Annotated in this window: 50 protein-coding genes and 1 tRNA gene (2 of these 51 running past the window's edge); 27 read left to right on the forward strand and 24 right to left on the reverse strand. The window is 64.6% G+C overall.

The genetic code is table 11. The annotated features are described in order from the left end of the window. Nucleotides 1-281: the 5' portion of a 3-isopropylmalate dehydratase small subunit gene (leuD, locus tag ACWGS8_RS29490; RefSeq protein WP_454584228.1), read on the reverse strand. It extends 325 nt beyond the left edge of the window; only the first 281 of its 606 coding nucleotides appear in the window; the start codon lies at nt 279-281; its stop codon lies beyond the left edge, outside the window. Between the two features lie 154 nt (nt 282-435). Between leuD and ACWGS8_RS29495 the strand changes: the two genes are divergently transcribed. From ACWGS8_RS29495 to ACWGS8_RS29515, 5 genes are all read left to right on the forward strand, one after another. Continuing rightward, the gene (locus ACWGS8_RS29495) at nt 436-861 is read left to right on the forward strand and encodes a GNAT family N-acetyltransferase (RefSeq protein ID WP_454584229.1); all 426 of its coding nucleotides are present in this window, start codon (nt 436-438) and stop codon (nt 859-861) included. A 92-nt stretch (nt 862-953) separates the two neighbouring features. After that, complete coding sequence (locus ACWGS8_RS29500) at nt 954-1265, forward strand: ArsR/SmtB family transcription factor (RefSeq protein WP_064987727.1); 312 nt, start codon at nt 954-956, stop codon at nt 1263-1265. Further along, nucleotides 1265-1711, forward strand: a complete 447-nt coding sequence (locus ACWGS8_RS29505; protein ID WP_454584230.1) for an SRPBCC family protein — start codon at nt 1265-1267, stop codon at nt 1709-1711. Before ACWGS8_RS29500 ends, ACWGS8_RS29505 begins: the two co-directional genes overlap by 1 nt. 43 nt (nt 1712-1754) lie before the next feature. After that, nucleotides 1755-2246, forward strand: coding sequence for an SRPBCC family protein (locus ACWGS8_RS29510; protein ID WP_454584231.1), 492 nt, complete (start codon nt 1755-1757; stop codon nt 2244-2246). 73 nt (nt 2247-2319) lie between these two features. Beyond that, entirely contained in the window at nt 2320-3051 is a 732-nt protein-coding gene (locus ACWGS8_RS29515; RefSeq protein ID WP_454584232.1) for a DUF72 domain-containing protein, read from the forward strand. A 7-nt stretch (nt 3052-3058) separates the two neighbouring features. On the opposite strand, the gene ACWGS8_RS29520 is transcribed toward ACWGS8_RS29515, so the two are convergent. From ACWGS8_RS29520 to ACWGS8_RS29535, 4 genes are read right to left on the reverse strand one after another with little or no spacing between them, the layout of a single operon-like run. Next, on the reverse strand, nt 3059-4225 hold the full coding sequence (locus ACWGS8_RS29520; protein ID WP_454584233.1) for an NAD(P)/FAD-dependent oxidoreductase: 1167 nt from the start codon (nt 4223-4225) through the stop codon (nt 3059-3061). Nucleotides 4226-4253: 28 nt separating this feature from the next. Then, nucleotides 4254-5855 (reverse strand): ATP-binding protein, encoded by a 1602-nt coding sequence (locus ACWGS8_RS29525; protein WP_454584234.1) that lies wholly within the window; start codon nt 5853-5855, stop codon nt 4254-4256. Beyond that, nucleotides 5846-6538 (reverse strand): response regulator, encoded by a 693-nt coding sequence (locus tag ACWGS8_RS29530; protein WP_454584235.1) that lies wholly within the window; start codon nt 6536-6538, stop codon nt 5846-5848. The genes ACWGS8_RS29525 and ACWGS8_RS29530 overlap by 10 nt, the downstream gene beginning before the upstream one ends. Before the next feature lie 3 nt (nt 6539-6541). Then, complete coding sequence (locus ACWGS8_RS29535; RefSeq protein ID WP_454584236.1) at nt 6542-8083, reverse strand: DUF4153 domain-containing protein; 1542 nt, start codon at nt 8081-8083, stop codon at nt 6542-6544. Nucleotides 8084-8408: 325 nt separating this feature from the next. Here ACWGS8_RS29535 and ACWGS8_RS29540 point away from each other — a divergent pair, with 325 nt between their 5' ends. Beyond that, the gene (locus tag ACWGS8_RS29540; RefSeq protein ID WP_454584237.1) at nt 8409-9302 is read left to right on the forward strand and encodes an HpcH/HpaI aldolase/citrate lyase family protein; all 894 of its coding nucleotides are present in this window, start codon (nt 8409-8411) and stop codon (nt 9300-9302) included. 49 nt (nt 9303-9351) lie between these two features. Beyond that, entirely contained in the window at nt 9352-9558 is a 207-nt protein-coding gene (locus ACWGS8_RS29545; RefSeq protein ID WP_454584238.1) for a DUF1737 domain-containing protein, read from the forward strand. A 188-nt stretch (nt 9559-9746) separates the two neighbouring features. Here ACWGS8_RS29545 and ACWGS8_RS29550 read toward each other — a convergent pair whose 3' ends face one another. Next, a complete protein-coding gene (locus ACWGS8_RS29550; RefSeq protein WP_454584239.1) occupies nt 9747-10169 on the reverse strand; it encodes a metallopeptidase family protein in 423 nt (140 codons plus the stop codon). A gap of 182 nt (nt 10170-10351) precedes the next feature. Between ACWGS8_RS29550 and ACWGS8_RS29555 the strand changes: the two genes are divergently transcribed. Genes ACWGS8_RS29555 through ACWGS8_RS29565 form a run of 3 tightly spaced genes read left to right on the forward strand, consistent with a single transcriptional unit; the run spans nt 10352 to nt 16144 of the window. Then, complete coding sequence (locus ACWGS8_RS29555; protein ID WP_454584240.1) at nt 10352-11377, forward strand: ImuA family protein; 1026 nt, start codon at nt 10352-10354, stop codon at nt 11375-11377. Then, a complete protein-coding gene (locus tag ACWGS8_RS29560; RefSeq protein WP_454584241.1) occupies nt 11319-12794 on the forward strand; it encodes a DUF6504 family protein in 1476 nt (491 codons plus the stop codon). The genes ACWGS8_RS29555 and ACWGS8_RS29560 overlap by 59 nt, the downstream gene beginning before the upstream one ends. Further along, nucleotides 12791-16144, forward strand: coding sequence for an error-prone DNA polymerase (locus tag ACWGS8_RS29565; protein ID WP_454584242.1), 3354 nt, complete (start codon nt 12791-12793; stop codon nt 16142-16144). The genes ACWGS8_RS29560 and ACWGS8_RS29565 overlap by 4 nt, the downstream gene beginning before the upstream one ends. Nucleotides 16145-16194: 50 nt before the next feature. Here ACWGS8_RS29565 and ACWGS8_RS29570 read toward each other — a convergent pair whose 3' ends face one another. The 4 genes from ACWGS8_RS29570 to ACWGS8_RS29585 form a co-directional block, all read right to left on the reverse strand. Beyond that, complete coding sequence (locus tag ACWGS8_RS29570; protein WP_454584243.1) at nt 16195-16437, reverse strand: Trm112 family protein; 243 nt, start codon at nt 16435-16437, stop codon at nt 16195-16197. Between the two features lie 167 nt (nt 16438-16604). Beyond that, on the reverse strand, nt 16605-17276 hold the full coding sequence (locus ACWGS8_RS29575) for an LON peptidase substrate-binding domain-containing protein (RefSeq protein WP_454584244.1): 672 nt from the start codon (nt 17274-17276) through the stop codon (nt 16605-16607). A 121-nt stretch (nt 17277-17397) separates the two neighbouring features. Then, the gene (trxA, locus tag ACWGS8_RS29580; RefSeq protein ID WP_454584245.1) at nt 17398-18408 is read right to left on the reverse strand and encodes a thioredoxin; all 1011 of its coding nucleotides are present in this window, start codon (nt 18406-18408) and stop codon (nt 17398-17400) included. An 81-nt stretch (nt 18409-18489) separates the two neighbouring features. Continuing rightward, nucleotides 18490-18987 carry a prolyl-tRNA synthetase associated domain-containing protein gene (locus ACWGS8_RS29585; protein ID WP_454584246.1) on the reverse strand — a complete coding sequence of 166 codons (498 nt, stop codon included), beginning with the start codon at nt 18985-18987 and terminating at the stop codon, nt 18490-18492. Between the two features lie 211 nt (nt 18988-19198). Between ACWGS8_RS29585 and ACWGS8_RS29590 the strand changes: the two genes are divergently transcribed. Together ACWGS8_RS29590 and ACWGS8_RS29595 are read left to right on the forward strand one after the other, a co-directional pair. Continuing rightward, a tRNA-Gly gene (locus tag ACWGS8_RS29590) sits at nt 19199-19273 on the forward strand. A 363-nt stretch (nt 19274-19636) separates the two neighbouring features. Next, on the forward strand, nt 19637-20446 hold the full coding sequence (locus ACWGS8_RS29595) for an NYN domain-containing protein (RefSeq protein ID WP_454584247.1): 810 nt from the start codon (nt 19637-19639) through the stop codon (nt 20444-20446). An 83-nt stretch (nt 20447-20529) separates the two neighbouring features. On the opposite strand, the gene ACWGS8_RS29600 is transcribed toward ACWGS8_RS29595, so the two are convergent. Together ACWGS8_RS29600 and ACWGS8_RS29605 are read right to left on the reverse strand one after the other, a co-directional pair. Continuing rightward, complete coding sequence (locus ACWGS8_RS29600) at nt 20530-20709, reverse strand: hypothetical protein (RefSeq protein WP_454584248.1); 180 nt, start codon at nt 20707-20709, stop codon at nt 20530-20532. 40 nt (nt 20710-20749) lie between these two features. Then, nucleotides 20750-21538 (reverse strand): SapC family protein, encoded by a 789-nt coding sequence (locus ACWGS8_RS29605; RefSeq protein WP_454584249.1) that lies wholly within the window; start codon nt 21536-21538, stop codon nt 20750-20752. A 283-nt stretch (nt 21539-21821) separates the two neighbouring features. Between ACWGS8_RS29605 and ACWGS8_RS29610 the strand changes: the two genes are divergently transcribed. Beyond that, nucleotides 21822-22091, forward strand: a complete 270-nt coding sequence (locus tag ACWGS8_RS29610; protein ID WP_454584250.1) for a DUF6916 family protein — start codon at nt 21822-21824, stop codon at nt 22089-22091. 257 nt (nt 22092-22348) lie between these two features. Here the strand turns inward: ACWGS8_RS29610 and ACWGS8_RS29615 are convergent, their stop codons facing one another. From ACWGS8_RS29615 to ACWGS8_RS29640, 6 genes are all read right to left on the reverse strand, one after another. After that, the gene (locus ACWGS8_RS29615) at nt 22349-22885 is read right to left on the reverse strand and encodes a GNAT family N-acetyltransferase (RefSeq protein ID WP_454584251.1); all 537 of its coding nucleotides are present in this window, start codon (nt 22883-22885) and stop codon (nt 22349-22351) included. Between the two features lie 12 nt (nt 22886-22897). Then, on the reverse strand, nt 22898-24199 hold the full coding sequence (locus ACWGS8_RS29620) for a hypothetical protein (protein WP_454584252.1): 1302 nt from the start codon (nt 24197-24199) through the stop codon (nt 22898-22900). A 30-nt stretch (nt 24200-24229) separates the two neighbouring features. Beyond that, nucleotides 24230-24748 carry a phage tail protein gene (locus ACWGS8_RS29625; RefSeq protein ID WP_454584253.1) on the reverse strand — a complete coding sequence of 173 codons (519 nt, stop codon included), beginning with the start codon at nt 24746-24748 and terminating at the stop codon, nt 24230-24232. 9 nt (nt 24749-24757) lie between these two features. After that, a complete protein-coding gene (locus ACWGS8_RS29630; protein ID WP_454584254.1) occupies nt 24758-25267 on the reverse strand; it encodes a phage tail protein in 510 nt (169 codons plus the stop codon). A gap of 12 nt (nt 25268-25279) precedes the next feature. Then, nucleotides 25280-25789: a phage tail protein gene (locus ACWGS8_RS29635; protein WP_454584255.1), complete on the reverse strand. Its 510-nt coding sequence runs from the start codon at nt 25787-25789 to the stop codon at nt 25280-25282. A gap of 200 nt (nt 25790-25989) precedes the next feature. Beyond that, nucleotides 25990-37833 (reverse strand): beta strand repeat-containing protein, encoded by an 11844-nt coding sequence (locus tag ACWGS8_RS29640; protein WP_454584256.1) that lies wholly within the window; start codon nt 37831-37833, stop codon nt 25990-25992. Nucleotides 37834-38122: 289 nt separating this feature from the next. Between ACWGS8_RS29640 and ACWGS8_RS29645 the strand changes: the two genes are divergently transcribed. The 3 genes from ACWGS8_RS29645 (at nt 38123) to ACWGS8_RS29655 (ending at nt 42130) form a co-directional block, all read left to right on the forward strand. Further along, nucleotides 38123-38704, forward strand: a complete 582-nt coding sequence (locus tag ACWGS8_RS29645; protein WP_454584257.1) for an invasion associated locus B family protein — start codon at nt 38123-38125, stop codon at nt 38702-38704. A 117-nt stretch (nt 38705-38821) separates the two neighbouring features. Next, nucleotides 38822-40063 carry a M24 family metallopeptidase gene (locus tag ACWGS8_RS29650; RefSeq protein ID WP_454584258.1) on the forward strand — a complete coding sequence of 414 codons (1242 nt, stop codon included), beginning with the start codon at nt 38822-38824 and terminating at the stop codon, nt 40061-40063. A gap of 276 nt (nt 40064-40339) precedes the next feature. Then, a complete protein-coding gene (locus ACWGS8_RS29655) occupies nt 40340-42130 on the forward strand; it encodes a flavin-containing monooxygenase (protein WP_454584259.1) in 1791 nt (596 codons plus the stop codon). A gap of 39 nt (nt 42131-42169) precedes the next feature. Here the strand turns inward: ACWGS8_RS29655 and ACWGS8_RS29660 are convergent, their stop codons facing one another. Beyond that, nucleotides 42170-43405, reverse strand: coding sequence for an amidohydrolase/deacetylase family metallohydrolase (locus tag ACWGS8_RS29660; RefSeq protein ID WP_454584260.1), 1236 nt, complete (start codon nt 43403-43405; stop codon nt 42170-42172). A gap of 33 nt (nt 43406-43438) precedes the next feature. Further along, nucleotides 43439-43804, reverse strand: a complete 366-nt coding sequence (locus tag ACWGS8_RS29665) for a RidA family protein (RefSeq protein ID WP_027047560.1) — start codon at nt 43802-43804, stop codon at nt 43439-43441. A 223-nt stretch (nt 43805-44027) separates the two neighbouring features. Between ACWGS8_RS29665 and ACWGS8_RS29670 the strand changes: the two genes are divergently transcribed. Next, complete coding sequence (locus ACWGS8_RS29670; RefSeq protein WP_454584261.1) at nt 44028-44513, forward strand: hypothetical protein; 486 nt, start codon at nt 44028-44030, stop codon at nt 44511-44513. Between the two features lie 190 nt (nt 44514-44703). On the opposite strand, the gene ACWGS8_RS29675 is transcribed toward ACWGS8_RS29670, so the two are convergent. After that, nucleotides 44704-45762: a peptidase C39 family protein gene (locus ACWGS8_RS29675; RefSeq protein WP_454584262.1), complete on the reverse strand. Its 1059-nt coding sequence runs from the start codon at nt 45760-45762 to the stop codon at nt 44704-44706. Between the two features lie 29 nt (nt 45763-45791). Then, on the reverse strand, nt 45792-46427 hold the full coding sequence (locus tag ACWGS8_RS29680) for a methyltransferase family protein (RefSeq protein WP_454584263.1): 636 nt from the start codon (nt 46425-46427) through the stop codon (nt 45792-45794). A gap of 360 nt (nt 46428-46787) precedes the next feature. Between ACWGS8_RS29680 and ACWGS8_RS29685 the strand changes: the two genes are divergently transcribed. From ACWGS8_RS29685 to ACWGS8_RS29725, 9 genes are all read left to right on the forward strand, one after another. Further along, entirely contained in the window at nt 46788-46949 is a 162-nt protein-coding gene (locus ACWGS8_RS29685; RefSeq protein ID WP_454584264.1) for a hypothetical protein, read from the forward strand. 25 nt (nt 46950-46974) lie between these two features. Further along, the gene (locus ACWGS8_RS29690) at nt 46975-47766 is read left to right on the forward strand and encodes a COG4705 family protein (protein ID WP_454584265.1); all 792 of its coding nucleotides are present in this window, start codon (nt 46975-46977) and stop codon (nt 47764-47766) included. A 99-nt stretch (nt 47767-47865) separates the two neighbouring features. Next, nucleotides 47866-48549 carry a winged helix-turn-helix domain-containing protein gene (locus tag ACWGS8_RS29695; protein ID WP_454584266.1) on the forward strand — a complete coding sequence of 228 codons (684 nt, stop codon included), beginning with the start codon at nt 47866-47868 and terminating at the stop codon, nt 48547-48549. Further along, nucleotides 48546-49925 (forward strand): ATP-binding protein, encoded by a 1380-nt coding sequence (locus tag ACWGS8_RS29700; RefSeq protein ID WP_454584267.1) that lies wholly within the window; start codon nt 48546-48548, stop codon nt 49923-49925. Before ACWGS8_RS29695 ends, ACWGS8_RS29700 begins: the two co-directional genes overlap by 4 nt. A 131-nt stretch (nt 49926-50056) precedes the next feature. Continuing rightward, the gene (locus ACWGS8_RS29705; protein ID WP_454584268.1) at nt 50057-50662 is read left to right on the forward strand and encodes a hypothetical protein; all 606 of its coding nucleotides are present in this window, start codon (nt 50057-50059) and stop codon (nt 50660-50662) included. Between the two features lies 1 nt (nt 50663). After that, nucleotides 50664-51326, forward strand: a complete 663-nt coding sequence (locus tag ACWGS8_RS29710; RefSeq protein WP_454584269.1) for an ABC transporter ATP-binding protein — start codon at nt 50664-50666, stop codon at nt 51324-51326. Continuing rightward, nucleotides 51319-52002: an ABC transporter ATP-binding protein gene (locus tag ACWGS8_RS29715; RefSeq protein ID WP_454584270.1), complete on the forward strand. Its 684-nt coding sequence runs from the start codon at nt 51319-51321 to the stop codon at nt 52000-52002. Before ACWGS8_RS29710 ends, ACWGS8_RS29715 begins: the two co-directional genes overlap by 8 nt. Beyond that, nucleotides 51999-54653 (forward strand): FtsX-like permease family protein, encoded by a 2655-nt coding sequence (locus ACWGS8_RS29720; protein ID WP_454584271.1) that lies wholly within the window; start codon nt 51999-52001, stop codon nt 54651-54653. The genes ACWGS8_RS29715 and ACWGS8_RS29720 overlap by 4 nt, the downstream gene beginning before the upstream one ends. A 189-nt stretch (nt 54654-54842) precedes the next feature. Further along, nucleotides 54843-55097: a DUF1344 domain-containing protein gene (locus ACWGS8_RS29725; protein ID WP_454584272.1), complete on the forward strand. Its 255-nt coding sequence runs from the start codon at nt 54843-54845 to the stop codon at nt 55095-55097. An 85-nt stretch (nt 55098-55182) separates the two neighbouring features. Here the strand turns inward: ACWGS8_RS29725 and ACWGS8_RS29730 are convergent, their stop codons facing one another. Continuing rightward, nucleotides 55183-55611 carry an Lrp/AsnC family transcriptional regulator gene (locus ACWGS8_RS29730; protein WP_454584273.1) on the reverse strand — a complete coding sequence of 143 codons (429 nt, stop codon included), beginning with the start codon at nt 55609-55611 and terminating at the stop codon, nt 55183-55185. Nucleotides 55612-55733: 122 nt separating this feature from the next. Between ACWGS8_RS29730 and ACWGS8_RS29735 the strand changes: the two genes are divergently transcribed. Continuing rightward, a complete protein-coding gene (locus ACWGS8_RS29735; RefSeq protein WP_454584274.1) occupies nt 55734-56837 on the forward strand; it encodes a saccharopine dehydrogenase C-terminal domain-containing protein in 1104 nt (367 codons plus the stop codon). Between the two features lie 155 nt (nt 56838-56992). Here ACWGS8_RS29735 and lpdA read toward each other — a convergent pair whose 3' ends face one another. Beyond that, nucleotides 56993-57048 carry the final stretch of a dihydrolipoyl dehydrogenase gene (gene lpdA / locus ACWGS8_RS29740; RefSeq protein WP_454584275.1) on the reverse strand. The gene runs 1339 nt beyond the window's last position, so the window shows 56 of its 1395 coding nt (coding positions 1340-1395); its start codon lies beyond the right edge, outside the window; the stop codon is at nt 56993-56995.

Below are 57048 nucleotides of genomic sequence, written 5' to 3' on the forward strand. Positions count from 1 at the left end.
CCGAAGTCGAGCAGCGCCCACGGCGCATGCTCGCGGCTCGAACCGCAGCCGAAATTGTCGCCGGCGACCAGGATCTGCGCCTTGCGGTAGGCCGGCTTGTTGAGCACGAAATCCGGATTTTCAGAACCGTCGTCATTGTAGCGCATTTCGGCGAACAGGCCGGTGCCGAGGCCGGTGCGCTTGATCGTCTTGAGATAATCCTTCGGGATGATCATGTCGGTGTCGACATTGACGATCGGCATCGGAGCGGCGACGCCGGTGAGCTTGGTGAATTTTTCCATGGCTTTGGCCCGTGTTTTCGTTGCGGGGGATTTGCTGACGCCCCGTTTACACAAAGCCGAGGGCAAATAAAAGGCAACTGTTCGTGCGCGCTGGTACAAGAGGTGCCCACAAAACGGCTTCGAATTCGCGAGGCTATGGTGCAGTCTGCCCGGCATGGCCGAAAACACCCATGTCCTCTACGCCCGCGAACCCGCGCTCGACATCGCCGAATTCCGCCGCGTGCTGGTGGAATCCGGCCTCGGCGGGACACGGCCTGTCGATGATCCCGCCAGGCTGCGGGCGATGCTGTCCGGCGCCAATCTTGTGCTGACCGCGCGTCTCGATATCGAAGGCAAGCCGCTGATCGGCGTGGCGCGTGCGGTCACCGACTTCTCCTGGGTCTGCTACATCTCCGAGCTCGCCGTCTCCAGATCGGCGCAGGGGCTCGGCATCGGCAAGGGCCTGATGGACGAGGCGCGGCGGCAGCTTGGGCCGTCGGTCGCCATCAGCCTGATCTCCATGCCCGACGCCGTCGGCTTTTACGAACGCATCGGCATGAAACGCATGGCCGACGCCTTCTGGTTCTCCCGCAAGGGCTGACTTTTTTCTCCCGTGGCCGCGCCCGGCCACCGACGGCGTGCGATCTTGCGTCTTGACATGCAACCAAATGGTTGCATATTAAAGCCATGAGCATGGATGCAGTCTTTCGCGCCCTGGCCGACCCGACACGCCGGCAATTGCTGGACAACCTCCATGCCCGGAACGGGCAGACGCTGAACGCGCTGTGCGCGGAGATGGACATGACACGCCAGGCGGTGACCAAACATTTGGCGATCCTGGAGGAAGCCAACCTCGTCACCACGCTCCGCAAGGGACGCGAGAAGCAGCACTACCTCAACCCGGTTCCGATCAACGAGATCGCCGAACGCTGGATCGGCAAGTTCGAGCGCCATCGGCTGGATGCATTGAGTGATCTGAAGAAACGCCTCGAAAGGGAAGACTGATGAGCAACAGCTTCGTTTACGTGACCTACATCCGCACCACGCCCGAAAAGCTCTGGGAGGCGCTGACCGACCCGGAGTTCAACCGGCAGTTCTTCCTCTGCTCCCATCAGGAGAGTGAGTGGAAGGTCGGCTCCAGCTGGAAACTGATCTTCCCCGACGGCCGCGTCGCCGACTCTGGTGAGATCCTCGAGGTCGACCCGCCGCGACGCCTTGTCATCAAATGGCGCAATGAATGGATGCCGGAGGTCAAGGAAGACGGCTACACGCGCTGCACCTTCGCCATCGAACAGGACGGCGAGCTGATGAAGCTTGCCGTCACCCACGAGGCTGACGGACCGCACCGGCTGATCCCGAATGTCACCAAGGGCTGGCCGCTGGTGCTGGCGAGTCTGAAGAGCCTGCTCGAGACCGGCAAGGGTTTCGAGAGCCCACCATCGAAAGGGTAAGGCTCGTTTCGATACCGAAACAAAATGGATACGGAGGCAATCGATGATGCACGTCCTCGGGATACAGTGCATGACCAATGGCGAGACGATCATGGCATCCGCCGAGATCGAAGCGCCCGCAGAACGCATATTTCGCGCGCTGGTCACGAGAGAAATCGAGCAATGGTGGGGGACCGCCGACACCTACCGCATGGCCGACTGGTCGGCCGACCTTCGCGTCGGCGGCCGCTGGACGGTTGTCGTCCGCACGGCCGACGGCAGGGAGCTGCCGGCCGGCGGCGAATTCCTCGAGATCGAAGCGCCGCGCCGGATCGTGCAGACACGGGCCTATGCCTGGGACCATCCGGCGCTTGGCCGGCGGCAAACCACGGTCGCCTGGCTGTTGGAGCCGACCGCCAAGGGCACGCGCCTCACCATCTGCCATGGCGGTTTTGCCGGCTTGAGCGATGCGGCGGCCGAGCATGCCGAGGGCTGGGGCAGGGTGTTGGCCTGGCTGCAGGCTTATGTCGAGACCGGGAGACTGGCGGCGGCCTGAGCAGCAGGGGTGGCAACGGCTCTTCGTGCACACCTCGCCTTGACCCACACTTCATTTGGTCCACATCCCATGCATGGACAAGCAGGGATGCTTCATAGGCACGGCCGGCTGGGGAATTCCAACCCGATATAAGGACGACTTGCCCCAACCCGGCTCGCATCTCGAACGCTACGCCCGCCGCTTTCCGATCGTCGAGATCGACACGTCCTTCCACAAGCCACACCGTCGCGAGACCTATGAGCGCTGGGCACGCTCCGTGCCGGAGGACTTCCGCTTTGCCGTCAAGACGCCCAAGGCAATGACCCATGAGCGTCGTCTCGCGGATTGCGATGCGCTTGCCGAAATGTTCATCCCACAGGTCGAAGGTCTCGGCGAAAAACTGAGCGTGCTTTTGGTGCAGCTGCCGCCGAGCTTGCCGTTCGAGCCGGACATCGCCGGCGGTTTCTTTGACATGCTGGGCAAGCGGACAAAGGCAAAGCTGGCATGCGAGCCACGCCACCCGAGCTGGTTCGAAGCCAAGGCGGAGGCGCTTCTTGCTGACCGACGGATCGCGCGTGTTGCCGCCGACCCCGCTCCAGTGCCGACTGCTGCGGTGCCGGGCGGTTGGGCCGGACTTGCCTATTTCCGCTGGCACGGCGTGCCGCGCGTGTACTACTCGGACTACGACACCGAAAATCTCGACCGGATCAGCCGGCAGGTGCATGCAGCGGCCGCTTCGGGCGCCGAGGTCTGGGGCATCTTCGACAACACGGCAGCCGGCCACGCACTCGGCAATGCTCTCGCTATCGCTGCGATGGTTGACTAGGCGCTTCTCAAATCACGTTCAATTCCCGGAATGCCCGTCCCTCGGCCACCCGCTCATAGCCAAACGCCGAGCAATCGATCGTCCGATACCCGCCATGTACCAGCAACTCGGCCAGCGCCTTGCCGACCGCCGGCGCCTGCTGCAGGCCGTGGCCTGAAAAACCGTTGGCGAAGAGGAAATTGCCGACCTCTGGATGCGGGCCGATCACAGCGTTCTGGTCGAGTGTGTTGTAGTCATAGTGCCCGGCCCAGGCGCGGGTCGCCTTGATGGCCTCGAAGGCGGGAATGCGGGTCGCCAGCACCGGCCAGATCACCTCTTCGAACAGCGGCCAGTCGACCTCGAAATCGGCGGGATCGGCCGGGCCGTCGCCTTCTTCCGGCTCGGCGCCGCCAGTGAGGTAGACCGAGCCTTCCGGTCGCACATAAATGCCGGAGGGATCGACCAGCAGCGGCATGTCGGCATATTTCTCGCGCGCCTCGAAGACGAAGACGTTGCGCTTGCGCGGCTCGACCGGCAGCGCCAGCCCGGCAAGGGCCGCGACCTTGCCGGCATTCGGCCCGGCGGCGTTGACGACGATGCCGGCTTCCAAGGTCTGGCCATTGTCGAGGGAGACGCCGGTGACGCAGTTGCCGTCGCGCGCAATGCCGGTGACCGAAGCAGCGATGAAATCGATCTTCTTGTCGCGCAGCGCCTTGCGGAACAGCATCAGCATCGCATGCGCGTCGAACCAGCCTTCGCCGGTCCGGCCATAGGCGCCGGCGGAAATGCCCTCGGCCGACAGCCAGGCGAAGCGCCGTGTCAGCTGCCCGGCGTCCTCCAGCACGATGTCGGCTCCCTCGGCGACCTGCGCATCATGGTTTGCCTTGAGGACCGGCAGGCCGTTCTCGCCGGCGAGGATAAGATAGCCGCCCTCGCGGAAACCGATATCGGCATCGGTGCCGAACGTCTCCTTCAGCCGCCGGAACAGTTTCAGCGTGAATTGCGACAGCCGGATGTTTTCGGGAATGGAGAATTGCTGGCGGATCGAGGCCATGGACAGCGTCGTTGCCGCATGGGCGAATTGCGGATCGCGCTCGATCAGCGCGATGGAGCCGGAAAAGCCTTCCTCGCGCAGATAATAGGCGATGGAGGACCCGACGATGGCCCCGCCGATGATGACGATGTCGTAGCGCATTTTTTCTCCGATCCGGTCGGCGGCCTCTCTATGCCGCCGGCAGTGTGATCTCGAAGCGCGTGCCGCGCTCGGAGTCAACCAGCCGGATCATACCATCATGCGCTTTCAGGAGGGCCAGCACGATGCCGAGGCCCATGCCGGTGCCGCCGGTCGAGCGCCGCGTGGTGAAGAACGGCTCGAAAATGCGTGCCCGGTTGCTCGGCGAAATGCCGGCGCCATCGTCGCCGACCAGCACCGTCGCCTTGCCGCCGGCGCTCGCCGCCGTGATCGAAACCAGCGTCGCGCCATGCCTGGCGGAATTGTCGATGAGATTGGCAAGCACGATCGCCGCGTTCTCGGCCGAGATGCGCAAGGCGACATCGCCGCCCGCCTCGATGCGGACCGCCAGCCTGGTGTCGACGGGCAGCAGCGCCAGCGCGGCACCGATCGAGGTGCTTTCGCCGCTCGGTGCAAAATTTTCGGCCTTGGCCAGGTCGAGCAGCCGCCGCACCAGCAGGTTGAGCCGCCCGGCATCGGTGACGATGTTGTTGGAGAAGCGCCGCCGCTCCTCGTCATCCATCGCGCTGCCTGAATCGCGCAGCAATTCGGCCGCGCCCTGGATCGCCGTCAGCGGCGATTTGAGCTCGTGCGAGACATGGGTGGCGAAGGTCTGGATCGAATCCGAGCGCGCCTGCAGTTTTTCCGCCATGTCGAGGAAAGCGGCGGACAGCTCGGCCATTTCATAGGTGCCATGGTGGTCGAGCGGCCGGATCGCATCGCGCTCGCCGGCGGCGATGCGCTGTGTGCGGTCGATCAGCGCGTAGATCGGCCGGCTGACGGTGCGCAGGAACACCAGGCCGATGAGCAGCGTGCCGCCGAGGATGGCGATCGCCGCCAGGGTCACCTTGCCGCGCTCGCCATAGAGATGCTTGATGATGTTGTTGGGCGTCCGCGAGACATAGACCACGCCGACGACCCGGCCATCGACGGCCACCGGCAGAGCGACGAAGACCCGCACCTTGGTGCCACGGCTGACCGAATAGAGCGGTGGCGTCGGCTGGTCGGGAATGCGCAGCCTGAGCGCGCTGGCATAGCGGCCGGCAAGTGCCATGCGCACCTCATCGACCTCGCCGAGCGACTGCCCGACCTCGCCACGTCCGGCAATGACGACGCCTGTGGGATCAAGCAGCCGGAAGCCGGCCAGCGTGGTTTTCTGCGTCGCGTCGAGAATGCCCGACAGGCTCATGCCGATCGCGGCGAAGGCCGGATCGGCGGTAGCGGCGACCGCCGCCGGCCGGGTCGGAAGCACAGTGTCCGAAGCGAGATCGAGGCGCGGCTCGATCGGCCGGTACGGTCCGTCGGGATTGGCGGCGCGGCTGGCGCTGCCATTGGCCTGCGGCATCGGCGCGCCAAATTTGTCCGGAGGAATGTGGGCGTCGCGCACGTCCTGCGCATAGATGGCGGCGATGGCCGCCCCTTGCGCGATCAGTTCCGCCTCGGTCTGGCGGATCAGCTGGTTTTCGTAGAGGCGGAAGAAGAACAGGCCGACCAGCGGCAGCGCCATCACCATGATCAGGATGGCGACGACGACCGTGGCAAGCCTTGGCCGCCATTTGCGGCCGATCCATTTGCTGGACGTGCTCAGCCGCATCGGCCGAGCCGGAAGCCGACGCCGTGCACGGTCTCGATGGCGTCCATGCAGCCCACCGCCGCCAGCTTGGCGCGGATGTTGCGGATATGGCTGTCGACGGTGCGGTCGGCGACATGGATCTTGCCGGCATAGGCGTTTGCCATGACCGCGTCACGGTCGAGCACATGCGCCGGCCGCGCCAGAAACCCTTTCAGGATCGAGAATTCGATACCCGTCAGGGCAAGCGGCTGGCCGTCGAAGGCGGCGGCGTGGCTGGCCGGCGCCAGGGTGAGCTTGCCATGCGAAAACTGCCGGTCGACGGCCGCTTCGGGCGCCGCCGGGCGAGCGCGGCGCAGGATGACGTTGACGCGGGCGACCAGCTCGCGCGGGCTGAACGGCTTCGTCACATAGTCGTCGCCGCCCATTTCGAGCCCGAGGATGCGGTCGATTTCTTCATCGCGCGCGGACAGGAACAGCACCGGCACATCGGATGTGTGGCGCAGCCGCCGGCAGACCTCCAGCCCGTCCATCTCCGGCATGCCGATGTCGAGCACGACCAGGTCCGGCGCCCGGCGTCCGATCTCCTGCAAGGCAGCGGCGCCGTCAGCCACGCCAAACGTCTTCATGCCGGCCTTTTCCAGCGCGAAGCAGATCACCTCGCGGATATGCGGGTCATCGTCGGCGACGAGGATGTGATGCGGCATCGGTCAGCGGCCCGGCAAGGAAGGTTGCGAAGGCTGAGGAAGCACGAGCGACCCCTTGCTGTCGAGATAGGCAAGCAGGCGCCAGTCGCGAAAGCTCCAGGCCCGCCAGTTTTGGTGAACGGTGCGGTACCAGCCTTCGTCGCTGCCGCGCCGCCCTGCCAGTTCGCGGAAGATCGCATCGTTGGCGGCCCGGCGCTGATGATCGAGGAAGCGATCCATCGCCGGAAACGCGCCCGGACCGAGCGAGCGCACATACCAGGCGTCGAGGGAAATGCCCTGGCCGGTCATTTCGAGGGAGTGGTCGACATTGTAATTGGCGATCAGCGCTGCGAAATTGATGAAGCAGCAGGCATAAAGCGTCAGGGATAACGTCAGAAGATTGGCGGAGAACAGCCATTCATTGGATTTTCCGAGCGCGGTGCGGGCGATGATCAGCGCAAGGCCTGATGCCACCAGCCCCATCCAGGCGAAAGCCGCGATGCGCCAGTAGGTCAGCGCATAGATGCCGATATAGAGGTCGAGCCGCAGGATCGACGAGATGACCAGCATGATGTTCTGCGCCACCCAGGCATAGACCAGCCGGCGGATGAGCGGATCCTTGGACGTTTCATTGCCGGGCCGCAGCGCCGCAAGGACAAAACCGGCGGCAAGCAGCGCGGTGACGATCAGGGGATAGGCGCCGCGATGCGCGTAAACCGCGTAGCTCAAGCCGACGGGAAGGGCTGCCCCGCCCCAGAGATAGGTGGCGTCGAGCCCGGTCTGCAGCGCGAACAGCGCGTTGAAGACAATCAGCGCGCGCAGGATGGCGCCTTTGCCGAACACGATGTCCTCGACGACGTGCCTTTGTGGATTGATCGCCGGTCGAGCACCGGCAAGGGGTGGCCGCGAGATGCGCCGCGAAAAGCGCGGCAGACGTGGCCGCAGAAAGGCCCAGACGCCGGCGAGCACGAACAGCCAGAAGGCGATCCGCGCCATCTGGATGAGATCGAGCAGTTTTAGAAGATCGATCAGCGACAGCCAGTATTCAATGACCGGATTGGCGGCACCGAACAGCGCCAGGAAGACCGCGCCCAATGTCAGCGGCATCACCCAGACGGCGATTGCCGCCAGCCGCACGCGTCGCCGGCCGAACCGGCGCGCCGTCTTGCGCCAGCGGATGAAATCGTTGATGAAGCGGAACGGCGCCGCCAGCCCGAACAACGCGATCTGGCCGGCAATGCGCGCCAGGCTGGGCCGCAGCCGGCCGCTTAGCGAAAGCGCGAACACGACCAGCGCCGCAAGCGCGATCGATACAGACAGGGCACTGACATTTTCGGCGAGCGGCAGCAACGCGACAAGCAAAGCGGCGGGCTTGAGCCAGAGCCTGATGTCGCTGAAGGCCGCCGGATGCACGGCCACGACCGCGGCGGCGATCAGGATGGCGAACAGGAACACGGTGATGCCGGCGGGCTGGCCGTAGAACAGGAAATCCGCCAGCACGACCAGCAGCACGGCAACACCGAAGCGGCTGCAATAGCTTGGCGCGGCAGAGAAAACCGCCGTCATGACCTGACCCTCCGGATGGCTTGCAGCCGGACGGTCGGCGGATACTTGCGGACGAAAGGGATGAGAATCGCCATGGGTTTGGCGCGTGGCGGATCGACCAGCCACCAGCCTTCGCTGCGCAGGCGCTGTGGCAGGGACCAACGGGGTTTTGCTCGCTTGTGCATGCCGCCTGTCTCGCAGGCCGGCAGGGAGGTGGCAGGGCGGATCCGAGGAGCTTTTCCGCAGGCCTGTGCAGTTTTCGTGCAGGGCAAGTTTCCGTGCGAGCCGGTTTTCATGCGGGCTTGGACGACTTGCCTCGACCGGCCCCAGGCGGCATAGATCGAATATGACCGAACCCTACCGCCCGCGCCGCTCGGTGCTTTATATCCCGGCCTCCAACGACAAGGCGTTGGCCAAGATCGGGCTTCTGTCCTGCGATGCAGTCATCATCGACCTCGAGGACGCCGTCGCGCCGGCCGACAAGATCGCCGCCCGCGAAAAGCTGCCGGCGATCTTCGCCAGCCGCCCGGCTGCCAACCATCTCGGCCACCGCTGCGAGCTGGTGGTGCGCGTCAATGCGCTGGCCAGCGAATGGGGCGCCGACGACCTCCTGGCCGTGGCAAAAGTCGAACCCGACGGCATTCTGTTGTCCAAGGTCGCAGCGCCGCGCGACATCCTCGAAGTCGGCGACATGCTCGACGACAATTTTGCCCCCGACAGCGTGAAACTCTGGGCGATGATCGAGACGCCCAAGGCGTTGCTCAACATCGGCGCCATTGCCGAACTTGGCCGCGATCCGGCCTCTCGGCTCAATTGTTTCGTTGCCGGAACGAATGATCTCGCCAAGGACACCGGTGTGCTGGCGACGCCGGACCGGCGCTACCTCATGCCGTGGCTGATGCAGATGGTGCTGGCCGCGCGCGCCGGCGGCCTCGCCATGCTCGACGGCGTAGCCAACGATTTTCGCGACCTCGACGCCTTTGGCCGCGAGTGCGCGGAGGCGGCGGCCATGGGTTTCGACGGCAAGACGCTGATCCATCCGGCTCAGATCGATGCGGCGAACCGCGCCTTCGCGCCCTCGCCGGAGGCGGTTGCCGAGGCGCGCCTGATAAAGGACGCCTTTTCACGTGCCGGGAATGCTGGCAAAGGCGTGATCGCGCTCAACGGCAAGATGGTCGAGCGGCTGCATCTGGCGCAGGCTGAAAAACTGCTGGCGAAGGCGGCCGCCATCGGCGCATGATATCAGCCCCATGCTCGCGGGCTATGGCACTTACGACAGGACTTGAGACATGAAACTCTACCGCTTTCTGACCGGCCCGGACGACGCCAGCTTCTGCCACAAGGTGACGGCGGCGCTGAACAAGGGCTGGCATCTGTTCGGCTCGCCGACCTACGCCTACGACAAGAATGCCAAGACCATGCGCTGCGGCCAGGCGGTGGTGAAGGATGTCGACGGTCAGGAATACGGACCGGACACCAAGCTCAGCGACTGGTAGATTTTGCAAAGCGCCGACGCAGGCTGCGCCGAGGTTCAGGTCAGGCCGAGTCGAAAATGGTGGTGCCCGAGAACCGGAGCGGAGCGTACTTTTGGGTACGTGAGCTCAGTTCTACTGCGACGCAGTAGAACTGGGAAGCGCAGGGGACCGCCATTTGCAGGCCGGCATCACCTGAATATCGGCGCAGCCTATTCCGCCGCTTCCTCGATCTTCTCCATATCCTCATCCGACAGGCCGAAATGGTGGCCGATCTCGTGGATCAGCACATGGGTGACGATGTCGCCCAGCGTCTCCTCGTTTTCGGCCCAGTAGTCGAGCATGGCGCGGCGGTAGAGCGTGATGCGGTTCGGGCCTTCGCCGGTCTGCGGGTTCCAGCGCTCGGCGATGCCGCGGCCCTCGAACAGGCCGAGCAGGTCGAACGGCGTCTCCAGCGACAGGTCGTCCATGATCTCGTCGGTCGGGAACTCGGCGATCTGGATGACGATCTCGCCGGTCAGCTTGCGAAAATCCTCCGGCAGATGGGCGTAGGCCTCCAGCGCCAGGAATTCCATCTCCTCCATCGAGGGCGCGAGTTCGCCGTGCCAGGTGCGGGTCTTGTAGATGCGGGCCATGCTTTGTCCTTTGACCCGGCATATAGGCTTTCGCACCGGGCGAGGCAAACGGCACGGCCGATACGCCCATGCCGTGCAGGGTCTTGAGGAATAAATTCCTTGTGACTCTGCTTGACTCTTCGGATCGGCTCTGGAATCCTAGGGAACATAACAGGAACAATTGTGAGTGGACACTGACCGTCATGGCGATGACCGCCGTGGCGCGGGAGACTGTTTTTGCCCTGCGCCGCCAGATCGCGAAGATCGAGGGAACGCTGCCCGAACGCCTGCAGGCGCCGGCTGGCGCGCCGCTTGATGCCGACGCCGGCGCCGATCTCACGATCGTGCGGCGCGGTCTTGCCGCGGCCTTGCCGGATGCCTTCCTGCCGATCGGCATCGAACCCCTCGATGCCGCCCTGAGCGGTGGGCTGCCGAAAGCAGCGCTCAGCGAAATCCATGGCTTGGAAACCCGCGATGCCGGAGCCGTCGTCGGCTTTGCCTTGTCGCTCGCCAGCCTGATCCTCAAGCAGGCGCAAGGGCTGCCGGTGTTGTGGATCGGCACCACGGAAATCTTCCGCGAGGCGGGCTTTCCCTATGCCAGGGGGCTGCAGGCCTCCTTCGGCATCGAACCGGAACAATTGCTGTTTTCCGAGGCGCCGAAACTCGTCGACGCGCTGTGGGTCGCCGAGGAGGCGGCGCGGATGACGACGCTCGCCGCCGTCATCCTGGAAATCCGTGGCAACCCGCAACGGCTCGACCTGACCGCGACGCGGCGGCTGCATGCGAGGGCGCAAAGTGCCGGCCGCCCTGTATTCCTGCTGCGGCAGGCGGCCGAGCCCGAACCGACGGCGGCGCCCGTGCGCCTCATCGTCTCGCCGGCGCCGGCCGCGCCGCGCGAAACCGTCGCCGGGCCGCTCGCCGGATCGATCGGCCGCCCGGCCTTCACCATCAGCATCGGCAAGAGCCGCACGGCCCTGCCTGGACAATTCACACTGGAGTGGAACCCCGATGAACGCGTATTCGACGAAAGAAGGGGCGAAGAAGACCGGGCAAAGAATCCTGTCCCTGTGGTTTCCCTATCTGGCGGCCGAAAGGATCCTACGGCAGCGTCTGGGGCGGTCCTGGCGTTCCCGGCCCTCGGATCATCCGACGCCATCTCATCCGCCACTGGTGATCAGCCACCGCCAGGGCAACGCGCAGCGCATCTCGGCCCTCGACGAGCGGGCTGAGGCGCTGCACCTGAAGCGCGACATGGGTATTGCCGACGCGCGTGCCATGCATCCGTCGATCGACATCGTCGAGGCCGATCCGGAGGCAGACCGGCGCTTGCTCGAAGGCCTTGCCGACTGGTGCGACCGCTACACCCCGCTGGTGGCGATGGACGGGGCGGACGGCCTGTTTCTCGACGTCACCGGCTGCACCCATCTGTTCGGCGGCGAACGCGCCATGCTGGACGACATCCTGTGGCGCTTCCTGCATCAAGGGTTCGATGTCCGCGCCGGCCTTGCCCCGACGCCGGGCGCGGCCTGGGCGGCGGCCCGCTTTTGCGGCAACCGCATCGTCGATGGCGGCGAGGAGGAAGCGCTGCTGGCGCCTCTGCCGCTCGCCGCGCTGCGCATCGCGCCGGAAACCCGCGCCAGCCTGGAAAGTGTCGGCCTGCGCACGGCGGGCGCCGTCATGGCCGCACCCCGCGCGCCGCTTGCCCGCCGCTTCGGCGCCACCTTGCTGCTGCGCCTCGACCAGGCGCTTGGCCGTCTCGACGAGGCGGTATCGCCGCGGCTTCCCGTGGCGCCGCTTTCGGTCGAGCGGCATCTCGCCGAACCCATCACCCTCACCGAGGACATCGAACGGCTGGTCGGCCTGCTGGCGACGACGTTGAAAACCGATCTCGAGCGCCGTGGCGAGGGCGCCCGGACGCTGGCGCTGCTGCTTTTCCGTGTCGACGGCGCCGTCAGCCGCATCGCGCTCGGCACCTCGCGGCCGATGCGCGACCCCCGACTGATCCAGAAGCTGTTCCATGAAAGGCTGGCCGCCCTCGAGCAGGACATCGATGCCGGCTACGGTTTCGATCTGGTGCGGCTTTCCGTGCTGGCCGCCGCCGCCTTCGACATGGCGCAGGCCGATCTGACCGGCGAGGCGACCGACGACGGCGCCGACATCGCGCTGTTCGCCGACCGCATCCGCGTCCGGCTCGGCGAGGGCGCCGTGCTGCAGCCGGTCGTGGTGGAAAGCCATCTGCCGGAGCGCGCCGTCGCCATCGTCCCCTTCACCGAGGCGCCGCGCCGGACCACGCCGCCGAAGAAACCGGACAGGGTGCAGGCGCCCAAAACCATCTTCCCGCCGGAACGGCCGATCCGGCTGTTCCGCGCGCCCGAACCCATCGAGGTGCCGGCCACCGAAATGCCGGAGGGGCCGCCGCTGCATTTCCGCTGGCGGCGCGCGCTCTACCGCGTCACCCGCGCCGAGGGTCCCGAACGCATCGCCGCCGAATGGTGGCGCGAGGCGCCAGGCGACGCGGCGGCCTCGACACGCGACTATTTCCGCATCGAGGATGCCGAAGGCCGCCGCTACTGGCTCTACCGTCAAGGGCTTTACGGCGGCTCGCAAGTCGCGCCGCGCTGGTTCATGCACGGGGTCTTCGCATGAACGCGCTGACCGTCATTCCCTATGCCGAGTTCGGCATCCAGTCGAATTTCTCCTTCCTGCGCGGCGCCTCCAAGCCGGAGGAGCTGGTGGTCGCGGCCAAGCTCATGGGTTTTTCGGCGATCGGTGTTGCCGACCGCAACACGGTGGCCGGCGTGGTGCGCGCCTGGCAGCAGGCCAAGGTCGAAAAGCTTGCCTATCACCCCGGTTGCCGGCTGGTTTTTGGCGACGGCACGCCGGACATTCTCGCCTATCCCAGGAACCGCGCCGGCTGGGGGCATCTGTGCCGCATGCTGACGCAAGCCAATCTGCGCGACGAGACCGAAAAGGGCGCCACCCTTCTCCAGCGTGGCGATCTGCTCGAATGGGGAGATCTGATGTCGCTGGCGGTCCTGCCGGATCTGGCGGCGGGAGCGCAGGACAGTCTTGCCTTGCTCCTCGAACTCCAGGACCGCTTCGGCAAGGCCCTGCGGCTCGGCGTCTCGCCCTGTTATGCGGGCAATGACCGTTTCCGCATCGAGCAGGCAGCGGCGTTTGCCGAGAGCACCGGCATCCCGCTGATGGCGACCAACGATGTCCTTTACCACACCGCCGAACGCCGCCCGCTGCAGGACGTGCTGACCGCGATCCGCCTCAACACGCCGGTCGCCGAGGTCGGGCTGGAACTCAGCGCCAACGCCGAACGCCATTTGAAGCCGCCGCTGGAGATGGCCCGCCTGTTCCGCAGGTATCCGCGGGCGCTGGCCGAGACCTTGCGGTTTGCGCAAGAGCTGACCTTCTCGCTCAGCGATCTCCAGTACAATTACCCCGACGAGCCGACGGAATCCGGCCTCGGGCCGCAGGCAGAGCTGGAAAGGCTGGCGCGGGAGGGGGCGGCCAGGCGCTATCCTTCAGGCGTGCCTCACTCGGTGATCAAGCGCATCGAGGAAGAGCTCGCCCTGATCGAGCGCCTCAACTACGCCCGCTATTTCCTGACGGTTTACGACATCGTCAAATACGCCCGCAGCCAGGACATCCTCTGCCAGGGGCGTGGCTCGGCCGCCAATTCGATCGTCTGCTTCTGCATAGGCATCACCGAAGTCGGGCCGGACCGGATCGACACGCTGTTCGAGCGCTTCATTTCCGAGGAGAGGAACGAGCCGCCCGACATCGATGTCGACTTCGAGCATGAGAAGCGCGAGACCGTCATCCAGTACATCTACGAGAAATACAGTTCCAAGCGCACCGCGCTCGCCGCCGCCGTCATCAGCTATCGCGGCCGCTCGGCGCTGCGCGAAGTGTCGAAGGCGATGGGCCTGTCGGAGGATGTCCGGGCGTCGCTGTCCGGTTCGATCTGGGGCTGGTCGACCTCCGAGCTCGGCGAGAAGGAAGCCAGGGCCGGCGGTCTCGACCGGAGCGACCCGACATCGCGCCATGTGATGGAACGCGCCAATGAGATCATGGGCTTTCCCCGTCACCTCTCCCAGCATGTCGGTGGCTTCGTCATCACCAGGGACCGGCTCGACGAGATCGTCCCCATCGTCAAGACGGCGATGGACGAGCGCAAGATGGTCGAATGGGACAAGGACGATCTCGACGCGGTGAAGATCCTGAAAGTGGATGTGCTGGCGCTCGGCATGCTGACCTGCCTGCAGCGCGCCTTCACCCTGCTTACCGACCACTATCCCGAAGCGCGGGATCCCTATGGCCAACCCTATGTGCTCGCCACCTTGCCGCCGGAAGACAGGCGCGTCTACGACATGATCGGCCGCGCCGACACGCTCGGCGTCTTCCAGATCGAATCGCGCGCCCAGATGTCGATGCTGCCAAGGCTCAAGCCAAAGGATTTCTATGACCTTGTCATCGAGGTGGCGATCGTGCGGCCGGGCCCGATCCAGGGCGATATGGTGCACCCCTATCTGCGCCGTCGGCAAGGCAAGGAAAAACCCGAATATCAGAAGCCGGAACTCGAGGCGATTCTCAGCAAGACGCTCGGCGTGCCGCTGTTCCAGGAACAGGCGATGAAGATCGCCATCGTCGCCGGCGGCTTCAGGCCGGGCGAGGCCGACGAGCTGCGCCGCGCCATGGCCACCTTCAAGCGCACCGGCACCATCGGCAATTACCGCCAGCGCATGATCGACGGCATGGTCGGCAAGGGCTACACCAAGGACTTCGCCGAGCGCTGCTTCAAGCAGATCGAGGGTTTTGGCGAATATGGCTTTCCCGAAAGCCACGCCGCCTCCTTCGCCTTGCTCGTCTATGCCTCGTGCTGGTTCAAGACCTTCTATCCCGACGTGTTCTGCGCCGCGATCCTGAACTCGCAGCCGATGGGGTTCTACCAGCCGGCGCAGCTGGTGCGCGACGCGCGCGACCATGGCGTCGACATCCGCGAGGTCGACGTCAATTATTCCGTCTGGGACTGCACCCTTGAAAAAGCGCCGTTCGATCCGGCCCGTATCCTGCCGCGCCATGCCGATATGCGTGGTGTCATCGAGACGAACCATGCGGTGCGGCTCGGCTTCCGGCAGATCAAGGGTCTTTCCAAGGAACGCATGGAGCAATTCGTCGCGCGGCGCGGCTCAGGTTACGAAACCGTCCGTGACGTCTGGCTGCGCTCCGGCCTCGATGTCGACGAGATCGAGCGGCTGGCACAGGCCGATGCCTTCCGCTCGATCGGCCTCGACCGCCGTGCCGCGCTGTGGGAAGTGCGTGCGCTGGGCGCCAGGAGTGCGGCCGAAAAACTGCCGCTGTTCGACCAGCCGGCGCTGCGCCTGCGCGAACTGGAGCCGGAGACGAAGCTGCCGAAAATGCCGCTCGGCGAGCATGTCATCCACGACTACCGCTCGCTCGGCCTGTCGCTGAAGGCGCATCCCGTCGCCTTCCTGCGCGAGCGGCTCGACCGCGCCGGCGTCACCCCCAATGCCAACCTGCCATCCCAGCGCGACGGCAGGCGGGTTTCGGTTGCCGGCCTCGTGCTGGTGCGCCAGCGCCCCGGCAAGGGCAACGCGATCTTCCTGACGCTGGAGGACGACAAGGCGGTCGCCAACGTCATCTTCTGGGAGCGGACCTTTACCCGCTTCCGCCCCATCGTCATGGGCGCGCGCTTCGTCAAGGTGACCGGGAAATTGCAGTCGGAATCCGGGGTCATCCATATCGTCGCCGAAAAGATCGAGGATCTGACGCCCTGGCTGACCGTGCTGCTGGAAAAGGTCAGCGGAGCCGGAGCGCCGGGCGTCTCCCCTTCAACCGCGAAAGCAGAGGCTCCGGATCGCGACAGCCGACCCGCGATACGCAACGCGCCGATCGGGCAGGATATTGCAGTGCTGTCGGAAGAGGCCGAAAGCGTCATGCCCAAGGGGCGCAATTTTCAGTAGGGGAGGCCACATGCGCCTTCGTCATCTGAAGCGGGGGATGGCTTCGCCAATTACGAAGGCCCACTCAGCCTCGGCGGGGCCAACACATCCTCGGCCGACAGCGTCCGCGCCTCGGAAGGCAGCATGATCGGGATGCCGTCGCGCACCGGATAGGCGAGCTTGGCGACGCGCGAGATCAGTTCACCGCGCTCCGGATCCCAGGCCAGCGGCCCCTTGGTCAGCGGGCAGGCCAGGAGTTCCAGCAGCTTGGGATCGACATCGATCTTCTTTCCGTCACGCCCATCCGCCGCCACTATCTTGCCTCCTGACCAACTATCGAAGATGTGTTGAGATTCAGGTCAGGCCGAGTCGAAAATGGTGGCTCCCGAGAACCGGAGCGGAGCGTACTTTTCGTACGTGAGCACCGGAAGCGCAGGAAGCCGCCGTTTGCAGGCCGGCATCACCTGAATATCAGCACATCTTACTGTAGGCTCGAGCCAAAGTCCTCATTCTCGCGCGCCAGCGCCATTTCGGTGATGGCGATCAGCGTTTCGGCCCGCGTCTTCAGGTCGGCGGCCTCCAGCAGCGCCTGTTTCTCTGCCGGCCCGTAGGGCGCCATCATCGACAGCGCGTTGACCAGCATGGCATTTTCGGCGCGGCTGACGCTTTCCCAATCGGCCTCGAGATCATTGGCCTGCAGATAGGCGCGAAACGCCTTGAGCAGGGCCGGCCGGTCGATCTCGTTCGCCGCCGGGTCGTCATCGAGATCGGCAAGGAAGGGCGCCGGCTTTGCTTGGCGAAACGGCGTCTTGACCGTCAGTTCATGGGCAATGCGGAAGCGGAACACGCCCTGCAGCGAAATCAGGTAACGGCCGTCGCCGGTTTCGGAGAAGGCGATGATGCGGCCGGCGCAGCCGACATTGCACAGTTCCGGCTCGCCATCCTCGCGCAGCGCGCCGTCGAGACGGGGCTGGATGACGCCGATCAGCCGCGAGCCGGCAACCGCTTCGTCCACCATCTGCAGATAGCGCGGCTCGAAGATGTTGAGCGGCATGCGGCCGCCCGGCAGCAAAAGCGCGCCCTCGAGCGGAAAGAGCGGGATCGTCGACGGCAGATCCTTGGCCAGCCGGTAATGCGCGTTTCCCGCTTGCACCACATTCCTCCGATCGACTTCTCTCGCCCGCCGCCGGGATTGTCGGCTTGGCCGATGTCAGCTTCCTAATCTGGCGCGGCCGCCGCCGACCACAAGCCCGTGCGACGAAACAGCCGCCGGCTCAGGAAAACAGCAGCGCCGACAATTTGCGCCGCGCCGCCAGCGTCGCCTCGTCGGTCATGCCCCAGGCTTCGAAGAATTGCAGCAATTGCGTCCTGGCGCCATCCTCGTTCCAGCCGCGATCGGCCTTGATGATGGCCAGCAGATTGTCGGCTGCCGCCGTGCGCTCGCCCTTGGCGTTCTGGATCATGGCCAGGTCGAAACGCGCTTGATGGTCCTTGGGGTTTTCGGCGAGACGGCGCTCGAACTCGGCCGGATTGCCCAGTTCCGCCGCCTGCGCCGCCAGCGCCATCTTGGCGCGCAGCGCGGCGAGAACAGGCGCGTCCTTCTTGGCCTCGGGTGCCGTTGCCAGCAACGCCTCGGCGCCTTCCGTGTCGCCGGCCTCGAACAGCAGCTCGCCCAGTCCGGCGATTGCCTCGATCGTCTCCGGCGCCTGCGCCAGTATGGCGTCAAAAATGTCGGCGGCGGTCTGCATGTCGCCGGCCTCGCGCGCTTCGGTGGCCGCGGCGAGCGCCTCGGCCACGGCCGGGGCGCCATCGCCCTTACCGCCGACCTTCGTGATGAACTCGTTGATCTGGCTCTCCGGGATCGCACCCATGAAGCCGTCGACCGGCTGGCCGTCCTTGAAGGCGATGACCGCCGGAATGGACTGGATGCCGAGCTGGCCGGCGATCGAGGGGTGATCGTCGATGTTCATCTTGACCAGCTTGACCTTGCCGCCGGCGGCCCGAACCGCCTTTTCCAGCTGCGGCGTCAGCTGCTTGCAGGGGCCGCACCACGGCGCCCAGAAATCGACAAGCACCGGCTGGCGGCGCGATTCCTGGATGACGTCTGCGGCAAAGGCGGCGGTCGTGGTGTCCTTGATGACATCGCCAGTGGCAGAAGGCGCGGCCGGCGCATCGCCAAGCGAGACCTTCGCCGGCGCGGGGGGCGCTGCGCCATACTGAACGGTGGTCGCATACTGGCCGCCACTGCTGCCGTATGACCCGCCAAACGGCTTGTTGTCGCTCATCTCGTCACCCTTTCGGTCGCGCCGCCGGCCCGCGGGTCGGCGCCATGTCATTGGAAGTCGGTTTCGCCATGCATGTGGCGATCATGCCGAGACTTTCAAGATAGCAGCATCGTGCCCGGTTGCCTCGACGAATCTGATGAGGTCGGCCGAGGCGATCGATGTCGTCGCCTCATTGGTCAGCGGATGCGCGTTGATGACGGCATGCGCCATCAAATCCTCGTCGAGCACCAGCTTGACCCGGTTCGCGGTGTCGTTGATGACGCCGAAGACGGTGACGGCGCCCGGCGATACGCCCAGAAGCTCCATCAGCATCTCCGGCTTGCCGAAGGAAACACGGCTGGCGGCGCCGATCAGCTGGTGGATCTGCTTGAGATCGACGACCGCCTCCTCGCCGACGGTGACCAGGAAGAAATTGTCCTTCTTGTCCTTCAGGAACAGGTTTTTCGTGTGCCCGCCGGCGATTTCGCCGCGCAGCGCCTGCGAATCGGCGACCGTATAGAGCGGCGGATGGCGTTTCGTCGAAACGGCGACGCCAAGTTCGGCAAGAAAGGCAAAAAGTTCGGCTTCGGTCTTCGGCATCGGTCTTCTTCTTCGTCGTTTTCCGCCTTGCCGTTTACGGCCAATGCGGTGGCCGACACAAGACCATCGCCCAACGGCGCCGCAAAAACCACGCGGCACCGGCGGTTTGCCGGCATCGTTTGGCGTGTTGAAAAAAGCCTGCGATTTCCCTGTTGCAATCGCCGCGCTCTTCAGCCATATAGGCCCGGCTTGCGGCCAAGACGCCGTGTGAGCGGGTGTAGCTCAGGGGTAGAGCACAACCTTGCCAAGGTTGGGGTCGAGCGTTCGAATCGCTTCACCCGCTCCAATTTCCCTAGGGGAAATCAAGCATCGAAAAGCCGCGGCCCGCCGCGGCTTTTTCGCGTTTTGGGCCGACGGAAATCGCGACCGATAACCGCAGCACGACGTATTCTATTTCTATGCGAGCAGAGCGCATCGCCGAGGTGTCGAGGAATCGTCAAAACGCTCAGAGCCTATCTGGAAACTCCACTTGTTCAGTCTTCTGCAGGCGCTTTCCGCACTTCCGGCGTTCTGTACCCTCACATACGCTCCGCTCTGGTTTTCGAAACCGCTTCCGATGACTCGGACGAGTGGGTTTCGAAACAGGCTCTTCGAATGTCGTAAACCTGAAATTCGGGTTATCGTGTATGACAGGCAGGGGGAAAGTCGAATGACGAGCGATACACTGGCGCTTTTGATAGACGGTGACAACGCATCACCGAAGATCATCTCAGGGCTTCTCGCGGAGATCGCCAATTACGGCACAGCAAGCGTCAGGCGAATCTACGGTGACTGGACGAAGCCGGACCTCAACGGCTGGAAGGAATGTTTGCTTGAGCATTCCATTCAGCCCGTACAGCAGTTTGCCTACTCGAAAGGCAAGAACGCGACCGACGGCGCGATGATCATTGACGCGATGGACCTGCTCTACACAGGGCGGTTCTCCGGTTTCTGCATCGTTTCGAGCGACAGCGATTTCGCGCGGCTCGCTTCCCGCATCCGCGAACAGGGCATAACCGTTTACGGGTTCGGTGAACGTAAGACGCTACGTCCGTTCATAACGGCCTGCGACAAGTTCATATATGTCGATGTGCTCGGCGACGCGGTAGCAGAGCCGCCGCAGACAACCCAGATAACGCGCGAGAAGGCCGTTGGGGAGCCCGCCAAGGCTGCCGCCGTACCCGTCAAAATCGAGGCGGAGAAAGCCCGTCCAGCACAGGGTGGAGCGGCGGCCAGTGGTCGGCTGGACGAAGCCGCGCTGACCATGCTCCAAAAGGCAGTGGAGGCATCGGCGGATGAGGACGGCCGCGCCAACCTCGGGCTCGTGGGCACTCATCTGGCAAAGCAGTCTCCAGATTTCGACGCCAGAAACTACGGCTATAAGCGATTGAGCGATCTGGCCGATGCTTCCGGTATACTCGAAGTGGAGCGCACGGGCGACCAGACAAAGGTTGTCACGGTACGACTGAAGACGAACTAACCCGGCTTCAGGACGGCGATCAAAGCGCTGCCATTAGAGCAATTCCAGGAAAAGTGTGAGCGGTTTTTCCGTCTGGAATCGCGTCAAAACAAAGAGTTAGAGCGTTTCACCGGTTCGATGAAACGGTGAACCGACGGACATTCTCGTTCATCGCAAACTTCCGCAAGCGATTGAGTGTCCAGGCTGTACACGAGGTCCATCACCAGCACGTCCGTGACGATTTCCTCGACGCGGGTGATGGTATCGAATGTCAGGTTGGTCATTCCTTTTCGCAGGTCACCATGGCGCTTTTTTCAGGCGCCCTCACCCCGCCTTGCGCAGCGATGCCTGGTGCACCAGCGATGTCCAGCTGTTGGTCGAGGCGAGGTGGCAGTAGAGCAGGCCGAGCGCGCCTGACTTTCTCAGGTCGAGGAAGGCCTCGTCGCTCAATTTGTTGAAGGCCGGCTCGTCGATCACCTGGAAATCGGTGAGGTTGAGCACTTCGCCGCCTTCCAGCGTCACCTTGCTCTGGCGCGGCGAAAACAGGCCATGCGCGTCGATCCTGTCGATCATCTCGCGCGTGGCTCTGAAGTCGGTCTGGAACTGGTCGCAGAAGGCGAGCGCCTGCCTGGTTGCCTCGGTCGGCTCGTTGCCGCTGAAGAACGGCGCGATCTTGTCTTCGCGAAACGGCGCCATGAGCTGGTCGATCACCCGCCCGCTGGCCCTGTCGACGCACAGCGTCAGCCGGCCTGCCGTGGTCGGGTCCTCGGCAAGGATGAAGGGATAGCGGCGGACATAGGCGGGGATATAGTGCGGCGCGGTCCACTGCCCGTCGGCGTCGACGAACAGGTTTTCGCCCTGGCGCACGCCGGTGATGATGACAGGGGATTTGGCCGGGCCGATGAAGACGATCGGATAGGAGCGCATCGCCGCCGGCATTTCCGTCGCCACCACCGGAATGGCGTGCGCGGCGCGGGCGAAGGCAAAATCGCCGCGCGCGGTCAGGCCCAGTGAACCGTGCCGCGCCGGGTTGAGCGCTTCGGGCCTGGAATAGAACAGCGGCATGGCCGCGTCCGCCGGCGCCGTTTGCGTCTTTGTCCCGATATCAGCCATGGTCCGTCCCTTTCTCCCGCCGGCCGATCAGGCCGGCTTTCCGCATCAGACCCCAAGACTGGTATCTGCTCTTGTTGCGCTGATCTTGGTTGGGCCAAGACTCCGGCACAGGAACAAAGTACTACAGTGTCTCCGGTGCGCATAAAAGCACGACCGTTGCGGTATTTTGCGCTTTACCCCGGCGAATTGTCTCGCCGGCGCGCGGGGCTGCCCCGGCCTATGGACAGCCTGCCGCGAAGCGGCGAGATTGCGCCCGCAAAGTAGGTGGATTGAGGCGGATGGCATGGCGTCGGTAGCGGATTTCGAACAGGGGCAAGAGTTCACCGTTGAAGCCAGCGGCCGGCAGGTCTTGCTGGAACTGAGCGCGGTCAATCCGATCGCCGCCAGCCCGCGCCCGGGCGGCGGCTTTTCGCTGATGTTCCGCGGCCCACGCGAAACGCCGCTGCCGCAGGCGACCTATCGCTTCACCGGCAAGAACGGGGTGCACGACATCTTCATCGTGCCGGTCGCGCCCGACGCGACCGGACGGCTTTATGAGGCGGTGTTCAATTAGCGCGCGGTCTTGGGCGACATGCATTGAGGCCTGCCGCATTGTGACTGGGCCGAATGTGACAATCTTTGCCGTCGGCGCTACCCCTCACTGTCCTGCCGGACATCTCTCCCCGTAAACGGGGCGAGAGGGGCAGGCGGCGATGGCGGCGCCTTTCTTGCGGCGCTGGCGATTGGCGAAAGCGGCGATGACAGGCGTCCCTCGCCCCGTTTACGGGAAGAGGATGCCGGCAGGCAGGTGAGGGCCAGCGCCAATGGCGATCATGGAGTGCCACCCCCGGGCGGCGCACAGGCCATCAGATCGTAGACACCCTTGTCCTCGACCACCTTGAAGCCGAGTTCGACATAGAGGCGCCGCGCCGGATTGTTCTTCTCGACATAGATCGAGGCTGATTTGCCGGCTAACCATGCCTCGCCGATGAGGTCGCGCAGCAGCGCCGAGCCGTATCCCTTGCGGCGATGCTCCGGCAGGAAGGCAATGTCGATGATACGGTGCTGGCTTGGCCAGCGCTCGATATAGAGGCGGCCGACGTCCTGGCCGGCCCGCCGCACCACCAGCCAGTCGGCCTCGGGATAGTGTTTGCGATAGTGGGCGTGCTGCGCCTGGAACTGCATGTCGAGGAAGGCCGCCTTCTGCGCCTCGCTCCACGACGTCACAGCGAGTTCCTCCAGGCGCGTCGAGGCGTAGAGAAGCGACAGGAACGGCAAATCCGCCTCGGTTGACGCACGGAAAACGAGCCCGGCCTGCCGCGACCGGAGCCAGGCCGGATGAGAATGTTCCAGGCTGGTACCTGTCACGCTGCCGGCGCGTCAGACCGGCGGCGTCAGGTCGCGCACCACGACGATCTGCTTGAGGTTGCTGGTGGTCAGCGCCGTCCAGTCATATTCCCATTCGGAGCTGTCGATGGCCATCTGGTTGATCGTCCAGAGCCCGCTTGTGCCGTCCGGCATGACCATCAGCATGAACAAAGCGAGCCGGCCGTCGGCATTGTAGTTGAGCGACAGGCGCGCCGAGTTGAGGGCAAAGCCGAAATCGCGCCATCCCGACCAGTTCTGGGTATAGGCATCCCACTGCGCGTTGAACTGGAGGACATGCTGCTGGTCGGTGGCGACCAGCACGATGTCGCCGTCGCCCTGGATGCCGGCGGCCAAGGCGTTTTGGCCTGCCCGTGAGTAACCGGGTGTCGCCCATTGCGTCCAGCTGTCCGATCCGGCGGGTTGCTGGCGCGTGTGCAACACCTGCCCGCCCTTGTTCAAGGCAAACAGATTGGTGGCGCCCAGCGGCCCGACCACCGGCGCCATCTCGGTGAAGCCGGCGGTTTGCCCGGTGTCGATCTGCACCCATTGCGTCCAGTCGGCCACCTTCAGCGCCTGCGGCTTCGTCTGCTGGCAACGATAGAGGTGCAGGCCCGAATTGATGCCGAACAGTGCGATGCGGCCGTCGCCCTGGCGTATGGCGGTGACCGTCACCAGCTGACCGGTCAGCAGCTGCCAGTCGCTCCACGGCTTGGCGGGCGGCGCGAGCACATCGACGGTGACGACGATCGGCGTCGTGGTGCCGGGCGGGGTGATGGTTTTCTGCACCTGCACGATCTGGTCCGGATTCTGGTAGATCCACCAGATTTTGCCCCAATTGTCGGTCAGGAAGATTTCGATGCGGCCATCGGCATCGCGCGCCATCGACAATTTCTGGTAGCTGGTGGCGCCGGGCGGCGTGCCTATGCTGACCGGCGGGTTCCATTTCTCGACCGGGCCGACCTGGTTGGCGTCCTCGGTGATGAAGGACAGGTTGGTGGTGCCCGAAGGCTGCGCGACGACGGCGACGCGGCCGTCCTTGGTGAGACCCGCCGTCATGATCACCCAAGCGCCGGGCGCGATGGGCGACCAGGCGGAGGGCCAGGGTCCGTTCGGCGCGTCCTGAGCCTTCTGGATCAGGCGCCCGGCGGCGGAATCGATGCCCACCACCATCAGCCGCGACAGTTCGAAGAACGGCTTGCCCGCCGCCGGGCCCGAGGGGCCGGACAGCACCGCGGAAGCCGTCCCCGGCGCCGCGGCCACCTTCTTTGCCTTCGGGGCCGACGCTTCTGACTTTGGTTCTGCTTTCTTGGCCATGGTCTCGGTCCTGCCCTGTTGGCTCGGAATTCAGGTTCTCGGCGGGAAGACGCCTTGCAGCGCGATGCAGAAACTCAAGGTAAGATACGGCATCATGTTGTTGTGCGGCTGGTCGCCGCCGGCGGGAGCCACCGCTGAAGGACTGAATTGCGTGTTTGGCTGGTTCGTCCCCCATATCGACACACCAGCGCCTTGGGCAAATAACTGACCCGCCGGCTTGGTATTGATCCCGTCCGATGCCGACGCCACGAGCCCATGTGAGTGCATTGGAATTTCACTTTCCAGCAATGACACGGTTTCCGACCCGCCAGTCTCACCCAGGTCGTGGAGCGACAGGCCGGGACCTTGGCCGGGATGCATCGGCACATTGCCCTGCATGTCCGGCAATGCGAAGTTCGACTTGCCATCGCCGCCATAGGTGGTGCCAAGCAGCGAAAACAGGGCGGTGTTCTGTGAAAGCGGCAGGATTTGCCCATCGCAGAACGCCCAACCCTGGGGCGCAAAATTGAACGGGAAAATCCGGATTTCTGCGACGAACGGATCGGCCATGGCGTCCTCTCAGGTCTGTGACGGAAATATGCCGAAGAGCGAGATGATGAAGTCCACGCACAGATACGGCTGGAAATTAGTGTGCGGCTGGCTGCCGCCGGTCGCGGATATCGACTGAAAACTGACGGGCGTGGTTGGCTGGTCGGTACCATAAGCGTCGATGTTCACGACACTTGCCGCCGCCGGTACATTGTTTTGAGGGCTTGTTGTGCCGGCGAAGTCGTTCGATGCCAGCAAAGGATGCGAATGCGAAGGAATTTGCGTAATCGTAAGCGTGACTTCTTCCACTCCGCCGGTTTCGGCCAGGACGAAGCCACTGCCTTGATGGATCGGCACGCGGCCGCGCAGGTCAGGCAATGCAAAGGTACTCTGGCCATCGCCGCCATAGGTGGTGCCGAGCAGTTGGAACAGCGTCTCATTTTCTGAAATCGGCAGGAGCTGTCCTTCACAGAACATCCAGCCGGCGGGCGCGAAGTTGCCGGCAAACATTCGGATCTCGCCAACGTAAGGCTGTGCCACGACGCGTCTCCGTCAATTCTGCGAGGGGAAGATGCCCTGCAAGGCAATACAGAAGTTGAGCACCAGGAATGGCTGCATATTGAGATGCGCCTGGCTTCCGCCGACATTTGCGATGGCGTTCGGTGCCATTGCGGCAAGGTGGGCGGCACCTGCATAGATGTTTTGTGGGGTCGACCCCGAAAGAACCGTGTTCGTATCCGGCGAAATAGTCGTCGACTGGGTTGTCGATCCATTCAAGGTATGGAGATGGGTGGGCATCTCGGCGATTGAAAGCGTATGCGCCTGTTCGCCGCCACGCTCGCCGAGGACATGGCCGCTACCCCCGGTATGGTTCGGCACGCGACCGCGAAGATCGGGAAGTCCAAAGGTGACTCGCCCGTCGCCACCATACGTCGTTCCAAGCAAGGAAAACAATGCCTGATTTTGGTTGATCGGCAACAATTGTCCGTCGCAAAAAGCCCACCCTTTGGGAGGGAATCCGAAGGACATTATTCTGATCTCGGAGAGAAAGGGTTCCGCCATACACCACCTCTGTCGCCTGCGCCTCACCTTACGTCATGTTCTACGAAACACAATCTACATTTGTCGGCTGGGGTCGAAATTTCTTTGGATTTACTGTTGCCTCCTTTACAGGCGAGCAACTGGGAGCAATGTCCAAAACATAACTGTAAAGCCGGCTGAACACATTTGATACAAATTGTGTTCAGCATGCGTACAAAGAGTTATGGGAACACCGGCAGAACGCCAATGGTGTAAGTAGCTCCACTTGAGATCGAGGCGGTTCCACCGGTCCCGAATGTACCGGCGGCACTGCCCGGGTTCTGCCCACTGACATACGCCTCCATCTGCGCATCGTTTGCCGGCGAAGGTGCAAGGCCGACAATCTGCAATGTGCTGATCACCCCGGTATGTTGCTGGCGAATGCCGATACCCGGATCGGTAATCGTACCGCCCGCGTTGGAGTGGCCAACCGCAGTGTTGCCATCGATCTGAAGGATCACATGAGCACCGGTCGCTTCCGAGCCGTTGCCCGAGTCGACACGAATGCCGTACTGGAGCCCCGGCGCGGTCAGGTTGGTCACCGAATTGTTCTGGATCTTGAAGTAGCCCGTGCCATCGACGCTGCGGATCGTCGACAGAATGCCGGCACCCTGGGTGTGCTGGACGTTATTGTTGTGAATGTTGAGATAGAGCGTCGGCGTGTCCGTGTTGCTCGTCGCCGAGTCGGCGCCGGTATTGATGCCAGCGGAGCCAGCGGTGTTGTTGGCATCGATCGTATTGTATCCAATATCATAAGATGCCGTTCCGGTGCCAAACAGGCTGGCCGCGATACCGTTGCCTGCGACATTGGTGATGGTGTTGCCGTGCCCGGTTTCACCAATGGTGAAGTACCCCGAACTGAGATGACCGATGGTGACTTCGATACCATTGGTTCCGATACCGGCCAGGCCGGTGCCAAATCCGGTAATGACGTTGCCGTCGATCTTGAAGTGATTTCCAGAGCTTCCGATGTTCACGGCCGGAAGGGCGGCAGTGCTGCCGCCGTGAACCATGATACCGCCGCCGCCCGGGAAATTGTTGATGGTGTTGTCGCTGATGCTGCCGCCGGTGATCTGTGCCGCCGCCGACGCGCCTTGCTGGGCAAGAACCTTGATCGCCGTGCCCGCGGAGCCAGCCGCGAACGCCGAGGCACTCGTAAGGCTGTTGCCAGTGATCGTCAGACTGCTGATGGTGCCGGCAAAGTTATTGATGCTGATCCCATCCTGCCAGGAATTGTTCAGAACGTTGCCGGTGATGGAAACCGCGCCCGACAAATTCGTCTCGGTCGAACCGCCGGCGCTCAGGTTGAACGTGACGTTGCCGTCCGTCGTCGTGTGGGCGGTGTTGACATTGTTGATCGTGCTGTTGGCCAGCGTGAAGTTTGTGACAGTCGTTCCCTTGATGCCGCTGTTGGCGGCATTCTGAATGTTGATGTTGGTGAACGACGGACCCTTGGTATTCGTCAGCAAGATAGCGTCGCCGGTGGTATTCTGAATCGTGCCACCGGAGCTGTTGCCACCCAAGGCAGTGTTGCCGCTACCGGTAACGATCAGCCCGCCGCTCGTGCCGGTGTTGTTGAGCACGATGCCGTTGACGGCGCCGTTGGCCGAAATGCTCTGGAACGTGACGTTGCTCGCACCGATCGTCGTGTTGGCGATGTTGAGCGCCGTGCCGGTGGTCGACACGATCGTGTTGCCGGTACCCTGGACCGTCACCGTGCCGCCGCCGGTGGCGTTGAAGCCGGTGCCGCTGGCGGTGTTGATGACCAGGCCGTTGCCGGTGAAGTTGATGGTCGCTCCGGTGTTGCCGGTCAGGTTGACCGCCGTATTGGCGCCCGTGGTCAGCGTCTTGGTGGCATTCGAGAAGTTGATTACCGCCGTGCCGGAATTGCCGCTGACATCGATGCCGTTGGCGAAGCCGCCGGTCGCACTGAGGCTGCCGCTGAATACGACGGTTCCGGCGGTGCGGCCGCTCACATTGACGATGTTGCCGGTGCTGGTCTTCGTCACCGACGCCGCGATGGTTACGCTGCCCGTGCCGCCATTGATGTCGACACCGTTGCCGGTCGGGTCGTTGGTCGCGCCGATCGAGCCGCCATTCACGGCGACCGCATTGGTGTTGTTGTCGATCCTGATGCCGGCCTGGCCTGTGTTGTTGATCGCCACCGTCGAGAAGGTCACCGCGCCGTTGGCGCCACTGAGGAAGATGCCGTTGCCGGCCGCCGCCGCTATGGTCGCCGAGGTGAAGTTGAACGCCGCGCTCGAGCCGTTGATCTCTATTCCGTCGCTGCCGACGCCCGTGGTGCCGGCAACTGTCACCGCGCCGCCATTGAACGTGCCGCCGCTGACCCCGGTCAGGTTGACCCCGTCGCCTGTAACCGAACCAGTCGATTGCAGCGAGGTGAAGGTGGCGCCGCTGCCGCCGATGATCATGCCGTTCCAGTTCAGGATCTGGCCGGTCGCCGTCTGCACGCTGTTGCTGCCGGTCACGTTGATGGTGCCGCCGCCCGTGGCGTTGAAGCCGATGCCGGTGGTGGTGGTGATCGCCAGGCCGCCGGTGAAGTTGAACGTCGCGCCGGTGTTGCTGCTCAGGTCGACGGCATTGTTGACGCTGGTGGTCAACGTCAACGCACCGCCGAAGGCGATCGTGCCGCCGGCATTGCTGGTGGCGACGATGCCGAGGCCGCCATCGTTGCGGGTGATCGTGCTGGCGCTATTGAACGTGACCGAACCGCCGCCCATGCCCTGGATGTTGACGACATTGCCGCCCGGGTTGGTGATGTCGACATTGTTCAGGTTGACGACCGCGCTGACGTCGTTGTTGCCCGGTGTGCCCTGGTCGCCATCGACGACGAAGGCATGGTTCGTCGCACCGGCCGTGGTATCGATCGCGACATTGTTGAAGGTGAAGGTGCCGGTCGCGTTGTTGGCCGCGTCGCCGAGGATGGTGATGCCGCGCGTCCCGGTCAGGCTGGCATTGTTGACGGTGACGTTGCCGGCCGCGCCATCGATCAGGATGCCGGTGCCGCCGGTAGCATTGAGGCCGTTGGCCACGGCGGTGGTGAAGCTGACCGCGCCGCCGGTGGTGTCCGCCACCGCGATGATGCGCTGACCGGCCGTGGCCTGGGTAATCGTGCCGGCATAGGTAATGCTGGCGGCGCCGCCGGCGACGTTGAACGCGGTCCCGCTCGGGCTGGTGATCGAGGTGCCCGTGCCGAAGCCGAACGTGCCGCCTGAGCCGTTGAGGATGTCGACGCCGGCATCGCCGCCGTTCAGCGTCGTCGGGCCGTTGAAATTGTAGGTGCCGTCGGCATTGTCGAACTGCAGGCCGGTGCCGCCGGTCGCCGAAAGCGTGCCGGTCTGGAAGGTGATGGTGCCGCCGGAATGCCCGGTGATGGCGACCATGGCCGCGTTGCTGGCCTGGGTGATGTTGCCGCTGTAGGTGACATTGGCGGTGCCCGTGTCGACGTTGAACGCCGTGCCGCTCGGGCTGGTGATCGTCGTGCCGGTGCCGAAGCTGAACGTGCCGCCCGAGCCGTTGACGATGTCGATGCCGGCATCGCCGCCGTTGAGCGTCGTCGTGCCGTTGAAATTGTAGATGCCGTCGGCATTGTCGAACTGCAGGCCGTTACCATTGGTCGCCGAAAGCGTGCCGGTCTGGAAGGTGATGGTGCCGCCGGAGTGGCCGGTGATGGCGACGAGCGCAGCACTGTTGGCCTGGGTGATGTTGCCACTGTAGGTGACGCTCGCCGAGCTTGTGTCGACATTGAACGCGGTGCCGCTCGGGCTGATGATCGTGGTGCCGGTGCCGAAGGTGAAGGTACCGGCCGAGCCGTTGAGGATGTCGACGCCGGCATCGCCGCCATTCAACGTCGTCGTGCCGTTGAAATTGTAGGTGCCATCGGCATTGTCGAACTGCAGGCCGGTGCCGTTGGACGCCGACAGCGTGCCGGTGTCGAAAGTCAGCGACCCGGCGTTGCCGCCGGAAACGCTGACCAAGGCGGCGTTGTTTGCCTGGGTGATGTTCCCGCCATAAGTAACGGTGGCCGTGCCGCCGACGACATTGAACGACGCGCCCGAAGCGCCGCTCAGCGCGCCGCCGCCGAGGTCGACGGTGCCGCCGACACTGGTCAGGCTGACATTGTTGACGCCGCCGGCCGACGAGGTCGAGTCGAGCCCGATGCTGGCGACGACCCCGGAGAGGTTGATCGCCTGGCCACCGGTCGAATTCACCGTCTGGCTGGCGGCGGTGGCGAGGATATTCATCGTGCCGCCGGTGCCGGTAATGCCGGTGCCGGTCGTGGTGTCGATGGTCAGGCCATTGTTGAAGTTGGTTGTGCCGCCGCTCTGCGAGAGGCCGACGCCGCTTGACGTGTCGATGTTGGCAAGGCCGGTGACATTGAGCGTGCCGGATGCGACATGGATGCCGCCGCCGGTGTTCAAGTGGCTGTCGATCGTCACCGTGTTGAAATTGAAGGTGCCGGTGTTGGTGTTGATGGCATCGATGCCGAAGCCCGTCTTACCATTCAGGGTCGTCACACCGGTAATGGTGAAGGTGCCGGCGACGCCGTCGAAGATAATGCCGTTGGCGCCGCCGTTGGAGATGATGCCGGAAAGCGTCATGTTGACTGTCAGTGGATCGAGATCGAAGGCCGTGCCGTTCAGGGTGTTGACCAAGCCGCTGCTGCTGTTCAGCGTGAAGGTGGTGGTCTTGGTGTTGGCGATCACACCGGTGCCGCCAGCGTTGGCGAGGGCGAGCGCGCCCACATCAAAGGTGCCGCTGGTGTTGGTGAAGCTGAGGCCGTTGCCCTGAACCCGCGCGGGGGAAGTGCCGATGCCGAGCGAGACGGCGCTGACGGTGCCGCCGATCCCGTCGGAGTCAAACCGGACATTGTTGAAGGCTATGCCGCCACCAGTGCCGCCGATCACCTTATTGCCGGCGAAGGTCCGGATCGCGATCGAATTGTCCGTCGCATTGATGTTCTGGCCGACGAACGAGGCTGCCAGCGCCGATCCCGTCGACTTCAGCGTGTTGCCGTCGATCGACAGCACAAGTGTATTGGCCGGCGCGCCGGTCGTAGCGAAGTCGAGAGCGCTGCCGCCGGCCGCGATGTCGTTGTTCCTCAGGAAGAAACTGGAAGCCGCGGTCGCATTGACACTGACGCCGGCGCCGCTGCCGATATTGCGGACGATCAAATTCTCGATGCCGCCGGTGAAGGTGCCGGTGCCGCTGGTGGCAAAATTGATCACCGAGGTGGCGTTGTTGCTTTGCAGCACCGGCCGCAGCGTATCGATGCTAGCCGGGGCCGAGATGATCGGCGTGTTCTGGATCGTGGTGAAGTGGAAAGCCGCGGATGCGCCGCCGCTGGCGTCGACGCCGAGTTGCGAGACATCGATGGCCGCGTCACCGCTCTTGAAGGCAAGCAGCACCTGCCCGTCATGGAGCTGGTATGAAGTCCCGCTTAGGTCGATCGTCTCCTGGCTGCCGTTGACGTTCTTGTCGATCAGAACGATCACGTTGGCTGTCGAGGCCTGGGCCTGCGCGAGGCTGCCCGGGTTGGCGAGGCTGCCGTCACCGGTTCCCGAATTGTTGCCGTCCAGGTCGACATAATAGACGCTGATCGACGACAGGTTGGCGGTGTCACCGCTGAAATTGACGTCGTTGAAATTGTAGTCGCCCGATGTCGGCAAGGTGTCGACTGTGTGGATGACCTGGCCGCCGGTGGTCGCGATCGACGATTCGGCAGGGCCCTGGCCGTCGCCGAACACCAGCTGGGCGTTGGTGGTGCTGGAGAACTGCACGCCATAGCCGACATTGGCGATGGTCGAGGTCTGGCCGGCCGGGTTGTTGTTGACGGTGTCGCCGAGCTGGATCGTGCCGGTGCCGGTGGTGCCGGCCATGTCGATGCCGATCGTGCCGGCGAAGCTGCCGCCGTCGACGTCGAAATCGCCGGTGGTGATGTTGCTCGCGCCGAGCGTCGCGCCGTTGAGGTCGAGACCGACGGCGTTGATGGCGTTGAGTCCGATATTGATGCTGGTGGCGTTGACCGCGGCGCCGAGCGTGCCAGAAATGTCGATGCCGCGCGAGGTGATGTTCTGCAGGTTGACGACGCCAAGGCCAACGGCGCCGCCGCTGACATTGTTGAGCGAGACGCCGGTCGCCGCGCCATTGACCGAGATGGAATCGAAGGTGACGCCGCCGGCGCCGACCGTAGCATTGGCGAGGTCGAGCGCGGTGCCGGTCGTCGTGGTGATGGTGTTGCCGCTGCCGGTGACGCTGACCGTGCCGACGCCGAAGGTGCTGGCCTTGAAGCCGGTGCCGCTGGCGGTGGTAATGACGAGGCCGCCGCCGGTGAAGTCGAGCGTGCCGTCCGGATTGCCAATCAGGCTGACGGCATCGGTCGCACCCGAGCTGATTTGCTTGGACGTGCCGGAGAAGGTGACGGTCGCCGCCGTGCCATTGTCGATGCCGGCAACGACGATGTTGCCGCCAACGGCCGCGTTGTTGTCGGTCAGGTTGCCCGACAGTGTCACCGAGCCGCCGGTCAATTCCTGGATCGAAACCGCGGCACCGGTGCCGTTGCTGGCGATGGTGCCGCCATAGGAGATATCAGCGTTGCCGCCGCTGAGGTTGGTCGCCGAGCCGACATTGAACGAGGTGCCCGCACCGGTGTTGGTCAGCGTGCCGGTGCCGAAGCTCGCCGTGCCGCTCAGATTCTGCAGGTCGATGCCGTTGCCGGAAGCGAATGTGGCACTGGTCGAGGCGAAGTTGATCCCGGCCGTGATGCCGTCAAGCGCCACCGCCTGCGCGTTCGTGGCATTGATCGTGCCGGTCGTGACATTGACCGTGCCGCCGCCGCTGGCGCTGAACGCCGTCGCGCCGCTGGTGGTGATGTCCAGATCGGCGAAGGTGACGGTGGAGCCGGTATTGCCGGTGAGCGAGACGCCGGTGCCGCCGACCGTCACCGTGTCGGTGAAGTTGACCAGGCCGCCGGTGCGGTTGGCGATCGAGATGCCGCCGCCGGTCAGCGTGCCCGGCGTCGCGCTGTTGGGCAAGGTGCCGCGCGTGACCGTGATATTGCCGGTGCCGCCATTGACGTCGAGCAGCGTGCCGGCGACGTTGACGTTGTTGTTGGTGATCGACAGGTTCGAGTCGAGGCCGGCGACCTTGAACGCCGTGCTGCCGGCAGCGACGTTGCTGACGGTGACGCCTTCGATGACGATGCCGCCGGCATTGTTGAAGCCGCCGGCGCTCTGGTCGACGGTTAAGACCGAGCCGCTGGCGCCGCTGAAGTCGAAAGCGGTGTTGCGCACCTGGTTGCTGCCGAGCAGATGCAGGAAGTCGCCCGTGCCGGTGACCACGCCTTCATTGCCGGTGACATTGCCGCCGGTGGCGCCGAGATTGCCCTGGACATTGACCGGCTGGATCGTGCCGGAGACGTTGATGGAGGTGTTGTTGCCGAAGCCGGTGATCGACTGGCCCGAATCCAGCGTGAACGGCGTGCCGCTGAGATCGACGGTGCCGACAAAGGCGAAGGTCTGTGTGCCGAGCAAGGCGTCGGCCTGGGCGACCGAGATGGTTGTCACCGATTGGCTGAGCCCGTCCGTGCCGGCGGCGATGACGCCGCCGTTCTGCGACACCATGGTGACGCCGCCGCCCGCGCTGGTCAGATGCGCGCTGCCGGTGAAGGCGACATCGTTGAAATTGTAATTGCCGAGCGCCGGATTGAGCCCGACCGTGTTGACCGTATAGCCGCCCGCCGCCGCGCTGATGGAGGACTGCAGCCCATCGGCGGAAGTGCCGTCGCCGAAGGTGAAGTTGGCGTTGGCCGAGGTCGCCGTGGTGCCGCCCGACGACAGCTCGACGCCGACGCCGACATTGGAAATGCTGGAGCCGCGCGCGAAGGTGATGGTCTTGTCGGCTTGCGTCGACGACAGGTCGATGCCGCGCGAGGTCAGGTCACCGGTGCCGGTGATATGAGTCACGCCGAAATCGGCCGTGGCAAAGGCGCCGTTGAAGTTGATGCCGGTCTGGTTGGCGCCAGCGCCCATCGTCACGGTGGTCGTGCCGAAGCTGGCATCGGCACTGGCAGTTGCGAAGCTGATGCCACTCTGGTTGGCGCCGGCGCCCATCGTCACGGTGGTCGTGCCGAAGCTGACATCGGCATTGGTGAATACGAAGACGATGCCGGCCACGTTGGCGGCAGAGCCCAGCGTGACCTGGGTCGTGCCGAAGGTGACTGAACCGGCAGTGTTGGCGATGGCGATGCCGGGGCCGGCGCCCGTCACCGTGACCGCTCCGAAGGTTGCCGATGCGGTGCTGTCGACACTGCCGACAACCAGGCCGGTGCTCGCGGCATTGGTGATCGACAGCGGAGCGGTAACGTTCAACTTGGCCGTGCCGATGAGGTCGATGGCAGACGCTCCACCGCCGCCTGTCGCCGACAGTGACGGGCCTGTGAAGCTGATCGTGCCGCCGCTCAGGAAAGCCGCCGAGCCGATCTCGAAAAGCCTACCGGTGCCGGTGGAGGTGACAGTGCCGCTGAAGGTGACCGAACCGCCGCTGATGCCGTCAACCTTGACCGCCGTGCCCGGTGCTGTGGCTGAACTGGAGATATCGGCCGAGACCGTGATCGCGGCGCTGCCGCCGGAGACGACGACGCCATCGCCGGTGCCGGAGTTGGTGATCGTGCCGCCGATGCCGATCGTGCCGGTGTTGCCGCTCAACTTGACATCCGCACCGGCAACCGACGTCGTCGCCAGATTGGCGATGCCGATCGTGGCCGAACTCGTGCCGATAGAGACGCCGTCCGACGTGGTGCCGGAAACCGTCGTCGTGCCGGTAACAGAGAAATTGCCGCTCGCGGCGGCGATGTTGATGCCGGTCTGTCCGCCGGACTGGCTCAGCGTATCCAATGCAACGTCGAGCTTGATGTTGTTGGCCAGGAAAGCCGAACCGGCGTTTCCGGAAATCGTCCCGCCGGTCGTCGTCAGCTTGCCGGTGCCGTTCGACAAGGCGTTGACGCCGCTCGAGCCGTTATTCTCAGCGTTGAGCGTCTCGAAGCCGTAGGTTCCGTTGCCGCTGATATAGAGGCCGTTGGTGCCATTGCCCGACAGCGTCGTCGTGCCGTTGAACGCATAGGTGCCGTCGCCCTGGATGGACAGGCCGCCGCCGGTGTTGTTGCTCGAGTTCAGATTGGTGGCGGTGACGGTGTTGGTGCCGTCGAAGGCCACGCCGCTCAAGCCCATACCCGAAACATTGACGCCGGAGATCGTTACATTGCTGACGCCGCTGCCGTGGACGCCGTTGCCGGCGCCGCCGCTGATGTTGAAATCGAGCAACGAGCTGTTGTTGGCTGCCGTCACGACATCGCCGGCGCCGGAATTGGTCAGCGTCGCCGCGCCGCCGCCTGGATCCGAAACGACCTGGTCGTGCTGGATGTTGTCGCCGGTGATGTTGACCGGAATGCCGCCGAGCGAGAAGGAGCGGCCATTGCCGAACGACGCCAGCGTCTGGCCGTCGCTGAGCGAGAAGCCGCCGGCGGCATCGATGGGAGATCCTTCGTTGACCAGCACGAAGATCGCATTGTTCTGGGTGTTGGCGTCGGCCAGGTCGATCGCGAGCAGGCTCGATGTCGAAGAACCGTCCCCCGACGAGCCGACGGCGCCGACGAAGATCACATTCTGCGGATCGAACAGCTGCGGGCCGTTGAAGGTGGTCGAGCCGAACGCGTAGTGGCCGAGCGTCTGGTTGAGGCCGCGCGCGTCGAGCGAAGCGGTGCTGCCGGCAATCGAACCGCCGCCGAAGCTGAATTCGGCATTGGCCGAATGGGCCAGCGAGCCCGCTATGCCGAAGCGCACACCGGTGTCGACACCCGAAATGGAACCGCCATTGGTGATGATGATCGTGGCATCGCCGGTGGCATCGGCGAGATCGATGCCGATGGTGCCGGCGGCGCCCGGGCCGGTGATGTTGAGTGACTGCGCGGTGAAATTGGTCTGGCTGCCGGAGAAATCGAGACCAGAGCCGACGCCCAGCCCGGAAATGACGATGTTGCCGGCCACCACGGCGGCGTTGACGCCGCTGAACGACATGCCGCCGGCGCCGGGATTGGTGATGTTGATGTCGCCGAAGCGGATTGTCGCCGGCGAATCCGTGATCTGGATCGCCGCTCCGGTCGTGTTGGAAATCATCGTCGAACCGTTGACGGTGAAGCTGCCCGAAACATGGTCGAGCACCACGCCCGACGTGCCGCCGGTCTGACTGATCGAATCCAGCACCACATGGGCGGTGATCGGGTCGATGAAGACGGCCATGCCGCCATTGCCGGAGACGGTGCCGCCGGTGGTGGTGAAGCTGCCGCCGCTCGACGTGCCCTGCACGGTGATGCCGCGGTCGGTGTTATCAAGCGCATTGACGGTGGCGAAGGTGTAGGTGCCCTGGCCCGTGATATCGAGGCCGTCGTCGTGGTTGCCCTGCAGCAGCGTCGTGCCGGTGAAATTGTAGGTGCCGTTGTCTTCTATGTGCAGGCCGTCGAGGCCATTGCCGGTCGCGGTGAAATTGGACCCGCTGACATTGGTTGAATTGCCGGTGAACGCGGCGCCGTTGCCGCCGGCGCCCGTCACCGTGACATTGGTCAGTGTTGTGCCGGTGGCGTTGTTGCCGAAGATGCCGTTGGCGCCGCCGGTGATGGTGATGCCGTTCAGCGTGTTGCCGGTGCCGAGCGTGATGACATTGTTGGCGACATTGGTGCCCTGGATCGTGCCGTTGCTGCCGCCCAGATTGAAGGTAGCGGTGCCGCCGCCGGACAGTTTCGCGGTGACGCTTTGGCCGCCGCCGATCACGGTCTGGCCATTGGCAAGTGTCACGCCGGCAGTCGTCAGGTTGCCATTGCCGCCCAGCGCAACGACAAAACCGCCATTGCCGGCCTTGGTGACCGCGTCGTCAAGCGTCGTCGGGTCGGCCTGCGTGCCGGCGCCCGCCAAACCGCCATCGGCGAAATAGAACTTGCCGAACGCCGCATTGGTGGCGGCGTTGATGGCGACGCGGGTCGTCGAGCCGCCGATCTTGTCCTGCGACTGGACCCTGACGCCGATATCGCCGCGCACGCGCTCGTTGACGCGCTTGCGCAGGCCTTCGCTGACCGGATAGACCGGGTCCGTACCGATGGCCCCGGTAGTGTCCGAGCCATGGCCGGGGTTGAACGGGATGTTCAGCCGCACGCTGCCGGCGAACTGGGTATCGTCGCGATTGTCGTTGCGGACCTCGCCGGCAAAGACCAGCTCGGTACCGCTGCCGAAGACATCGCCGATCGTGTATTCGAACCCGGCCTTGGCGCCGGTGACGCTGCCGTCGTCGCCATGCGGGTCCTCGAAATGGTAGCCGCCAATGTCGAGCCGCAGTGAATGCTTGTCGGGCAGGTTGACCGGAACCTGGGCGCCGATCTCGCCTTCGATGCCCCACGCCGCGTAATCGCGGTGGTCGAGCACCGATATCTGTTCGATCAGCTGGTTGCTGACCATCGACAGGGTCGAGCCGGTCGTATGATCGGTCGAGTCGCCCTTGATCGGCACGAAGACATTCACATGCGCGTCGAAGTTCGGCGTGATCGCCTCGACGCCCAGCGTGGCCGCGGTGAACTGCGTGCTGTTGTAGTTCTCGAGGTTGATATAGGCGTAGCCGCCGAGCATCAGGTCGGGATTGACGATGCGGCGAATGCCAAGGCCGATGTCCTGGCCGGAGGCATCCTTGAAATCGTGCTTGGCCCGGACATCGAGGAACAGCACCGATTCGGCCGTCTGCTTGATCGGGATGAAGCCTTCGAGCGCTGCGTTGCCGCCATTGTCGTCGGCGCCGACGATGGCGCGGATCTGCGGCTGCCAGAGCCCGTCGGGATCGGCATGGGCAAACACGCTGGAAAGGCCGAGCGCCAGCGTCGTCAGCGCCGTCGTCTTCCACAGCTGTCTTGCAATTCGCGAACGGCGATAGCCGGCGCGCATATGGAAAGCCTCCCCACGCGCCACCATCCCACCAACCTGCCGAGATGTCTCGGTAGTTCCCATCCCCGGCGAGTCCCTTCTGGGACTGCACGTCCCGCGTGTTAATTCTTACGCGAATTCTATTGTATAGCGAGTCTGGAACGTTGCGAGTGTTGTTGTCGGACTTCAAAGTTCTGTCCTGTGGCCATATTGCCACAGTAGATTTGCCGGCTTGCTTGGCTGGGGACTCGGCTTTCGGAGCACTCGCCATTGCTGTATCCAGCCTTTTCCAGGAGAATACCTGCCGGGGCAAGGAAAATTGCGGGGCATCAAGAACATGGCAAATATTTTAGCTATCGCTAATCTTCGCGGCTCGGCCGCGGCATCGGCTGCCCTGTGGCTGCTGTTGGCCTCTGTCGGGCCGGCGCTTGCCGAAGACGCCGCCAAGGAGTCTCAATCCAAACAGTCTCAACCCAAGGAGGCCGAACCCAAGCCGGCCGACGCCAATCCATGGGCGGTGAACTGCTCCAGCGGTTCGGCGACCGGCGAGCTTCAGTGCCAGGTGTCGCAGAATCTCACGGAAGCCAAGACCGGGCAGCGCGTGCTGACCGTGACCGTGCGCCGCGACAGCGCCAATGGCAGCCTGGCCATGCTGCTCGCTCTGCCGCACGGCCTGTTCCTGCCGTCCGGCGCCAGCTATCAGGTCGACCAGGGGCAAAAGACGGTCATCGCCGTCCAGACCAGCGACCAGAACGGCGCCTACGCCGCCACACCGCTGTCGCCGGACCTGGTCAAGGCGATGAAGTCGGGAACCAATCTCAACATCGGCATGGAATCGGTCACCCGCAAGCCGGTCACCATCCCGGTGTCGCTCGCCGGCTTCACCGCGGCCATCGCCAAGCTGGAAACGATCAAGTAGCGGCGTATTTGTGTCTTCGCTAGCCGTCAAGGCATGCGGCGCATCGGCATCAAGCAACTGGCTTGATTGTCCGCACCGGCAATGCTCCGTTGTCGCTTCGGCCATCCGGAGAAACCCATGACAGGCTTTGTCGACCGCCAGCACGCCGCGCAGTTGATGGAGCGCGCCGGCATCGGGGCGCTGCTGCTTTGCGCGCCAGAGGCTTTCCACTATGCGACCGGCGCGTGGATCGGCCCGGCGGGACTGTTCCGGCGCGCCGGCGCCGGCTTTGCCGTCATCCCGGCCAAACAAGACCTGCCGATCGGCGTTGTCGTCGCCGACTTCAACGCGGCGCAGCTGCGGCTCGCCGCGCCCGAGCCAATCGTGCGGTCGCACCCGATCTGGATCGAATCCGCGCCGGTCGAGACAGCGCACGGACTGCCGCTCGCCGAGCGAATCGAGGCCGGGCTGACCTCGCTTGGCCGCGCGCCGGATTTCTCCCGTCCCGCCACTTTCGATCTCGCCGGCTCGGTGCGCCAGCTGCAGGCCTTGCTCGAGGAATTCGGACTGGCGCGCGCAACGCTCGGCATAGACCTCGACTTTGTCCCGGCCGCCGATTTCGCCGCCATCCAGGCGCTGCTGCCGCATTGCCCGATGGTCGACGGCGCGCCGCTTCTGGACAGGCTGCGGGCCATCAAATCACGGCGCGAGATCGATCTCCTGCAGCAAGGCATTTTCCTCTCGGAAGCCGGACTGGAGCGCTTGCAGGTCGATGCGATGGCCGGTATGCGCCAGACCGATCTCGTCGCGCTCTACCGCAAGGGCGTAGCCGACGCGGCCGCCGGGCTGTCGCATCCTGTCGCGACAGCCGAGTATGTGACGCTGGGCGCTCGCGCCAAGGGCGCCGATGCCAGGGCCGTGGCCGGCGATCCCTTGAAATGCGACATGGTCTGCACGGTCGGCGGCTACGCTTCCGACATGTCGCGCAATTTCACCTTCGGACCGCCTTCCCAGGACCAGGCCGAGCTGCATGCCATCGCCGAGCGCGCCTTCGAGGACGGGCTGGCGGCGCTGATCCCGGGAAACACGCTCGCCCATGTCCACCGCGTCGCCACCGACAGCCTGGCGCGGCAAGGCCTGCGCGGCTTCCGCCGCGGCCATTTTGGCCACAGCGTCGGCCAATCGGTGTTTTCCGAGCAATGGCCGTTCATTGCCGCCGACAGCGATGTCGCCATCGAGGCCGGCATGGTGCTGGCCTTCGAAATTCCGCTCTACATAGACGGCCTCGCCAGCTTCAATCTTGAGGACCAGTTCCTGATCACGGCGGACGGGCCGAGGCCGATGAACCGGCTGCCGAGGCGGCTGGAGAGGATTGGGTAGCCGGGGGCCGGGTTGGTCCATGTCATCGTTGGCGGCGCCGAAGCCGCCAATTTCCCCCATGTGGGGGAGATGTCCGGCAGGACAGAGGGCGGCGCCGTAGAGCGCGACCGCCGATGATCGCCCAGGTCACGCTTCAATATTGCCAAGGCTCGAGGTCACCGCCGTCCGCATGTTGGTGTCGGTGGCCCACACGCCGTCGAGCGGCATGTCGTGGAACGACAGCGTGCAAACATGATAAGAGGTCAGGTCGAAAAGGCAGGGAACAAGAGGAACAAAATGCTCGAAATGGCAGCGACGAAACAGGCAGCCGCATGGCTGGACTCCCTGGCGCAGGCGCTCGCGGCCGGCGATGCGACCGCGGCAAGCAATTTGTTCGTCGACGACTGCTACTGGCGCGATCTTTTGACCTTCACCTGGAACGTCACGACCATGGAAGGCCGCGAGGCCATCGCCGACATGCTCGAGGCAACGCTGCCGACGACCAACCCCACGGCATGGCAGCTTACCGGCGAAGCGACGTCCGACGAGGGCACCATCGAAGCCTGGTTCACCTTCGAAACCGCGGTGGCGTCAGGCCAAGGCATCATGCGCCTGCGCGACGGCCGTTGCCGCACACTGTTCACGGCGATGACCGACCTGAAAGGGTTCGAGGAGCGCAAGGGTTCGGCGCGGCCGCTCGGCGTGCGCCACAAGGCCGACCCCGAACGCGAGACCTGGTCGGAGGCGCGGGCGCGCGAGACGCGCGAGCTCGGCGCTTCCGAGCAGCCCTATTGCCTGGTCATCGGCGGCGGCCAGGGCGGCATCATGCTGGGCGCACGGCTGCGCCAGCTTGGCGTGCCCACCATCGTCATCGAGAAGAATGCGCGCCCGGGCGATTCCTGGCGCAACCGCTACCGCACGCTCGTGCTGCACGACCCGGTCTGGTACGACCATCTGCCCTACATTCCGTTCCCGGAGAACTGGCCGGTCTTCACGCCCAAGGACAAGATGGGCGACTGGCTGGAAATGTACACGCGCGTCATGGAGCTCAACTACTGGGTCGCCACCAAATGCCTCAGCGCCTCCTATGACGAGGCTCGGAAGGAGTGGACCGTCGTGGTCGACCGCGTCGGCCGCCGGATCACGCTGAAGCCGAAACATGTCGTCTTCGCCACCGGCGCCTACGGCCCGCCGCGAAAGATCGACCTGGCCGGCGCGAGCGAATTCAAGGGCGAGCTGCTGCATTCCAGCCAGTATGCCAGCGGCGACAAATTCCGCGGCAAAAAGGTCGCCGTCATCGGCGCGGCCAGTTCGGGGCATGACGTCTGCGTCGACCTCTGGGAAAGCGGCGCCGACGTCACCATGGTCCAGCGCTCGCCGACCACCGTGGTCAAGTCGGACACGCTGATGGAGGTCGGCTTCGAGATCTTTTCGGAGCGCGCGCTGGCGCGCGGCATCACCACCGAAAAGGCCGACATGATCGTCGCCTCGACGCCCTTCGCGCTGGTGCCCAAGGGCCAGCGCGCGCTCTACGAGGTGATCAAGGCGCGCGACGCCGCCTTTTATGACCGCTTGCGCGCCTCCGGCTTCGCCATCGATTTCGGCGACGACGAGACCGGCCTCTTGATGAAGGCCTACCGCACTGGCTCCGGCTTCTACATCGACGTCGGCGCCTCGGAGCTGATCATCGACGGCAAGATCGGCATCCGCAGCGGCGTCGCCATCAAGTCTCTGACGGCGACAGGCATCCTGTTCGAGGACGGCAGCGAGCTCCAGGCCGACGCCATCATCGCCTGCACCGGCTACCAGTCGATGAACGAGAATGTCGCCGCACTCGTCTCGCGCGAAGTCGCCGACAAGGTCGGCCCCTGCTGGGGCCTCGGTTCCGGCGTCAAAGGCGACCCCGGCCCCTGGCAAGGCGAATTGCGCAACATGTGGAAGCCGACGGCGCAGGAAGCGCTGTGGTTCCACGGCGGCAATCTGGCGCTGTCGCGGTTTTATTCGAAATACGTGGCGCTGCAGATCAAGGCGCGGATGGAGGGGATTGCGACGCCGGTTTACGGGAAGCCGAGTAATTCGCGCGAGTGAATCTGCCGATCTCCCCACTCGAGGGGGGAGATTGGCCACTCATTCATGCCGGTGCCCGAAATGCCGGGCCGCAACCTCGACATGCGTATGCGCCACATGCGCCTCGAAGCGTTCCGTCTCATCCAGATCATTCAACGCCCCGTTCGGCCACCAGGAGCCGCCGATGACGATGCCTTCCGACACCAGCCGCTGGTCGGCGACCAGCGCGGCGCCGACAGCATCGACGAAGGTGAAACGGCCCGCGCGTTGCCGGAGCACCGCGACATCGCCGACGGTGCCGACCGCCAGCGTGCCGAGGTCCGGCCGGGCGATCGCCCGCGCCGGCGCTTGTGTTGCCGCGCGCAGCACCTCGACGAGCGGCATGCCGAGCGCCATCAGCTTCGACATGCAGACCAGTATGTCGAAGGCCGGCCCGTCGACGCAGTAGAGATGCACGTCGCTTGAGATGACGTCCGGCGCCAGCCCTTCGGCGAGCATGGCGCGCGCCACGTCGAAATCGAACGAGCCCATGCCGTGGCCGAGATCGAAGACGACGCCGCGCTCGCGCGCCAGCCGCATGTCGGGCCGCACCGCGCCGGAGGCGAAGACCGGCGCGTTGGGGAACGGCCGGAAGCAATGGGTGAGGATATCGCCGCGGCGCAGCCGCGGCATCACTTCCGAGCGGCCGGGCGGCGGCTCGTCAATATGCGCCATCAGCGGCAGGCCGGCCTTGTCGGCGGCCTCGAGCGCTAGATCGACCGGCGCGATGCCGCTGGTGCCGCCGGCATGCTTGCCGGAGCGGACTTTCACGCCGACCACCACGTCCGCGTGTTCCCGCACTGCCGCCACCACCTCGCGCGGCTCGCAGAGCCTCAGATCGCTGCACTCGCCGACCGACACCGACTGCGAGAAACCGAAAATGCCGGCAAAGGAAATGTTGACATAGGCCAGGATGCGCACCCTGGACCGCTCCATGACATGGCGGCGGAAGCCGAGGAAATTGCCGGCGCCCGCACTGCCGGCATCGATGAAGGTGGTGGTGCCGCTTTTGGCGGCCAGCCGGTCGGCATCGACGCCGAGCGAGGTGCCACCCCAATAGACGTGGCTGTGCAGGTCGACCAGCCCGGGCGCGACGATGTAGCCCGTCGCCTCGACCACCTGCTTGGCGCGATCAGCCGGGATATCGGCGTCGACCGCCGCGACCCGCCCGTTGGCGATGGCGACATCGCGCGGCGCGTCGATGCCGGACGCCGGATCGATCAGCCGTCCGCCCTTCAGCAGGAGGTCGAATTGCATTTTTGGGAACCTCCGCTTCGTTACCTTATCGTCTCAAACTGGTCGATAGGCGACCGCCTCGACCTCGATCTTGATGTCGATCATCAGCCGCGATTCGACCGTGGTGCGGGCCGGCGGGTTCTTCGGGAAGTGCCTGGCGTAGACCGCGTTGAAGGCACCGAAATCGCGCGCGTCTTCCAGCCAAACGGTGGTCTTCACCACGTCGTCCAGGGTGCAGCCGGCCAAGGCCAGCGCCGCCTTCACATTGGCCAGCACCTGCTCGGTCTGTTCCGTGATGCCGCCCTTGACCACGATGCCGTCGCTGCCGACCGGAACCTGGCCCGAGACATAGACGAAGTCGCCGGCCCGCACGGCGGGCGACAGCGGCACATGGGATGTTCCAAAAGTCTGCTTGGGCAAGAGATTGCCTCCTCTGATGACGCAACAGGGCACCAAAGCGGCGCCCGCTTCTGCGCAGATTTACCGCGATCGGGCCGGTCCCGATAGGGTCCTTGTTGGAAAGCAACATTCTTCGGAAAAAGTCTGTGTTGCTTTATTACAGGAGCGCTTGCATCGTGCGCACCTGCCGGACGGCTTCCAGGCCGCGGCGACAGACGCCTGCGCGAGACCGGAGAAACCGAGAATGACCTTCGACAAGAACCCGTTTCCTTCGGGCGATGCCGACCGCCATGCGCTGTGGGAGATGCTGGTGCGGCGCGACATCGACGCCTTCATCGGCCAGGACTGGTCCATGGTCGAGCACGATTTCATCGCCGAAAGCTTCTTCGGCATGCATGCGCATTTCCTCGCCAATGCCGATGCCTGGCGGCTGCAGTTTCCGAGGCTGGAGATCTATCGCGACGAGTGGCTGCGCCAGGCCAGGGAAACGGCGGCGACCAAATTCGCCGAGCCGCTGCGCGAGGCGATTTTTCGCGTCACCAATCTGCGCGACATCGATGTCGACGGCGACCGCGCCGTGCTGCACAAGAAATTCGACGGCTCCATCGCCAAGGCGGATGGCAGCGTCGACCGGCTGAAATGGCAGACGCTGTATTTTTGTCGGAAGGTCGAAGGCAGCTGGAAGATCGCCGGCTTCGTCGGCTACATGCCCTATCCGCTGGGAGCCTGAGAACGCCAAGCGGGGCGGGTTGAAGGCCGTGGCGACAGGATCCGTCATTCGTGGTCGGCTTATCATAGACGTTCGGGATTAGCCGCGCCTTCCCGACTTCGTCATCCACGGGCGAAGCAGCCGCGTAGCGGCGTCGCGAAGACCCGGGGATGACGAAGCAATGGGAAGCCTCCACCAATCCCCCAAGCCGTTATCGCCCGACCAGCACCGCGGCGCGGTAGGCCGGATTGCCGTACCAGGCCATCCGGTCGAGATCCGCCGCCCTGACCGGGAGGTCGACGACATCCATAGGCTGTTCGAGCCGGTCGGGCTCGATCCAGGGATCGTTGAGGAAATAGACGCCGTCGCCATGGTCGTGGACGAGCACCCAGTGCGGGCAGGTGTGGCCCATCATCGGCGCCTGGTCGATCAGCACCAGCGCCAGAAGGCCGCGATCGAGCGCCTGGCCGATTTCTTCGACGACAAAGGCGCGCGTCTCGATCGGCAATGACGCGACTTCGGCCTCGCGCTTGAAACCGGCCTGCACGAAGCTCATCAGCCCGCGCCTTTCCTCCGAGCTGGCCCGGTCGAGCAAGATCGGTTCGGCGCTGCTCATGAAGATTTCGACCCGCAGGCCGCGCCGGTGCGCCGCCAGCGCCAGGCCGTAGGGGTCGCAGCCGCCCGGGCCGCTTGGGCCGATGATGGTGGTCGCCTCGCGCCAGAGCTCGACCTCCAGCGCCCGGTCCGGCCGCAAGGCCTGGTCTAGCCCGGCCATCGCCATGGCCAGCGCCGACGGCCCGCAGGTAAAACCCGCCGTCTGCGGCCAGGATGGCGGAACCTGCCGGCGGGTCGGGTCGCAGCCGATCCAGCGCTGCAGGAAGCCGTCGCGGCGCTGCCAATGGCCGCCGATTTGCTGCACCGTATCCTCGTCGGCGCGCAGGCAGAGCACGCCTTGCGCAAGCGCCTCCTTCTCCAAGGCCTCAAGCAGGCGCGAGCCGTCACCCGCGATGACGTTCGGAGCCGACCAGAACAGTGCAATGCGCATCATTGCAGCCGCCAGCCGGCGCTGGCCGAGCACGAACGCTTGCGGGCGGCCGTCTCCGTGTTGCGCCACGCCGGTGACACCGGCAACCTTCCGCAGCGCCGCCAGCCGATCGCCGGTCTCGGCCGGCACCGCCGCGATCAGCTCGGCCCAGACGGCCGCGTGCTCGGTCGTGAACACTGTCACACCGCCTTCAGCCGATACGACAGGCTCTTCGAAGTGCTGCATGACCCGCAAATTAGCCGGACAACGGCCGATCAGTACAGCGTGAAGAAGGCCGGGAACAGCAGGCCCGTCTCCCGCAAATACTCGATCAGTTCGATGGCCGGGAAGATGGCGAGGAAATAGAGCCCGTCATAGAAGGTGCGCTTGAGCGCGCGCGGCGAGAACTGCAACTGGTCGTCGTCGCGGTAAAGCAGCGGGTTTGGCCAGAAGCGCGGCGTCGCCTTGATATAGGCCGTATAGGCCGGGCCGAACTTCCCCAGCAGGTATTCGGCTTCCTTGCGCGCCGTGACGCGGAAGATGAGAAAGCTGGCCACGCCAAGCACGGCTGCCGCCACCAGCGAGCCGTAAAGCAGACCGATGCCGACCGCGCCCACCGTCGAGAAGAAATAGAGCGGGTTCTGGCTCATCGAGAACGGCCCCGTCGAAACCAGCTCCTCGTTCTTCTTGCCGCCGACATAGAGGATGCTCCACAGCCGGCCGGCAACGCAGGCGAGCACCAGGCAGAAGCCGAGGAATTCGAGCGTTTCGTGTCCATTCGAGCCCTCGCTGAGCGCCGGCTTGGTGATGAACAGCAGCAGCACCGCCAGCACCGCCGCCACCCGAACGAAGATCAGCCGCTTGCGCTGCACGAAGGCCTGTGAAGCCGGCTTGAGGGAGGCATAGCTCATTCGTGTTTTCCTGGGCACGGATTACGGGTTCAGCCACTGGGGCGCGCCATTGATGGCGGATACAAGGCGGTCGACTTCTATCAGCGCAGCGCGCGGCGTTCGTAAAGGCCTTACGCGCCAATCACGGCCATCCTTACGAATTTGTATGCCCCGGGACAGGCTGGAGTGAAGTCGCTTCCTTATCGTTCGGATGCCGGTCCGCCAGTTAGGGGCCGGCTTCAATTACCGCAGCCGGACCACCGGCATCAGATAGGGAATGGTTTCATGAGAAGATTTTCACTTGCCATCGCAGTGGGGACCCTCGCTGTCTCGGCAGCAATTTCCACCGCTTATGCGGCCCCCGCGCCTTGTGAGGAAAGTTTGAAGGCCCTTCGTGCCGCTGAAGCGGCAGCCAAGCTCAACGACGCCGACAAGAACAAGGTCTCGGAGCTGGAGACCAAGGGCATCGAACGCTGCAATGCCGACGACGACAAGCGCGCCGACGAGTTCTTCGCCCAGGCCATGAAGGTCATGGGCAAGTGATCCGGCAACCATGAGGACGGCCGCCATGCTCTCTCCCAACAAAACCGCCGGACCGAGCCAGAACAGGGTTCCGGAGGTTACGCTCGATTTCTGGCTGATCAAGCTGATGGCGGTCACCATGGGCGAGACGGCGGCCGACTATCTCGCCGTCAATCTCGGGCTCGGGCTGACCGTCACCTCGCTGATCATGACCGGCGTGCTGATCGTCGCCCTTGGCCTGCAGTTCGCGCAAAAGCGCTATGTGCCGTGGGCCTACTGGCTGGCAGTGGTGCTGATCAGCGTCGTTGGCACGCTGATCACCGACAACCTCGTCGACACTTTCGGCGTGCGCCTGCAGACGACGACGATTGCCTTTTCGGTCGCGCTCGTGGCGACGTTCGCGGTCTGGTACGCCAGCGAGCGGACACTGTCGATCCATACCATCTTCACGACGAGGCGCGAGATCTTCTACTGGCTGGCGATCCTGTTCACCTTCTCGCTCGGAACCGCCGCCGGCGACCTCATCGCCGAGAGTTTCGACATGGGCTATCTCGCGTCAGGCCTTATGTTCGGCGGCGTCATCGCGCTGATCGCGCTTGCCTATTATCTCATTAACCTCGACGCCATCCTCGCCTTCTGGCTGGCTTACATCCTGACGCGCCCGCTCGGCGCCTCCTTCGGCGATCTTCTGTCGCAGCCGGTCGAATATGGCGGCCTCGGCTTCGGCGCCACCTTCACCAGCCTGATCTTCCTGGGCTGCATCGCGGCACTCGTCCTCTACATGACGCTGAAGAAAACCGCCGACGATGCCGACGAGATCCTGCTGGAGTCGGACTGAACCTTGACGAAGGTAGGGAAAGCGCTACCCGGCCATCCTAGGAACGGGGCCGTGCCGGTGATAGCCTGTGCCCGATATCGGCGATCAACCGGAACAGCGATGCGACTTCTTCTTGTCGAGGACGACCACAAGACAGCGGACTATATCGTCAGGGGACTGACCGAGGCCGGCCATGTCTGCGACCTCCTGCGCAACGGTCATGACGCGCTTTTCGCCGCCACCACCGGCAGCTATGACGTGATCGTCGCCGACCGTATGATCCCGGGTCTCGACGGCCTGTCGATGGTCAAGGCGGTGCGCGCGGCCGGCGTGCGCACGCCGGCGATCTTCCTCACCTCCGTCGGCGGCATCGACGACCGCGTCGAGGGGCTGGAGGCCGGCGGCGACGACTATCTGGTCAAGCCGTTCGCCTTTTCCGAGCTGCTTGCCCGCATCAACGCGCTTGGCCGCAGGCCGGCGGCACAGGAGCAGAAGACGGTGCTGCGGGTCGCCGACCTCGAAATGGACCTCATCATGCGGCGTGTCACGCGCCAGGGCCAGCCGATCGACCTGCAGCCGCGCGAATTCAGCCTGCTCGAGGTGCTGATGCGCGGCGAGGGCCGCGTCATCACCCGCACCATGCTTCTGGAGCGCGTCTGGGACTTTCATTTCGATCCCAAGACCAGTGTCGTCGAGACCCATATCAGCCGGCTGCGGGCCAAGGTCGACAAGCCGTTCGAGGCCCAGCTGATCCATACCATCCGCAACACCGGCTACAGCCTGCACGCGCCGCTTGCGCCATGACCGGAAGCTGGTCTCGCCTGCTGCGCAGCACGCCGTTCCGGCTTGCCTTGACGTTCGCTTTCCTGTTCGTGCTGGCTTTCGTGCTTTCGGGTGCCATCGTCTACCGGATGATGAGCGCCGATCTTGCCGAACGGCTCGATGAAACCATTAGGGAAACCTACTCGATCGTGACGGCGACCTATACCGAGAGCGACATCGAGGACCTGGTTTCCACGGTCGAAAGCCATTCGCAACTCAGCCCCAAGAAGGAACAGCTCTTTTCATTGACCGACGCAGCGGGAAAGCATCTGGCCGGCAACTTCACAGCGGCCGGGCTTCCCGATGGCTTCTCGATGTTCGATGCCGAAATGCCCGGTGTGCCTTCGGGCTCAGCGTATAGAGCCTTTTCCGGCTCGATCGGCGGCAACAACCTCACGATCGCCTTCAGCCTTTCCGAGACAGAGGAGCTGGAAACGGTGGTGCTGATGAGCTTCGGCTGGGGAACGCTGATCATCACCGGGCTGGCGATCGCAGGCGGCGCCCTGCTCGCCTCCCGCGTCCAGCGCCGCCTCGACGGCATCGCCGCCACCATGGTCGATGTTTCGCATGGACGGCTGGATACCCGCATTCCGTTGACCGGCAATGGCGACGACATCGATGTCGTCTCCAGCCAGGTCAATGCGGCGCTCGACCGCCTGTCGGCGCTGGTCGACGGCATGAAACAGGTCAGCGCCAACATCGCGCACGACCTGAAAACGCCACTCAATCGCCTGCAGATGATCCTGGAAGGCGCCGCCGACAAGGCAGCGCGGGATCAGGACGTCTCCGACGATCTGGCCGATGCCCGCGCCGAGGGCTACCAGATCAACGAGACCTTCGATGCGCTGCTGCGGATCGCCCAGATCGAGGCCGGTGCGCGCAAGGCACGCTTTACCGATCTCGACCTCGACGAAATCCTGCAAATCATTGCCGAGATCTACACCGGCGTTGCTGAAGACGACGGAAAAGTGCTGTCGCCCGCCCAATTGAACGAAACGGCGGACCCGATCCACGGCGACCGGGAACTGTTGACGCAGATGTTCGCCAATCTGGTCGAGAATGCGCTGCGCCATTGCCCGCCCGGCACGACCATCAAACTGTCGGTGAAGCGGCAAGGCGAGCGTGTCCTCGCCAGCGTCGCCGACAATGGACCCGGCATTCCTCCGGACGAGCGCGAACGGGTGTTTCAGCGACTCTACCGGCTGGACCACAGCCGCTCGACGCCGGGCAACGGCCTTGGCCTCAGCCTGGTGCGGGCCATTGCGGATTTGCATGGCGCATCCATCGCCCTTGACGATTGTCAGCCTGGCCTCGCGGTGGTGGTGAGCTTTCCGCTGGTAAGGTCGGCGGCGTCATAGGGCCGAGAGCTGGCGCCGGAAACTTGCCAAAGCGCCAATAGCTTACGAAAGGGTATGCGGCCGGCGACCCGCCCGTAAGCTTGCAGCGGCATAATGAATGGACCTGACCGTCCATCGAAAGGCCGCGGAAAATGAAAGACTTTTTTCGGAAAACCACCGGCATCTTGCCCGCTCTCGCCGTCGCGGTGTGCCTCGGCACGACAGCTCTCCTGGCTCCGGTGCTTGGCAGCCTGCCGGCCTCGGCCGCCGAGAAGCCCGTCCAGCCGGAGAAGAACCCGCCGGGCGACATTCCCGATTCGCAGGTCTTTATCGACTACACCTCGCCGCAAGGGTTCGCCCTGAAGGTACCGGAGGGTTGGGCACGGTCGGACCGTGCCGACGGCGCCAGCTTCGTCGACAAGCTGGATGGCGTCGTTGTCTCGGTTTCCAAGGCGGACGCCGCGCCCACAGTCGACAGCGCCAAGGCGGACTATGTCGCGAAGCTCGAGGCCGCCGGGCGCGCTGTGAAGGTCAGCGCGGTCAAGCAGGTCAAGCTGCCGGCCGGCACCGCGATCCGCATCGTCTACACCTCGAACTCCGAACCGAACGCGGTAACCAACCGGCAGGTTCGCCTCGAAAACGAGCGCTACCTCTATTTCAAGGACGGCAAGCTCGTTGCGCTCGAACTTTATGCGCCCAAGGGCGCCGACAATGTCGACCAGTGGCAATTGATGTCCAACTCGTTCCGGTGGAAGTGAGATGCACGCGCTGGACGCGCATGAGATCTACCGCTTTTTCCATATCGGCGACGACGAGACGGCCGCCTTGCGAGGCGTCAGTTTCCATGTCGCCGCCGGCGAGATCGTCGCCCTGGTCGGGCCTTCCGGCAGCGGCAAATCCACCTTGCTGGCTTGCGTGACCGGCCTCGATGAACCGGATGGCGGCTATGTCGAGGTGGGCGGCGTCCGGCTGACGCGGCGACCGGAGGCGCATCGCACGCGCGTTCGCGCCGCCAGCTTCGGCATTCTGCTGCAGTCCGGAAACCTGTTTGGCCACCTGAACGTCGAGCAGAACCTTCGATTGCAAATGCTGCTGGCGAACAAGCCGGACGACCGGCGAATCGCCGGCCTGTTGGAAAGTGTCGGCCTGTCGCATCGCGCCCGCGCTTTTCCGACCGAGCTGTCCGGCGGCGAGACCGCGCGCGCCGGCCTTGCCGTGGCGCTGGCCGCCGACCCGCCCATCCTGATTGCCGACGAGCCGACCGCGGAGGTCGATAGCGAGACCGAATCCCGGCTGATCGCCCATTTCGAGGCGAGGCGCGACGCCGGACTGGCGACACTGCTGGCCACCCACAGCAAGGTGCTGGCGCAGAGGGCCGATCGCATCATCAGGCTGAAGGATGGGAGGATCGTCCGTGGCTGAAACGCTCGTTGTCGCGAAAGGCCTCGGGCGGGACTTCCGCGATGGCAACGCCGGCCGGATCAGCGCGCTGCGCGATGTCGACTGCGAGATCGCGTCGGGTGCGCGCATCGCGCTCGTCGGACCTTCGGGCAGCGGCAAGACGACGCTGCTGCATATTCTTGGCGGCCTCGACCGGCCGACGGCCGGCACCGTCGAATGGCCCGGACTCGGTTCATTCGAAACTCTGAGGCCGCGCCAGATCGGCTTCGTGTTCCAGTCGCCCAGCCTGTTTCCGGCCCTCACCGCGGTCCAGAATATCGGCCTGCCCATGCTGCTGGCCGGCGAGTATGCCGGCGCCGACGACATCGGGGCATCGCTTCTGCAATCGTTCGGTCTTGGCGAACTCGGCGACAAGCTGCCGGAAGAACTGTCCGGCGGCCAGGCCCAGCGCATTGCCATGGCGCGCGCTCTGGCCATGGGTCCGAAGCTTGTGCTGGCCGATGAACCGACCGGGCAGCTGGACAGCCGAACGGCGCTGCGTTTCTTCGACGCCGTGTTCGACCGCCTGGAAGACACCGGCATCGCCCTGGTCGTTGCCACACATGACGAAGCCGTGGCCAACCGCATGGCGACGCGCTGGGTTATGGATCACGGCCGGCTCACCACCGGGCACCGGCCAGGGGCGGCGGCCGCATGATCGTCCTGCTGTGGATTCGGGGTGTGCTTGCCCGCCGCTTCCTGCGCGTGGCCGGTGCTGCCGCCGGCATCGCGCTGACGGTCGCCCTGCTCGCGGCGATGGCGCTCTTCCTCGCCAACGCCGGGGCATCGATGACCGTGCGGGCCGTATCGGCGGTTCCAATCGACTGGCAGGTGCAAATGATTTCCGGTGCCGATCCCGACCTCGTCGGCAAGGCGCTGACGGACGCTGCTCCGGTCACGGCCGTGCATCAGGTCCGCTATGCCGATGTCGCCGGCTTCGAGGCACGGACCGGCGGCACGACCCAGACCACGGGGCCTGGCCAGGCGGTTGCTTTCGACAACCGGTATTCCAGCGATTTCCCGGCGGAAATCCGCCCGCTTTCCGGCACCCTCGACGGCGCGCTGATTGCCCAGCAGACAGCCGCCAACCTCCATGTCGGTCCTGGCGACGCTGTCTCGATCCAGCGGATCGGCCTGCCGCCGGCGGAGGTCAGGATTGCCGGCGTCGTCGACCTTCCGGACGCCGACGCTTTGTTCCAGGCCGTTGGCCTGCCGCCCCAGGCAGCGCCGCAGGCTCCGCCCGACAATGTCCTCATTCTGCCACAGGAAGCCTGGCGGCAATTGTTCGATCCGCAGCATAAGGCGCGCCCCGACACCACCCGACTGCAATTGCATGTGCGGCTGGCCCACAAGGCGCTGCCGCCGGATCCCGTCACGGCCTATACTTTTGTCACCGCCGCCCAGCACAATCTCGAGGTGCGGGTCGCCGGTCAGGCCCTGGTGGCCGACAATCTCGGTTCGCGCCTCGGGGCGGTCCGCGAGGATGCGCTGTACGCCTCCGTCCTGTTTCTGTTTCTCGGGCTGCCCGGTGTCGCGCTGGCGGTTGCCCTTACCTTTGCCGTCACGGCGTCCGGTGCGGCGCGCCGGCGCACGGAGCAGGCGCTGCTTCGCGTCCGTGGCGCGACGACCAAAGCCGTCTTGCTTCTGTCCGCCACGGAAGCCGCCGTCGCGGCCATTGTTGGCACCGTGATCGGCATGGCCGCGGCATCGCTGCTTGCCATCATCGTTCCGGGTCTCGAGGGGGTGCTTGGCGTCAACGTGCCGGCGCTGCTCCTTGTCGCCTTGTTCGGGCTTCTGGTCGGGTTCATCGCCTTTCTCTACCCGGCCTTGCGGGACGCGCGCTGGGCGACCGTGACCGCGGCGCGGCGGACCGTGAGCCGGGCTGGCGCGCCGCTCTGGCAGCGCCTGTGGCTGGACATTCTGCTGCTCGCCGCGGCGGAATTGTTCTTCTGGCAATCGGCGAGCACCGGATACCAGATCGTTCTTGCGCCCGAAGGCGTGGCGGCGACAGCGGTGGACTACAAGGCATTCGTCGCGCCGGCCTTGTTCTGGCTCGGCATGGCGCTGCTGACGATCAGGCTGTCGGCCACGGTGATCGCCCGCAATGGCGCGCTCCTGCGAACGATCGTTGCCCCGGCATCGGGGGCACTGGCGCCCATTGTATCGGCCGCCCTGTCGCGGCAAGCGGGGCGGCTGACGATCGGCATTGCGATGACCGCGCTGGCGATCTCCTTCGCCACATCGACCGCCATCTTCAACACCACCTACAATGCCCAGGCGCGCATCGACGCCGAGCTCACGAATGGTTCCGACGTCACTGTCTTCGGCACGACGGACAGACCGGCCGGAGCGCACCTTGCGGCACTTGCCTCGCTGCCCGAAGCGGCGGCGGCCGAGCCCATGCAGCATCGTTTTGCCTATGTCGGCGCGGACCTGCAGGACCTCTACGGCATCGATCCCGCCCACATCGGACGCGCCACCGGTCTTTCCGATGCCTATTTCAGTGGCGCCGGCGCGGCCGGCACGCTCGCCCTGCTCGCCGCGACGCCGGACGGCGTTCTGGTCTCGGAAGAGACCGTACAGGATTTCCAGCTCCAGCAGGGCGATACGATCAATTTGAGGCTCATCGATGCCAGGGATCACCAGTATCATCCCGTGGCCTTCAGGTTCATCGGCGTCGCCCGCGAATTTCCGACCGCGCCAAAGGATTCCTTCCTCGTCGCCAATTCGGCCTATGTGGCCCGGATGACCGGCTCCGATGCGTCCGAATACGTGCTCATGCGGGCCAGGGCCGATCCTGCCGCATTGGCCCGGCAGGTTTCGTCGGCGCTGACCTCCGATCCGTCGCTGAAGGTGGCCGATATCGGCCAGGCCGCACATCTCATCGGCTCAAGCCTGACCGCGGTCGATCTCGGCGGATTGACGACAATCGAGTTGGGTTTCGCCGTCGTCATGGCCGCGGCGGCCGCCGGGCTGATGCTGGCGCTGGGGTTCTTCGAGCGTCGCCGGCCTTTCGCCATCCTGGCCGCGATCGGCGCCAAACCGCACCAGCTCGCCGCTTTCCTGTGGAGCGAAGGTCTGCTCATCCTCGTTGGCGGCATGACGTTCGGCCTGCTTTCAGGCCTGCTGACGGCGTGGATGCTGGTCAAGCTGCTGACCGGCGTTTTCGATCCGCCACCCGAAGCACTGTCGATCCCCTGGCTTTATCTGGCGGTCATGCTCGGTCTCGTCGCCGCTTCGGTGGCTGCCGCCGTTTGGTCCGCCAAGCCGTCGGCGCAACAGGCAGCGGAACAGCTGCGCGATTTGTGAGGCCGGGCGTCGACTTACCTATTTGTAAACTCGCGGCCAGCCCCTCGCCAACTCCACGGCCTAAGCTCGTTTTGTCTCTCGCTAAAGCAAAACGACGAGACAGATCCGGCGGCCAAACGGCCCGGATACCGGAGCCGCTCCAGGCCAAGGGCCAGCGGCTCCACAACCAAGTCAAACAGGAAAAAGACCATGAAGAAGTCAGCTATCGCAGCCGCAATGATACTCGCCGTCGTATCCTCGACCAGTGCTTTCGCCAAGGCGGCCACCGGCACCATTGCCAGCATCGACAAGAAGGGCGACTCGATCACGCTTTCCGACGGCAAGACCTTCGTCCTGCCGGAAGGCATCGAGGCCGAGTCGCTGAAGGTCGGCGAGAAGGTGGTGGTGACCTATTCGGCCAAGGCCGGCAAGCTGGCGGCATCGAGCATCCAGCCGGCTAAATAGAGGGAATGGGACCGAGCCGGGAGCGGCTCGGTCCTCCGCCGGGCTCAATGCAACGTGCCGGGCGCCATCGTCCTCAAAAGCCCGCTCACCGATCAATCCGTGTCGACAAAATAATCGACGACGAGGTCCGCTCGACACCGTCCATGGCGCCGATCTGGTCGAGCAGTGCGTCGAGGTCGCGGATCGACGGGGCGTCGACAACGACGATCATGTCGAAATTGCCACTGACCGAATGCAGCGTCCTGACCGGCGGCAGCGCCTGCAGCGCGCGCACCACCTTGTCGGCGAGCTTGGGCGTCACGGTGAGCAGCACATGCGCCTTGACCAGGCCCTGCTCATAGTCGGCGGAGAGCTTGACGCCGTAGCCTGAGATGATGCCGCGCTGTTCCAGCCGCTCTATCCGGCTCTGCACCGTGGTGCGCGACACGCCGAGCCGCCGCGCCAGTTCAGCCGTCGAGGCGCGGGCGTTGGCGCGCAGCAGGGAAAGTAGGGCTTGTTCGGCTTCACTGAGCATTTCGACGAACTCCGTCGGCGGATCGGCTAGAAAAGGGGTTCACTCTGCCAGATTCCACGCTTCCTTTCGACAGGCAAGCTGCGATGATTCTGCCAACTTGAAACTGGCAGGGGTATTTGGCCATGAACAACATCGTTATCGTCGGCGCCGGCAAGATCGGCTCGACCATCGCCGGAATGCTCGCCGCAACAGGCGACTACCGCGTCACCCTCGTCGACCGTTCGGCGGCACAGCTTGCCGCGGCCGAAGTCCCCGCCGGCGTCGAGACACTCGAACTCGACATCGCGGCGCCCGGCGCGCTGGAAGCAACGCTTGCCGGCAAGTTCGCCGTGCTGAGCGCCGCCCCCTTCCATCTCACCACGCGCATCGCCGAAGCGGCGGCCAGTGCCGGCGTGCATTATCTCGACCTGACCGAGGATGTCGTCTCGACCCGCCGCGTCAAGGAACTGGCGCGTTCGGCCAAGACCGCCTTCATCCCGCAATGCGGGCTGGCGCCGGGCTTCATCTCGATCGTCGCCAATGATCTCGCCAGCCGCTTCGACACGCTGGAAAGCGTGCGCATGCGCGTCGGCGCGCTGCCGCAGTACCCGTCCAATGCGCTGAACTACAATCTGACCTGGAGCACCGACGGCGTCATCAACGAATATTGCGAGCCCTGCGAGGCGATCGTCGAGGGTGAGCTGATCGAAGTGCCGCCGCTGGAAGAGCGCGAGGAATTCTCGCTCGACGGCGTCACCTATGAGGCGTTCAACACGTCCGGCGGGCTCGGCACCTTGGCCGAGACGCTGAAGGGCAAGGTGCGCACGCTGAACTACCGCACCATCCGCTACCCCGGCCACGCCGCGATCATGAAGGCGCTGCTCAACGATCTCGGCCTGCGCCACCGCCGCGACGTGCTGAAGGACATTTTTGAGAGCGCGCTGCCGGCGACGCTACAGGACGTGGTCATCGTCTTCGTCACCGTCTCCGGCCGCCGCAACGGCCGCTTGCTGCAGGAAACCTACGCCAACAAGATCTATTCGCAGCGCGTCGGCAACCAACTGCGCAGCGCCATCCAGATCACCACCGCGTCCGGCATCTGCGCCGTTCTCGACATGCTGGCCGACGGCAGCCTGCCGGCGACGGGTTTCGTCAAGCAGGAAGACATCGCGCTGGATGCTTTTCTGGCCAATCGTTTCGGCCGGGCCTATGCGCAGCATGAGATGGTGAGCCGGCTGGCGGGGTGAGCTTTTCACCCTCCCCCCTGTGGGGAGGGTCGGCTCTCAATCGGAGCGAGGCGGAGATTGGGAGACGGGGCGGGGGTGAGCGCCGACGATCGGAGAAGACCCCACCCCGCTCCGCTTCGCGGATCGACCCTCCCCACAAGGGGGAGGGTAAAGCTCTAAATATGCAGCGCGTGGCCCAGCGCCTTCAGCGCCGCTTCCTGGAACCCCTCGC

Source organism: Mesorhizobium sp. 43Arga (assembly GCF_053714255.1).

What these genes read in the sequence shown, in the direction of transcription:
- ACWGS8_RS29535 (WP_454584236.1), bottom strand. Translation starts at nt 8,083, where the DNA reads ATGACGGCGGTTTTCTCTGCCGCGCCAAGCTATTGCAGCCGCTTCGGT.
- ACWGS8_RS29605 (WP_454584249.1), bottom strand. Translation starts at nt 21,538, where the DNA reads ATGGCTGATATCGGGACAAAGACGCAAACGGCGCCGGCGGACGCGGCC.
- ACWGS8_RS29675 (WP_454584262.1), bottom strand. Translation starts at nt 45,762, where the DNA reads ATGCAGCACTTCGAAGAGCCTGTCGTATCGGCTGAAGGCGGTGTGACA.
- ACWGS8_RS29610 (WP_454584250.1), top strand. Translation starts at nt 21,822, where the DNA reads ATGGCGTCGGTAGCGGATTTCGAACAGGGGCAAGAGTTCACCGTTGAA.
- ACWGS8_RS29720 (WP_454584271.1), top strand. Translation starts at nt 51,999, where the DNA reads ATGATCGTCCTGCTGTGGATTCGGGGTGTGCTTGCCCGCCGCTTCCTG.
- ACWGS8_RS29555 (WP_454584240.1), top strand. Translation starts at nt 10,352, where the DNA reads ATGGCGATGACCGCCGTGGCGCGGGAGACTGTTTTTGCCCTGCGCCGC.
- ACWGS8_RS29730 (WP_454584273.1), bottom strand. Translation starts at nt 55,611, where the DNA reads ATGCTCAGTGAAGCCGAACAAGCCCTACTTTCCCTGCTGCGCGCCAAC.
- ACWGS8_RS29525 (WP_454584234.1), bottom strand. Translation starts at nt 5,855, where the DNA reads ATGCGGCTGAGCACGTCCAGCAAATGGATCGGCCGCAAATGGCGGCCA.
- ACWGS8_RS29640 (WP_454584256.1), bottom strand. Translation starts at nt 37,833, where the DNA reads ATGGTGGCGCGTGGGGAGGCTTTCCATATGCGCGCCGGCTATCGCCGT.
- ACWGS8_RS29635 (WP_454584255.1), bottom strand. Translation starts at nt 25,789, where the DNA reads ATGGCGGAACCCTTTCTCTCCGAGATCAGAATAATGTCCTTCGGATTC.
- ACWGS8_RS29600 (WP_454584248.1), bottom strand. Translation starts at nt 20,709, where the DNA reads ATGACCAACCTGACATTCGATACCATCACCCGCGTCGAGGAAATCGTC.
- ACWGS8_RS29505 (WP_454584230.1), top strand. Translation starts at nt 1,265, where the DNA reads ATGAGCAACAGCTTCGTTTACGTGACCTACATCCGCACCACGCCCGAA.
- ACWGS8_RS29500 (WP_064987727.1), top strand. Translation starts at nt 954, where the DNA reads ATGGATGCAGTCTTTCGCGCCCTGGCCGACCCGACACGCCGGCAATTG.
- ACWGS8_RS29510 (WP_454584231.1), top strand. Translation starts at nt 1,755, where the DNA reads ATGATGCACGTCCTCGGGATACAGTGCATGACCAATGGCGAGACGATC.
- ACWGS8_RS29695 (WP_454584266.1), top strand. Translation starts at nt 47,866, where the DNA reads ATGCGACTTCTTCTTGTCGAGGACGACCACAAGACAGCGGACTATATC.
- ACWGS8_RS29680 (WP_454584263.1), bottom strand. Translation starts at nt 46,427, where the DNA reads ATGAGCTATGCCTCCCTCAAGCCGGCTTCACAGGCCTTCGTGCAGCGC.
- ACWGS8_RS29645 (WP_454584257.1), top strand. Translation starts at nt 38,123, where the DNA reads ATGGCAAATATTTTAGCTATCGCTAATCTTCGCGGCTCGGCCGCGGCA.
- ACWGS8_RS29620 (WP_454584252.1), bottom strand. Translation starts at nt 24,199, where the DNA reads ATGGCCAAGAAAGCAGAACCAAAGTCAGAAGCGTCGGCCCCGAAGGCA.
- ACWGS8_RS29550 (WP_454584239.1), bottom strand. Translation starts at nt 10,169, where the DNA reads ATGGCCCGCATCTACAAGACCCGCACCTGGCACGGCGAACTCGCGCCC.
- ACWGS8_RS29735 (WP_454584274.1), top strand. Translation starts at nt 55,734, where the DNA reads ATGAACAACATCGTTATCGTCGGCGCCGGCAAGATCGGCTCGACCATC.
- ACWGS8_RS29495 (WP_454584229.1), top strand. Translation starts at nt 436, where the DNA reads ATGGCCGAAAACACCCATGTCCTCTACGCCCGCGAACCCGCGCTCGAC.
- ACWGS8_RS29710 (WP_454584269.1), top strand. Translation starts at nt 50,664, where the DNA reads ATGCACGCGCTGGACGCGCATGAGATCTACCGCTTTTTCCATATCGGC.
- ACWGS8_RS29565 (WP_454584242.1), top strand. Translation starts at nt 12,791, where the DNA reads ATGAACGCGCTGACCGTCATTCCCTATGCCGAGTTCGGCATCCAGTCG.
- ACWGS8_RS29655 (WP_454584259.1), top strand. Translation starts at nt 40,340, where the DNA reads ATGCTCGAAATGGCAGCGACGAAACAGGCAGCCGCATGGCTGGACTCC.
- ACWGS8_RS29545 (WP_454584238.1), top strand. Translation starts at nt 9,352, where the DNA reads ATGAAACTCTACCGCTTTCTGACCGGCCCGGACGACGCCAGCTTCTGC.
- ACWGS8_RS29670 (WP_454584261.1), top strand. Translation starts at nt 44,028, where the DNA reads ATGACCTTCGACAAGAACCCGTTTCCTTCGGGCGATGCCGACCGCCAT.
- ACWGS8_RS29625 (WP_454584253.1), bottom strand. Translation starts at nt 24,748, where the DNA reads ATGGCCGATCCGTTCGTCGCAGAAATCCGGATTTTCCCGTTCAATTTT.
- ACWGS8_RS29530 (WP_454584235.1), bottom strand. Translation starts at nt 6,538, where the DNA reads ATGCCGCATCACATCCTCGTCGCCGACGATGACCCGCATATCCGCGAG.
- ACWGS8_RS29705 (WP_454584268.1), top strand. Translation starts at nt 50,057, where the DNA reads ATGAAAGACTTTTTTCGGAAAACCACCGGCATCTTGCCCGCTCTCGCC.
- trxA (WP_454584245.1), bottom strand. Translation starts at nt 18,408, where the DNA reads ATGAGCGACAACAAGCCGTTTGGCGGGTCATACGGCAGCAGTGGCGGC.
- ACWGS8_RS29690 (WP_454584265.1), top strand. Translation starts at nt 46,975, where the DNA reads ATGCTCTCTCCCAACAAAACCGCCGGACCGAGCCAGAACAGGGTTCCG.
- ACWGS8_RS29515 (WP_454584232.1), top strand. Translation starts at nt 2,320, where the DNA reads ATGGACAAGCAGGGATGCTTCATAGGCACGGCCGGCTGGGGAATTCCA.
- ACWGS8_RS29650 (WP_454584258.1), top strand. Translation starts at nt 38,822, where the DNA reads ATGACAGGCTTTGTCGACCGCCAGCACGCCGCGCAGTTGATGGAGCGC.
- ACWGS8_RS29520 (WP_454584233.1), bottom strand. Translation starts at nt 4,225, where the DNA reads ATGCGCTACGACATCGTCATCATCGGCGGGGCCATCGTCGGGTCCTCC.
- ACWGS8_RS29585 (WP_454584246.1), bottom strand. Translation starts at nt 18,987, where the DNA reads ATGCCGAAGACCGAAGCCGAACTTTTTGCCTTTCTTGCCGAACTTGGC.
- ACWGS8_RS29540 (WP_454584237.1), top strand. Translation starts at nt 8,409, where the DNA reads ATGACCGAACCCTACCGCCCGCGCCGCTCGGTGCTTTATATCCCGGCC.
- ACWGS8_RS29700 (WP_454584267.1), top strand. Translation starts at nt 48,546, where the DNA reads ATGACCGGAAGCTGGTCTCGCCTGCTGCGCAGCACGCCGTTCCGGCTT.
- ACWGS8_RS29595 (WP_454584247.1), top strand. Translation starts at nt 19,637, where the DNA reads ATGACGAGCGATACACTGGCGCTTTTGATAGACGGTGACAACGCATCA.
- ACWGS8_RS29660 (WP_454584260.1), bottom strand. Translation starts at nt 43,405, where the DNA reads ATGCAATTCGACCTCCTGCTGAAGGGCGGACGGCTGATCGATCCGGCG.
- ACWGS8_RS29725 (WP_454584272.1), top strand. Translation starts at nt 54,843, where the DNA reads ATGAAGAAGTCAGCTATCGCAGCCGCAATGATACTCGCCGTCGTATCC.